The following is a 56,657-nucleotide window of genomic DNA, read 5'->3' as shown; positions in this document are numbered from 1 at the left end:
GCTCGACGATGATGCAGGCTACTTCCTGGCCGACTTCGCTGAGCATCTGCTCCACCGCACCGATATCGTTGAACGGCAGGGTCAGGGTGTGTTTGGCGAAGGCTGCCGGCACACCGGCAGAGCTCGGTACGCCCTGGGTCAGCGCGCCGGAACCGGCCTTGACCAGCAGGCTGTCGGAGTGGCCGTGGTAGCAGCCTTCGAATTTGATGATGCTGTCACGGCCGGTGAAACCACGGGCCAGGCGAATCGCACTCATGGTGGCTTCAGTGCCGGAGCTGACCATCCGCACCATCTCCATGGACGGCACGATGGCGCACACCAGGTCCGCCATCTCGGTTTCCATGGCGGTCGGTGCGCCATAGGACAGGCCGTGTTGCAGCTGCTGGCGCACCGCATCCAGCACGTCCGGATGGCTGTGGCCGAGGATCATCGGGCCCCACGAACCCACGTAGTCGACGTAGCGCTTGTCATCTTCGTCGGTGACGTAGGCGCCTTCGGCATGCTTGAAGAACAGTGGTGTGCCGCCAACGCTCTTGAACGCTCGCACGGGGGAGTTCACACCGCCGGGGATGTGTTTCTGGGCATTGGCAAACAGGGTTTCGGAACGGGACATGATCGTGTTCTCTGAATTCAAGATTTTAGAAGATCGTTGAAAGCGCGGGCGCGGCGCGTGACTTCCTGGGTGCTGTCGGCACCAAACAGGCCGTGGACCACTGCCAGCAAGTCGGCACCATGGGCCACCAACGGCTCGGCGTTTTCCAGGGTGATGCCGCCAATCACGCAGATCGGCAGGTGCAACCGCGCGCGGGCCTGGGCCAGCAGTTCAACGGTGGCCGCCGGCGCGCCGGGCTTGGTATTGGAATTGAAGAAGCGGCCGAAGGCGACGTAACTGGCCCCTTCGCGCGCGGCCTGCTCGGCCAGTTCGATCTGGCTGTGGCAGGTGGAGCCGATAATTGCCTTGGAGCCCAACAAGGCGCGGGCCGGGGTCAGCGGGCCGTCGGTCTGCCCCAGGTGCACGCCGACGCCGAGGCGCGCGGCCAGTTCGGCATCATCGTTGATGATCAGTTGCGTCTTGTAGCGCGAGCACAGCTCCCGCAGTTTTTCGGCTTCCCGCAGGCGGCGTGCTTCGTCGCTGCTTTTGTCGCGGTATTGCAGCAGGGTCACGCCACCGTCCAACGCCGCTTCGACGTAGGCCAGGAACTTGCCGGCCAACAGTTGGCTGTCGGTAATGGCATAAAGGCCACGTAGTTTCATCGGGCAGGCCTCTTGTTGTTACGAGCAGAAATCCAACGGCAGACGACGAGGCACGAATTGCCCCTGGCCGAGTTGTTCAGCGTCACGCAGGGTGCGCCAAGTGTAGTTGAGGGCCGATTGCACGGCGCTGACCAAACCTTCGCCCTGTGCCAGCCGACCGGCCAGCGCGCTGGCCAGGGTGCAGCCGGAACCGTGATAACTGCCGGGCAGGCGCTGGCAGGTGAAGGTCTGGTGCGTGCCGTCGCGGCTGTAGAGGCGGTTGTGCACTTCGTGCTCGTCGCCATGGCCGCCGGTGATCAGCAGGTGCTTGATGAAGGGCAGTAACTTCGCGGCGCATTCGTCCGCCGTGCCTTCGGGCAGTTCAGCGAGGATGCGCGCTTCGGGCAGGTTCGGCGTGGCAATCAGCGACAGTGGCAACAGCCGTTCGCGCATCGCATAGCCAACCTCATCCTTGCCCAGGCTGCCGCCACCACCGGCGCGCAGCACCGGGTCGCAGACCACCGGCAAATGCGGGTGCGCCTTGAGCAATTCGACCACGGTGTCGACCATTTCCAGGGAACCGAGCATGCCCAGTTTCACTGCGGCCACTTCGGAGTCGCCGAGCACGGCGTTGGCCTGGGCCAGCACCCACTCGCGGTCCAGCACGCGGAAATCGCTGACGTTGACCGTGTTCTGCACGGTCAGCGCGGTGACGGCCGGGGCCGCATGACAACCCTGGGCGAGCAGGGCTTCGATATCTGCCTGCAAGCCGGCGCCACCACTGGGATCATGGCCGGAGAGACAGAGGACAACGGGGCGAGAGCTGTAGATATTCATGGTGCGCGAGCTTACCACCAAACGCTTTTTGGGTGGCTGTCGGGCGATGGTTGAATTTTTAGTGGATAAGTATGGCGAAATGGCTGTTTGCTATCATCGTGAAATGCAGGTCAAATGCCCTGTAATACCCGCTCTAGAGCCTTTCAAAAAATCATTTGAATAGTGTCTTTTGGCCTGTAATGGCTATGCTAGAGTGGATTGAAACCAATAACTGTATCGCCGGTATACGTCTGCTCAAAAGGAATGGAGGCTTTTGACATAACCGGACAGGTCACGCTGGGGCTCTATGCGCTATTTGCTGATGTTACTGTTGAGCGGGCTGCCGATGCTGGCCGGCGCAGTCGAGTTCAACGAGACCACCACGCGGTTGCCCCTGGGCCAAGTGATGCAAGTGCTTGAGGACCCAAGTGGCGCCCTGAGCATTGGCGATATCAGCTCGCCGGTCCTCGCCAGTCGCTTCAAGACCCATGACAAAGCCACCTTGAATGCCGGTTATTCACGCTCGGTGTTCTGGCTCAAGCTCGACCTTCGTTACCGCCCGAAAAACCCGGATGTCTCGCGCCACTGGCTGCTGGAACTGGCCTACCCGCCGCTGAACCAACTGGAGCTGTACCAGCCCGACAGCGTTGGCAACTATCGACTGGTCTCGCGCACCGGCAGCAGCCTGCCGTTTTCCAGCCGCGAAATCCGCCAGAGCAACTACCTGTTCAAGCTCGACTTCTTGCCTGGCCAGCAGGAAACCCTGTACCTGCGCCTGCAAAGCCAAGGCTCGATCCAGGCGCCGCTGACCCTCTGGTCCACCACCGCGTACCTCGAAGAGCAGCCGTTGCGCCTCTACGTGCTGGGTGTGATCTACGGTGTGCTGCTGGGCATGCTGGTCTACAACCTGTTCATCTACCTGAGCGTGCGCGACACCAGCTACCTCTACTACATCCTCTATATTGCCTCGTTCGGCCTGTATCAACTGTCGGTCAACGGCGTGGCCGTGCAGTACTTCTGGCCCGACAGCCCGTGGTGGGCGAATGCGGCGGTGCCATTCCTGATCGGTTCGGCGGCGCTGTTCGGCAGCCTGTTTGCCCGCAGCTTCCTGCACACCGCACTTTACAGTCGCTGGATCAACCGGCTGTTGCTGGCGCTGGCGGTCAGCGGTGCAGTCGTGATGGTGCTGGCGCTGTTCACCAGTTATGCACTGGCCCTGCGCCTGGCCACCGGTTTGGCGCTGGTGTTCACCGTGACCATCTTCGTCGCGGCCATCAAGGCCTGGTACTGCGGCCAGCGCATGGCGCGTTATTTCATCATTGCCTGGACCGCGTTCCTGTTGGGCGGTGTGGTCAACACGATGATGGTGCTGGGCTACCTGCCCAATGTGTTCCTCACGATGTACGCCAGCCAGATCGGCTCGGCACTCGAAGTGGCGTTGCTGTCCCTGGCCCTGGCCGACCGCATCAACTCGATGCGCGAGCAACAGGCGCAGATCCTGTTTGACGCCAGCCAGAAGCTCGAAGTGCTCAACACGCAACTGGCCCGCAGCAATCGCCTCAAGGATGAATTCCTCGCCACCCTGACCCACGAACTGCGCACACCGATGAACGGTGTGATTGGTTCCCTGGAGTTGATGCAGACCGAGCCGCTGCAAGGCGACCTCGCCCAGTACCATCAAACCGCCGCCGGCTCGGCCCGCGAGATGATGCGCATGGTCAACGGCATCCTCACCCTCACCGAATTGCAGGCCGGGCGCCTCAGCCCGCAGCCCGAGGTGTTCAGCCTGCGTGGGTTGCTCGACACCTTGCGCCAGCAGTTCGCGGCCAGCGCCCAGAGCAAGGGCCTGGAGTTTTCCATCGATCTGGCGGATGAGTTGCCGGACCGAGTCAGCGGCGACCCCGGCAAGCTGGCGCAATGCCTGGATTGCCTGCTGGACAACGCCTTCAAGTTCACCCACGAAGGGGCGGTGCGGGTGCGGGTAGTCGGCGTGCCACAGGCCGACGGGACGTTGCGCCTGACCTTTATCGTCACCGACACCGGCATCGGGTTCGCTTACCTCGACGAGGCGACCCTGTACCAACGCTTCTTCCAGCTGGATGGCTCGACCACCCGTCGCTACGGCGGCATGGGCATCGGCCTGGCGATCTGCCGGCAATTGATCGAATTGCTCGGTGGGCGCCTCACCCACAATTCCGAGCCTCGCCGCGGCAGTCGCTTCCAGCTGGAGCTTGCGGTCAGCCCGCTGCCGCCCGAGCCCGCGCCCGTGCGGCGAGCACCCCATGCACAACGCACACCGCAGGAGTGCACGGTGTTGCTGGTAGACGACAACGGTGTGGCGCAATTGGTGGTGCGCGGCATGTTGCTCAAGCTCGGTTATCGCGTGAAAACCGTCGACAACGGGCCAGCGGCCCTGGCGCTGTTGCAAAGTGACACCTTCGATGCGGTGCTGCTGGACGTACCGGAGGGCGGGTTTTCGCTGTGCTGCCAGATTCGTGCATTGCCGGGTTGTGGAGAGCTGCCGGTGATTGCCCTGAGCAGCTCGGCGCAAAGCCCCGAGCGAGACCATTGCCACGGTGTGGGCGTGACGGATCGATTGGCAAAACCGGTGCGATTTGATGCCCTGCAAGCGATGTTGCATATTCGGTTGCTGTCAACGGAAAAGGGCGAAAGTGCAGACATTTAGGCATTTATCCCCTTTTTCTTTCTGGTGGGGTGGTGCTTAACTCAGAAACAGGCCTTTGAATCAGCAGGCCAACTTTTTCGAGGAGGCTGCCATGAACCTGCACCAGTTCGCCGAAACCCACGACGTCACCAACCAGCCACCGTCCCTGGACGGCACCAACCTGTACCGTATCGATTTGCCGTTGCAAGACTGGTCCCGGCGCTTTGGTGCCGGCTGGGCCGAGCAGCGCATTGATACCTACGGCGCACTGGCGGGCGGGCCGTTGATGGAAGCCGGGTTCCTGGCCAACCAGAACAAACCGGTGTTCAACAGCCACGACCGTTTTGGCCATCGCATCGACCTGGTGGAATTTCATCCGGCCTATCACGAACTGATGCGCACCGCCGTCGAGCATGGCTTGCCGTCGTTGCCGTGGGCCCATCCGCAATCCGGCGCCCACGTGGCCCGTGCGGCCATGACCTACTTGCACAGCCAGGCCGAAGCCGGCACCGGCTGCCCGTTGACCATGACCTTCGCCTGCGTCCCGGCCCTGCGTTTGCAGCCGGACCTGGCAGAAACCTGGCTGCCGAAAATCCTCGCCACCGAATATGACCCGCGCAACGTCGGCATTGCCCACAAGGCCGGCGCCACCATTGGCATGGCCATGACCGAGAAACAGGGCGGCACCGACGTGCGCGCCAACACCACCCGCGCTTACCCGGTGGCTACCGGCGGCCCGGGCCAGGCGTATGAGCTGGTGGGGCACAAGTGGTTCTGTTCGGCGCCGATGTGCGACGCCTTTCTCACCCTGGCCCAGACCGACAAGGGCCTGACCTGTTTCCTGCTGCCCCGGCACCGCCCGGACGACACGCGCAATGAGTTCTACATCCAGCGCCTGAAAAACAAACTCGGCAACTGCTCCAACGCTTCCAGCGAAGTGGAGTTTCGTGGCGCGTTGGCCTGGATGATCGGCGAGGAAGGGCGCGGTGTACCGACCATTATCGAGATGGTGGCCATGACCCGTTTCGATTGCATGGTCGGCTCCAGCGCCTTGATGCGCCAGGCGCTGACCCAGGCCAGCCATCACTGCGCCCATCGCCTGGTGGGCGGCCGGGTGCTCAGCGAGCAACCGCTGATGCAAAACGTGCTGGCCGACCTGGCCCTGGAAAGCGAGGCGTCCCTGGCCTTGAGCATGCGCATGGGCCGCGCGCTGGACCACCTGGATAACGAACAGGAAGCCAAATTCGCCCGGCTGGTGACGGCGGTGGGCAAATATTGGATCTGCAAACGCGCCCCCGCGATGATCAACGAAGCCGCCGAATGCATGGGCGGCGCCGGGTATGTGGAGGACAGCATCCTGCCGCGTTTGTACCGTGAGGCGCCGGTCAACTCGACGTGGGAAGGTTCCGGGAATGTGCAGTGCCTTGATGTGCTGCGGGCGTTGTCGAAAGAGCCGGGCGTGTTGGAAGTGTTGTTTGTCGAACTGGGGGATGGTCACGGTCACCGGCAACTGGCGCGGCACATCGAACAGTTGAAGTCGGCCTTCATGGACACCCAGGACATCCAGTACCGTGCCCGGCAGCTCACCGAGGACATTGCCGTGGCGTTGCAGGCCAAGCTGCTGCTGGAGGCGGGCAATGCCAGTGTGAGTGATGGCTTTATCGCCAGCCGGCTGGGTGAGTCGTCGGGCCGGGTATATGGCACCTTGCCGCGGGGTGTGGAGGTGGAGGCCATTGTCTCCCGCTCGACACCTCTATTTTCCTGAACAAACACGGTCAAAACGTGGGAGCTGGCTTGCCTGCGATAGCGGTGGGCCAGCTGGCATCAATGTAATAGGCAGACCGCCATCGCAGGCAAGCCAGCTCCCACAGGGAATGCAGGGTTCTTGCAGGCGCATTCCAATTCCGGTGTTCCAGTGCGCCAGGGATACAGGCAAGATGAGGGCCTGCAAGTCAGAACACAGGATGCTTACCGTGACCGAAGCTTTTGTTGTCGTTCAAACCGCCGAAGAAGCCGTGGATCGGCTGGCGGCTCTCCATGAGCGTGCCACTGGCGCGCTCAATCAAGCCCTCAAGCGCTACCTCAAAGACCGCGTCGAACCCGACGCCGAACAACGTGCGATGTTTCGTTACCCGGAACTTCGCCTGACCTACCTGGTGCAGGGTGAAGTCCCACAGACCACCCGGGCATATGCCAAGGTCCAGCTGCCGGGGACCTACAGCGTCACCGTCACCCATCCGTCAGCCTTCCGCAAATACCTGCTGGAGCAACTGGTGCCGTTGATGCACGACTTCACCGTGACGGTGGAAGTGGGCGTCAGCCAGCAGAACATTCCCTACCCGTACGTGGTGGAGCAGGGCGACGAACTTGCCGGCTCCGGTGTGACTGCCGCCACGCTGGCGCGGGTGTTCCCGAGTACCGACCTGTCGGCTGCCACCGATGGCATCGCCGACGGTCTCTACGACTGGGAAAACACCGACCCGCTGCCGTTGGCGCTGTTCGACGCCGCCCGTGTCGACTTCTCCCTGCGCCGCCTGGTGCACTACACCGGCAGCGACTGGCGCCATGTGCAGCCGTGGATTCTGCTGACCAACTACCACCGCTACGTCGACCAGTTCATCGTGCATGGCCTGGAACAGCTGCGCAGTGACCCGCGCTTTATCCGCATGGTGCTGCCGGGCAACGTGGTCATCGACAAGAGCATGGACCACGGCGAAGCGTCTGCCATCGCCGCGGGCGTGGTCTGGCACCGTTACCAGATGCCGGCCTACCACCTGCAGGCCAGCGATGGCCACGGCGTGACCCTGGTGAACATCGGCGTGGGGCCGTCCAACGCCAAGAACATCACCGACCACCTGGCCGTGTTGCGCCCGCATTGCTGGCTGATGATTGGTCACTGTGGCGGCCTGCGCCAATCCCAGACCATCGGCGACTACGTGCTGGCTCACGCCTACATGCGACGCGACGGGATTCTCGACCGCGTCGTACCGCCGAACATCCCGATCCCGGCGCTGGCCGAAGTGCAGATGGCCTTGCAGCAAGCGGCGGCCAACGTCACCGGCGAGAAGGGTGAAGAGCTGAAGAAGCGCCTGCGCACCGGCACCGTGCTGACCTACGACGACCGCAATTGGGAGCTGCGCTGGGCCCAGGAACGTCCGCTGATCAACCTGTCCCGCGCCGTGGCCGTGGACATGGAAAGCGGCACTATCGCCGCCCAGGGCTACCGCCTGCGGGTGCCGTACGGCACGTTGCTGTGTGTGTCGGACAAACCGCTGCACAGCGAGATCAAGCTGCCGGGTTCGGCCAACGCGTTCTATGAGCGTGCGGTCAGCCAGCACTTGAAGATCGGCATCGAGGCGGTGGACCTGTTGCGCACTGAACTCAACTCGCTGCACTCGCGCAAACTGCGCAGCTTCGACGAGCCGCCGTTCCGCTAAACGGTTGGGATGGTTATTTAACGGTCAGGCCACTAGCATTGTCGGTCCTGACCGTTAGATGTTCCTTTGCCATGTCTCGTCCTGCCCGTCCCGTTTCCCGCCGCCCTGGTGTGAAAAGTCCGCAAACCTCGTCAGCCCCGCGTCGTGTCGCCAAGGCGCCACCGGCCGAGCCCAAATTGATCCTGTTCAATAAACCCTTCGATGTGCTGACCCAGTTCAGCGACGAAGGCGGGCGCGCGACCCTCAAGGATTTCATCGACATCCCCGGCATCTACCCGGCCGGGCGGCTGGACCGTGACAGTGAAGGCCTGTTGCTGCTGACCAACGACGGCCAGCTACAGGCGCGCATCGCCGATCCCAAGCACAAGCTGGCGAAAACTTATTGGGTGCAGGTGGAAGGCGAGCCGACCGAGGAACAGCTGCAACGCCTGCGCGACGGTGTGGAACTCAACGACGGCATGACCCTGCCCGCTGAAGCCCGGCAACTGGAAGAGCCGCAACTGTGGCCGCGCAACCCGCCGGTGCGGTTTCGCAAAAGCGTACCGACCCATTGGCTGGAGTTGGTGATTCGTGAGGGGCGTAATCGCCAGGTGCGGCGCATGACGGCGGCGGTGGGCTTGCCGACGTTGCGGCTGGTGCGGGTGCGGATTGGCGACTGGTCGATCGACGGCCTGGACCAGGGCCAGTGGAAGGAAGTGCCGGCGCGCTTATAAGGCGCCGGACTCGATCAGGCCGATCACCACGCTCTTGATGATGAACGCGGCAACGCCCAGGCCCAGCACGAAGAACAGGATCATCGAGCCAAAGCGCCCGGCCTTGGATTTCTTCGCCAGGTCCCAGACGATAAAGCCCATGAAAATGATCAGGATGCTGACCAGGCCGGTCATCATCCATTCTTCAAACACGGCGGGGTCAATCGAGTTCATCGGGTCGTTTCCGGCGGGGGCAGGGTGCTGATTATACGCCAGGGCGGTCGGCGCGACATTGACCTGCGTCGGTCTGTGGGAGCTGGCTTGCCTGCGATTGCATCACCTCGGTGTCTCTGAAAGACCGAGTCGTTTGCATCGCAGGCAAGCCAGCTCCCACATTTGTTCCGCTCCGGCCTTAGGTGCGCAGGTGGGTCAGCGGCAATTCGGTGCTGTTGAGCACCTGGTTCAGCACAAAGCTCGAACGCACGCTGGTGACACCTTCGATGCGGGTCAGGTGGCCCAGCAGCAGTTTCTGATAGTGATCCATGTCTGGCACCACCACCTTCAGTTGGTAGTCGGCGTCCATCCCGGTCACCAGGCTGCATTCCAGCACTTGCGGCAAGGTGCGGATGGCCGCCTCGAAATTCTCGAAACGCTCCGGAGTATGTCGGTCCATGCCGATCAGCACGTAGGCCGTCAGGCTCAGGCCGAGCATCTTGCGGTCGAGCAGTGCGACCTGGCGGGCGATGTAGCCGTCGTCCTCCAATTGCTTGACCCGGCGTGAGCACGGCGAAGGCGACAGGCCGATGCGCTCGGCCAACTCCTGGTTGGAGATCCTCGCGTCGCGCTGCAATTCCGCCAAAATACTCAGGTCGTATCGGTCAAGTTTGCTCATGGGGCTGGCCTTTGTCGTAACTATTGCGGCGAATTATCTATCCAGGGTTAAAAATTGCGCAAGCACTGTTTATTGACGCAATCTTCGCAATCATCTGCCCGAGGCCCAGGCGTAGAGTTATCAACAGAATCACTGCCCGGACATACAGTCCACTGCAGCCCGCCAATAAGGCCGGCTGCGGCCGCCAACCCCACAGGGTTGCCCCGGCCCCCGGGCTGCACACTGTCCACAAGACGGCGTGAGGTGAGCCAACGTCAAAAGCGTTGAGCCAGGACGAAGTTCTCAAGGGGCGACCGACGGGTCGCCCCTTTTTATTGCCTGCGAAAATACTTCTCGTGACTGATAACCTGTCGCAGAACCGGGCCCCGGTTTTCCAGTCTTACGTGTAGGCCCTAATCCGCAGTGAGGAATAGCATGAAGCGCATCTGGCGTTTGGCAGGTGTTGGTTTGCTGATGGTAACCGTTGGTGCGCAAGTGATGGCCGACGAACAGCCACGCTCTGAAGGCGGTGGCCAGCATGAGGAAGGGCGCCCGGGCAACCAGCCGCGGCCGCAGAATAACCAGCCTCGACCGCAAAACAATCAACCGCGTCCTGAGGCTCCTCGCCCGGAGAACAATCAGCCGCGTCCGCAGAATCAGCATTTCGAAAATAATCAGCCACGGCCGCAGAATCAGAATGTCGAGCGCCCGAATGGTGGAGGCCAGTGGCAAGGTCGTCCGCAAGGCAACCAGCAGCCACAGCAACAGCCGCACCCGGTGCCGCAGCCGGCGAATAACCTGCCGATCCAGGGTCGCCCGGACACCGTGCGCCAGACCCAGGAACCGCGCCCCGGCAACTACCAGGACATTCCCCGTCGCAACAACGATGGCAACCAGCATTGGCAAGCCGGCAACGGCGGCCAGGGTGCTCCGGGCCGTCCCGGTTTCAACGGTGGCAACGGCGGTGGCAACAACCATCCCAATGATCACCGCTGGCCAGGCCGCCCCGACGGGCACGGCAATGGTTGGGGCCCTGGCCCGCAATACCGCCCGGGCTACATGGTCGACCGCTTCCCCGATCGCAACTACCGCGTGCCGTATCGCGGCCAGGACTACTTCTTCTCGGGTGGCTACTGGTACCGCCCACAAGGCCCGCGCTACGTCGTCGTAACGCCGCCTTACGGGATTCGTGTGCAATACCTGCCGGATTACGCGCGGGAAGTGTGGGTGGGCAGTGCGCTGTTCTTCCTCGCCGCCGGTGCCTATTACACCTACGAAGAAAGCAGCCAGCAGTACGTAGTGGTGCAGCCGCCACCGGCCGCGCCAGCGCCGCAACCCGTGCCCCAGGGCAATGGTTATGACGTGGTGGCTTACCCGGCCAATGGCCAGTCACCGGCGCAAGTCCAGCAGGACGGCTATGACTGCTATCGCTGGGCGGTGCAGCAAAGTGGTTTTGACCCAAGGACCGTCACCTACGCACCCGACCCGGCGGTGGTGCAAACCTACCGCCAGGCCCAGGGCAACTGCCTGACCAGTCGCGGGTATCAGGTGCAGTACTAGGCCTTCGCGCCCGTGACCACTTCCTGCGGGTCGGCGTGCACCAGCACTTCGGCTCGCGGGTAGGCTTTGTGGATGGCATCGGCGGCCTGGTCGCTGATGCCATGGGCCACTGACAGACTCAACTCCCCCGGCAATTCCAGGTGCAACTGCACAAACCAGTGGCTGCCGGAAATCCGCGTGCGCAAGTCATGGGCACCCAATACCCCGGGCACACTGCACGCCAACTCCAGCATGTGCTGGCTGACATCCGGCGGCAGTTCCTCGTCCATCAGCACCGAGAAGCTCTCCCGGGCGATCTGGATTGCGCTCCACAAGATGTAGGCCGCGATGCCCAGGCCAAACCAGGCGTCCACCTGATGAAAACCGAATGCCGCCAGCACCAGCGCCAGCAGGATGCTGCCGTTGAGCATCATGTCTGAGCGGTAGTGCAGCGAGTCGGCGCGGATGGCGTTGGAGCCGGTTTCGCGGATTACCCGGTGTTGCAGGATGAGCAGCGCCGCCGTCAACGCCAGGGACAGGATGATCACGCCGATACTCAGCCACGGTGCGCCCACAGGTTCCGGATGCTGCAAGCGCTGGAACGCCTGGAACGCGATCAACACTGCACTGCCGGCGATAAAAAGTGCCTGGGCCATGCCCGACAGGGATTCCGCCTTGCCGTGGCCATAACGGTGATCGTCATCGGCCGGGCGCAATGCGTAGTGCACCGCCAGCAAGTTAAGCAACGAGGTGACGCCGTCGAGCAGCGAGTCGGTCAACCCGGCGAGCATGCTCACCGAGCCACTGAGCCACCAGGCGATGGCCTTGGTCACAATCAGCACACAGGCCACGCCGACGGAAGCGCGGGTGGCCAGGCGCAACAGCCGGGCGTGTTCGGGACTGGTGGTCATGGGGCGGGTCAGTCCTTAAGCGGCGGGTTGCAGGCCCAGGGTGGCGAGCTGTTGCACGCTGCCCTTGAACTGAATCATGCGCGGGTCGTCCAGCGGCAGGTTACGCCCGGTTTCTTTCTGGATGATGGTTTGCAGCTTGGCGTTGTCGACCTTGCCGTCGGCGCCGATGGCTTGCTGGAGTTTTTCCGGAGCGACCTGTGCGGTCTTGCCAGGCTCGAAGTAAATCGCGCCGGTGGCGAAGTCGACACCGAAGGCAATCAGGCCCGGGATCACGTAGAACAGCAGGCCGACCGCATCGAGCACGGCAATCGCCGGGTCGATCTTGCCGTCGATCTGGCCACGGCGGTCGGGGTAGAAAATCGAGCCGCAGGCCGTCAACTGGCTCAGCAGGGTGACGGCCAGAACACCGCCGATGATACGGGAAGCAACACGCATGGGACTCTCCTTGAACATAATGAAAGTGACTATAAGCCAGTCTACAAGGCGACGATGATCAAATGTGGGAGCTGGCTTGCCTGCGATGGCGGTGGTTCAGTGTCTGGTGTATTGGCTGACACACCGCTATCGCAGGCAAGCCAGCTCCCACCTTTGACCGCATTCCCATCAGGACAGGGCAGTGTCGTTGAGACCACCACCGACACCCGGCAGTTCGCCGTTATACTCGCCGCTCTGCTTTGGAGCCAGTATGAATTCGTTGCCAATCGATGATGTTTTACCCGCCCTGCGTGACGCCTTGGCGACGCGCCATGAAGCCGTGCTCGAAGCACCGCCCGGCGCCGGTAAAACCACGCGGGTGCCGCTGGCGCTGTTGAATGAACCCTGGCTGGCCGGGCAGACCATCCTGATGCTCGAACCCCGGCGCCTGGCCGCCCGCGCTGCTGCCGAGCGCCTGGCCAGCGAGCTGGGGGAAAAGGTCGGTGAAACCGTCGGCTACCGCATTCGGCTGGACAGTAAAGTCGGCCCCAACACCCGTATCGAAGTGGTCACCGAAGGCATCCTCACCCGTCGCCTGCAGGATGACCCGGCGCTGGACGGCGTGGGTTTGCTGATCTTCGACGAATTCCACGAGCGCAGCCTGGACGCCGACCTGGCGCTGGCCCTGAGCCTGAATGGCCGGGACCTGTTTCGCGACGAGCAGCCGCTGAAAATCTTGCTGATGTCCGCCACCCTGGAAGGCGAACGCCTGGCCGGGTTGCTGGACGATGCGCCGATCCTGCGCAGTGAAGGGCGCATGTACCCGGTGCAGATGCGCTGGGGCCGGCCGTTCCAGCCTGGGGAGTTTATCGAGCCACGGCTGGTGCAGACCATCCTTGAAGCCCTGCACGATGAGACCGGCAGTGTGTTGGTTTTCCTGCCGGGCCAGGCGGAGATTCGTCGGGTCCATCAGCAGTTGGCTGACGCACTCGGTGGTAACACCGATGTGTTGCTGTGCCCGTTGCATGGCGAGCTGGACCTGGCCGCCCAACGCGCCGCCATCGACCCGGCGCCCGCCGGCAAGCGCAAGGTGGTGCTGGCTACCAACATTGCCGAGACCAGCCTGACTATCAACGGCGTGCGCGTGGTGATCGATGCCGGGCTGGCGCGGGTCCCGCGTTTCGACCCGGGCAGCGGCATGACCCGCCTCGACACCCAGCGCATCTCCCGCGCCAGCGCCACCCAGCGTGCCGGCCGGGCAGGGCGCCTGGAGCCGGGGGTGTGTTACCGGTTGTGGTCCGAGGACCAGCATGAAGGGCTGGCGGCGTACTCCAGCGCGGAAATTCTCTCGGCGGATCTTTCCGGTCTGGCTCTGCAACTGGGCCGCTGGGGCGTGGCGCCCACGCAGTTGGTGTGGCTCGACGTACCGCCCACCGCTGCTTATGCACAAGCGCAGGATTTGCTTGAGCGCCTCGGCGCGTTAAGCGATGCCAAGCTGACCGCCCATGGCCAGAAAATGGCCGGGTTACCGGCGCATCCACGTATCGCTCACCTGTTGTTGCGCGGCCAGGATCTGGGTCTGGCAAACATGGCCTGTGACGTGGCAGCACTGTTGGGGGAGCGCGATATTCTGCGTGGTGCCGGCGCGGACTTGCACAGCCGTCTGGCCTTGCTGTCCGGCGAAGAAAAGGCCCGTGGCACTCAAGGTGGCGTGCAGCGCGCCCGGCAACTGGCCCGGCAATACCGTGGCTATTTAAGAGGCAAGGCCGAGCAGCCAGTGGCTGATCCCGATCACCCGCGCTGGCTTGGTGCCTTGCTGGCGCTGGCCTATCCCGATCGAGTAGCGCAACAACGCCGTGCGGGCGGCGCCGAATACCGCCTGGCCAACGGCCGCGCCGCGCTGTTCGCCGAAGCCGACAGCCTGATGAAACAGCCCTGGCTGGTGATCGCCGACTTGGGCAGCCGCCAGGGCCAGCGCGAAGAACGGATTTACCTCGCGGCGGATTTTGACCCGGTGCTGTTCGACTCGGTGCTGGCCGAGCAGGTGCGCAATGTCGACCAACTCGATTGGGACGAGCGCGAAGGCGTGCTGCGCGCCGAACGCCAGCGCAAGGTCGGCGAACTGGTGCTCAGCCGCGAGCCGCTGACCGGCCTCGACGAGTCTGCCCGCAGCCAGGCGCTGGTCAACCTGGTAAGGCGCAAAGGCCTGGAGCTATTGCCCTGGACCCCGGAGCTGCGCCAATGGCAAGCGCGTGTGAAGCTGCTGCGTGATCTGGATACCGGCAAGGCCAGTGAATGGCCGGACGTCAGCGACAGCGCCTTGCTCGCCAGCCTGGAACACTGGTTGATGCCGTACCTGGGCAAGGTGTCGCGCCTGAGCCATTTCGCCAATCTGGATATTGCAAGCTTCCTGCATAACCTGCTGCCGTGGCCGTTGCCTGCGCGGTTGGACGAGTTGGCGCCGCACCATCTGAAGGTGCCGTCGGGTTCATCGGTGCGTCTGGACTACAGCGAGCAGCCGCCGATTCTGGCGGTGCGCCTGCAGGAATTGTTCGGGTTGGCGGACACGCCGCGCATTGCCGGCGGGCGGCAGGTGGTCAAGCTGCACCTGCTGTCACCGGCCAGGCGCCCGGTGCAGGTAACCCAGGACCTGGCGAACTTCTGGCGCAGTACGTACGCCGAGGTGAAGAAGGATTTGAAGGGGCGGTATCCCAAACATTACTGGCCGGATGATCCCTTGATTGCTGAACCGACTGCCCGGATCAAACCGAGAAAGTAAGCGCGCCGAAGATCAAATGTGGGAGCTGGCTTGCCTGCGATGGCATCACCTCGGTTTGTCTGATAGACCGAGGTGCCTGCATCGCGGGCAAGCCCGGCTCCCACACAAGCCAGCTCCCACACTGTTTTGCAGTGTGGCTTACTGCGCAGCCGGCAACAGGAACCGCGCAACCACCGGCAAATGAGTCGAGATGCGCACCGTATCGCTTTGCCGCACCTTGGCCTCGACCTTCTTGATCCGCGAACTGTGGAACAGATAGTCCAGCGTACGATCCGGCCCTTCCACCGTCGGATCATTCGGGAAATACGTCAGCCACTGGTCCCGGTCAATCCCGCTGGATTGGCTGTTGCTCGGGACCATCGGGTACTTTTCCCACAACAGATGCAGCTCACTGTCCGGTGAATATTGCCCGCGCTTGCCGGCGTCCAGGCGCAAGAACTGCCCCAGCGGCAACAGGTTGAAATCCCCGCCCATCAGCCATGGCGTGCCGCGGCTTTCGAACTTATCCACCAGCTTGACCGTCGCCTGCACCTGTTCCTGCACCGCGTTGTGCCCGGGGGCCGTGCCGTCCAGGCGGGTATTGAGCACGGCCAACTGGCCGCCATCGCTCAACGGCAGGTAGGTCAGCAATAACGCCGGCTTGGGCTGGAATTGACGGCTGATCAGGTTGGCCCGTGCCACCGGCAATTGCAGGCGCTCGGCGTGTTCGATCTGGTAGCGGCTCATGGTCACCAGCTTGCGGCCGACGCTGCCGAAAATGTGCAGGTCGGGCACGAAGTCGGCTTTCCAGTCGAACGCCTGGGCGCTGCACGGGTAGAGGTCGGCCAGGCGCTCCTGGAGCAAGGCCAGTTGGTCCTGGTAGCTGGAGGGCTTGGCGCCTTCGTCAACTTCTTGCAGCAACAGGATGTCGGGCTGCTCGTCGCGGATCACCCGTGCCACTTCGTCGAGGCTGGCGGCCATGTCTTCAACGGTAGGGCGGTCGTCCGGGCCGCTGCCGTCCGGGGTGTCGTACCAGAACACGTAGTTCTTGCCCGCCAGGTACTGCACGTTCCAGGTCATCACCTTGAGCGCCTGGCCCGGCAACAGGGTCGGCGCGCGTGGCGCGACGCAGCGGATGGGCAGGGTTTCCTTGTCGGCAGGGCGCCAGGTCAGGCTGTAGATCAAGCCGGTCAGCAGGGCCGCGAGGATCAGCAGGCCCAGCAAGGTAATGCGCAGTAATCGGGTCATCGGCTCGGCTTATGGCGTTGCAGGACAAGGCCCGGAGCATATCACCGCGCGTCGGCGTCGCCACCAATCAACATGAACAGGCGGAACAACACCACGCTGGTGAACAGTTGCAGGAAGCTTTGTGCGCTGTCGATCAGCAGCCCCAGCAGCGGGTTCGGGTCCGGGTAAACCGCCACGCTGGCGCCCTTGAGCAGCCACAGCGGGGTCATCACACACAGCAGGCACACCAGGATGCGCCAGAAATGCCCACGGGTCAGGCGCAGGCTTTCCTTCATGGCCGACAGCGCCGACATGCCGCGCAGCACCAGCAGGTATTCGGCGAAGGCCAGCACCACCATCAGCCACAGGCCCGGCAGGAAATACAGCGACAAGCCCAGCAGAATCAGCAGCGTACTGATCGCCGTCAGCAAGGCAAAGCGTGGCCACAGGGTCAGGGCCATCGCCAGCACATCCAGGGTGCGCGGCGATTCGCCCCGGGTGCGGGCGTCGAGGAACAGGATCAGTGCGCCGGTGTACAGCGGATACACCAGCAACCCGATGACCACGCTGTAGCCGGGAAATGCATCAGGGCCGAGGGTGTGATCGAGCACCTGTTGCAGCAGGGCTTCGAGGATGACCAATGGCAGGCACAACTGCACGATGGCGCCCAGGTTGCGCTTGAAAAAGAAGAAGGAGTCGCGCAGCACGTCTAACGGATTCATCAGGGTCTTCACAGGCCAAAAAGCAAGGGCGTTACTTTAACCGATCATGACCAGATGCAAGCAAACGTAAACCTTGCGTAAAGACCATTGAAACAATCAGTAACAGCCCCATAACTAGTCTGTACCTTGCACATCGTGCGCAAGGCAAAGATTTCTACCGGCAATCTAACGAGGTCGCCATGAACAGCGAAGAGCAAACCCTGATCGATGGACTGTTTTCACGGTTGCAGCAAGCCGAAACGGACTCAGCCCCCCGCGACGCCCAGGCCGAAGCGCGGATCAAGGAACACGTCACTCGCCAACCGGCCGCTGCGTACTACATGACCCAGTCGATCCTGGTGCAAGAACATGCGATCAAAAGCCTTGATGCGCAGAACAAGCAGCAGGCCCAACAGATCCAGGAATTGCAGGACCAACTGCAACAGGCCAGGTCTCAGGCGGCGCAGCCTGCACCGAGCAGCGGCGGTTTCCTGTCGAGCATCTTTGGCGGCGGCTCCCGCGACCCGCAGCCGGCCCAGAGCGCACCGGCGTCGTCGGGCGGTGGCTGGCGTGAGCCGGCGCGTCCGTCGTTTGGCGGGCAACCTGCACCGCAGCAGAACTACGGTGCCCCGCAGCAGAATTACCAGCAGCCACAACAGGCACCTGCTGCACCGATTGGCAGCGGCTTCCTCGGCGGCGCGCTGAAAACCGCAGCTGGCGTGGCCGGTGGTGTGATGCTGGCAGAAGGCATCAGCAGCTTGTTCAGCCACAACTCGCAACAACCTCAAGTGGTTGAAGAAATCATCCGCGAAGAGCCGGCGCCTGCCAGCGACAACGGCAACTGGGGCAACGACGACCAGAAATATGCCGGTAACGACAGCTGGGGTAGCGACAACTCCTCCGACAGCTTCGCCGACAACGACTATTCCGACGACTCCTCCTCCTTTGGCGACGACGATTCCTTCGTCTGACCCACACTCAACCGGGGCGCTTCGTCGCCCCGGGCTGATTTTTCTCGGAAACTTCCGTGTGGCTGGCATACTGGCAACCTTTCCGGGCCTTTGAGTCCGGGGTCCATGCGCGTGTCATGAGGATTTGCGGTGAAAAAGATAGCCGTGTTCGCCGATGTACAAAACCTCTACTACACCGTGCGCCAGGCGTACGGCTGTCACTTCAACTACGCCGCCCTGTGGGCTGACATCAGCCAGCGCGGGCAGATTGTCGAGGCGTACGCCTATGCCATCGACCGTGGCGACAGCAAGCAGCAGCAGTTCCAGCAGATCCTGCGCAACCTGGGGTTTACCGTGAAGCTCAAGCCCTACATCCAGCGCAGCGACGGCTCGGCCAAGGGCGACTGGGACGTGGGCATCACCATCGACATCATGGACGCCGCCGCCCATGTCGACGAAGTGGTGCTGGCCTCCGGCGACGGTGATTTCGACATGCTGCTGGACCGCATCATCAGCAAGCACGGCGTCGAAGCCGTGGCCTACGGCGTGCCGGGGCTGACGGCCAACTCATTGATACGCGCCGCCAGCCGCTACGTGCCGATCGAAGGCGCGTTGCTGCTTAAATAGATTTTTGACGGAGTTGGAACAGGTTTGGAACGTATAGCGGTCATCGACTTTGAAACCACCGGCATCCAGCCGAGCAGCAGCTGCCGGGCCACGGAAATCGCCGTGGTCATCCTGGAGCAGGGCCAGATCGTGGACCGCTACCAGAGCCTGATGAATGCAGGCGTGCGCGTGCCGGGGTTTATCGAGCAACTGACCGGCATCAGCAACGCCATGCTGCGTACGGCACCGTCGGCGGAGCGGGTGATGAACGAGGTGAACGAGTTTGTCGGCATCACGCCTTTGTTGGCCCACAACGCCGCGTTTGACCAGAAGTTCTGGGATTTCGAGCTGGGGTTGATCCGGCGTACGCGTTTGCAGAAGTTTGCCTGTTCGTTGTTGCTGGCGCGGCGCTTGATGCCGGCGGCGCCGAATCACAAGCTGGGCACACTGACCTCATTTGCCCAACTGCCCCACACCGGCAAGGCTCACCGGGCGATGGCGGATGCGGAGATGGCGGCGAACCTCACCGCGCACCTGGCCGAGGAACTGCGCCGCACCCACGGGCTGCGGGAATTGTCCCACGAACTGCTGTGCAGCTTGCAGAAGGTTCCGGCGGCGAAGATCAATGATCACCTGAAGAAGCATCGCGGGTTCTGATTCCGGTACTGCTCCCAAGTGATGACGCGCTTCTGTGGCGAGGGAGCTTGCTCCCGCTGGGCTGCGCAGCAGCCCCAACACCTGCAGTCGGCGTTACATCAGATACACCGCTGTGCATGCTTTGGGAGCGCTTCGCACTCCAGCGGGAGCAAGCTCCCTCGCCACAGAAGTCGCAATTTATCGAGGCTGTAGGCAGTCCAGCGACCGATCCACCACCACCTTCGCCATCTCCACCAAATGCATCACCGCCCGCTGCTGCCCGTTCATGGGCTCGCCGGGTATCTGTGCGGTTGCTACTGCGCAATGCAGCAAGTCGGCCGCTCGTGCCAGGGCATCTTCGAAGCTCATGTTGTCGTTGAGCACGAAGGGCGCGCCGTCCGGGGCGGAGGCTTTGAGGTAGTAATCGATGGCGCGGCGGGTGAGGGGGCTGTCGCTGCGAAACTCTGGTGGATCGGGGGTGACTTTGACCATGGTTTAGCTACTCCGTAAGGTAAGAAGCTGCACCTGTTCGCTTGCACGCGAATGAAGGTGGCAGCAGTACGCGGGTGTGCAAGACCGGGACGGAATAAGCCCGGCAGATCCGAAGATCTCCCGCGCACAGCTGCCATAAGGCATTTACGCATTTCCCGTTGGTCGGACTTGCACGTCCGGTCACCGATTGTTCGATGACCGAGCGAGACTAGCTACCTGGTCCGGCCGAAACAAGGCCGTGGGATTTTCTAGGAAAGGTCCTGCAAATGAAAGGGATCAGTCTTGCTGGCCCTTAAAAAGTAGGTGTATGAGGAAGGAAATGGAAAGTAACCTCACGCGAATTTAGATCAGCGAAAAAGTCATTCAACTTTTTGTTGATATCGTCGACTTGATTGTTCAGCATCAGTGAGTCGACTTACGCCATCGCAGGCAAGCCAGCTCCTACAGTTGGTCGCGTGTATTTCGGGCAACTAGGTCAACTGTGGGAGCCGGGCTTGCCCGCGATGGCGATAGATCACCCACCATTCTTCCCATTCCCCTCCAACTGCCCCAACGGCACCCGCCGCTCTATCGCGCTCGACAAGATGATCGAGGTCTTGCTGAACCCGAACTTCGCCACCCGATTGATCAAACTCTCCAGCTCCGGCATCGAGCCCACCGCCGCCTGCATGATCACGCACGGATCCCCGGTCACCCGATGGCATTCAGTCAGTTCAGGAATCTCCGACAGCGCGTCGTACACCTTCTGGCTCCCATGATTGGTCAGCCGCAACTCAATCACGCACTGAATCGGCAACCCCACCTTGGACAGGTCGACCTTGGCCTGATACCCGGTAATCACCCCGCTGGCTTCCAGCTTCGCCACCCGTTCGGCCACGGCGGGCGCCGAGAGGTTTACCGTGCGCGCCAATTGCGCGTAGGACGCGCGGCCGTCTTCCAGCAGGGCGCTGAGAAGCATGCGGTCGTATTTGTCCATGATAAGGCTCCGGGAATGCGTGGCTTTCGAAAGCACGGTTTATAGCCTTGATAACCGTGTTTTGAAAAGTGTACTGGCGCTTTAAACAGGTTTTGTAACTTATGTTTACAGTCGGGGATTTCTAAAATAACGCTCCCTTGTCCTGCCGCAGAGCTGCCCAATGCCTGGCCCACGTCGCTTTCCCTTACCGTTGATCGCTGCCTTTTTTGCGTTGTACGTGATCTGGGGGTCTACCTACCTGGTGATTCGCATTGGCGTGGAGTACTGGCCGCCGCTGTTGCTGGCGGGGATTCGCTTCATGACGGCAGGCGCGCTGATGTATGCCTTCCTGCGCTGGCGCGGGGCCCCGGCGCCGACCTGGGTGCAGTGGAAGGCCGCCGCCAAGATCGGCATTTTGCTGCTGACCTTCGGCAACGGCGCGGTCAGTGTGGCCGAGCACACGGGCGTGGCTTCCGGCGTGGCCGCGTTGGCGGTGGCGACCGTGCCGCTGTTCACCCTGCTCTGCGGATATTTCTGGGGCGCGCGTAATACCCGTCTGGAATGGGCCGGGGTGGTGCTGGGAATTATCGGCATCGCCATGCTGAATATGGGTTCCAACCTGCAATCGAGCCCCACCGGTGCGGCCTTGCTGATTTTTGCCGCAGCGGCCTGGGCCTTTGGTTCGGTATGGAGCAAGCATTTGCCACTGCCCCAAGGCGCCATGGCCAGCGCGGCGGAGATGCTGATTGCCGGCGCGGTGCTGCTGGTGCTCAGTGCCGTCAGCGGTGAACACCTGCAAGCCATGCCGCCGCTGGAAGGCTGGCTGGCCCTGGCGTACTTGACCGTGTTCGGTTCGATCATCGCCTTCAACGCCTATATGTACCTGCTCAAGCACGTGCGCCCGGCGGCGGCCACCAGTTATGCCTATGTCAACCCGGCGGTGGCGGTGTTGCTCGGGATTGTGTTTGTCGGCGAGACCATCGGCACGGAAGAAGCCCTGGCGATGTTGGTGATTATCAGCGCGGTGCTGCTGATCAGCCTGCCACAGTGGCGAAAGCCGAAACCGGAAATAAGGTAAACTGCCGCGCATTGCGACCTTGCGCTGAACTTTTCCTACGGTATTTCCATGACTTTCGCCACACTTGGCCTGATCGAACCCTTGCTGCGCGCCCTTGAGACGCTTGGCTACCAGACCCCGACGCCGGTGCAGGCGCAAGCTATTCCGGCGGTGCTGGCCGGTCGCGACCTGATGGCCGCAGCCCAGACCGGCACCGGCAAGACCGCCGGTTTCGCCGTGCCGCTGCTGCAACTGCTGACCATGGAAGGGCCGAAAGTCGCCGCCAACTCGGTACGCGCGCTGATCCTGTGTCCGACCCGCGAGCTGGCCGAGCAGGTTCACGCCAGCGTCGCCGAGTACGCACAAAACCTGCCGTTGACCACTTATGCTGTGTACGGCGGCGTGAGCATCAACCCGCAGATGATGAAGCTGCGCAAAGGCGTCGATGTGTTGGTGGCCACGCCTGGCCGCCTGATCGACCTGTTCCGCCAGAACGCGCTGAAACTCAACCAGCTGCAAACCCTGGTGCTGGACGAAGCCGACCGCATGCTCGACCTGGGCTTCTCCGAAGAACTGGCGAACATCTACCGCATGCTGCCGAAAAAGCGCCAGACCCTGCTGTTCTCCGCGACCTTCTCCGACGAGATCCGCCAGTTGGCCGGGCAGATGCTGATTGACCCGCTGACCGTCGAAGTCAGCCCGCGCAACGTCGCCGCCAACACCGTCAAGCAATGGGTGGTGCCGGTGGACAAGAAGCGCAAGGCCGAGCTGTTTGTGCACCTGATGCGCAAGGGCCGCTGGAAGCAGGTGCTGGTGTTTGCCAAGACCCGTAACGGTGTGGACGCGCTGGTGGAAAAACTCCAGGGCCTGGGCATCAATGCCGACGGGATCCACGGCGACAAGCCACAAGCCACACGCCAGCGGGCGCTGGATCGCTTCAAGAGCAGCGACGTGCAGATTCTGGTAGCCACCGACGTGGCGGCCCGTGGCCTGGATATCGAAGACTTGCCGCTGGTGGTCAACTTTGACCTGCCTATCGTGGCCGAGGATTACATCCACCGCATCGGCCGTACCGGGCGTGCGGGCAACACCGGCGAGGCGATCTCCCTGGTGTGTGCCGACGAAGTGAACATGCTGTCGGCCATCGAGATGCTGACCCGTCAGACGTTGACCCGCAAGATGGAGCAGGACTTCGAGCCTGAGCATCGCGTGCCGGATACCGATGCCAGCGGGCAGGTGGTGAAGAAGCCGAAAAAGCCGAAGAAACCCAAGGCGTCTGGTGGCGGCAAGCGCAACCTGGGCAAGTGGGTGGAAAGTGGTGAAGTGTCGGTAGCGGAGCCGTCGATCAAGCCGGTGCGCAAGGTGCCTGCGTTTAATACGGGTCCGCGTAAGAAGAAGTAACTTGCGTTGACTGGCCGGGCCTCATCGCGGGCAAGCCCGGCTCCCACATTTGAATGTGTTCACAAGTCAAAATGTGGGAGCTGGCTTGCCTGCGATGGCGTAATTCAAGGCGCCGCCAACCACTCCAGAATTCCGCGCCCGGCCACTCGCCCGCTGGCAAAACACCCCGTCAGCAAATACCCGCCGGTAGGTGCCTCCCAATCCAGCATCTCGCCTGCGCAAAACACCCCCGGCAATTGCTTGAGCATCAAGCGTTCATCCAACACCTCAAACGGCACACCGCCCGCCGTACTGATGGCTTCATCCATCGGCCGGGTTTTCACCAGCGTCAGCGGCAGCGCCTTGATATCCACCGCCAACTGCGCCGGATCACTGAAGTGCTCAGCCAGCGTCAGCTCCCGCAGCAGCGCCGCCTTCACCCCATCCAACCCCAACTGACTGTGCAAATGCTTGCTCATCGAGCGTGACCCGCGTGGTTTGCTCAGCGCCGCAATCACCTTGTCCAGCGGCTTGCTTGGCAGCAGGTCGATATGCACCGTGGCCGTTCCATCCCGGTTGATTGCCTCACGAATCGGCGCCGACAACGCGTAGATCAAGCTGCCTTCGATCCCCGTGGCGGTGACCACGCATTCACCCAGCCGAGGTTTATCGTCCGCCAACCCGATGGCGACGTTCTTCAACGGCGCCCCGGCGAATTTGCTGACCATCAATTCGCTCCAGGCCGACACTTCGAAGCCACAGTTGCTCGGTTGCAGGGCCACGTAAGGCACGCCTTGGTCTTCCAGCAATTTCAGCCACGCCCCATCCGAACCCAACCGCGACCAGCTGCCGCCGCCCAGCGCCAGCAGCACCGCATCACCGCGCACGCTGTTGTCGCCCTCGGGGCTGTGGATAAGCAGGCTGCCGTCGGCATTCCAGCCCAGCCAGCGATGGCGGGTGTGGATAACTACGCCCTGGTCCCGCAGGCGTTTGAGCCAGGCCCGCAGCAGCGGGGCGGCTTTCATGTCGGTCGGAAACACCCGCCCGGAACTGCCGATAAAGGTTTCAATCCCCAGCCCGTGTATCCATTCGCACAACGCTTCGGCACCGAACTGACGCAGCAACGGCGCCATAAACGGTGCCCGCTCGGCGTAGCGCGACAGGAATGCCGGGTAAGCTTCGGAATGGGTGATGTTCATGCCGCCCACGCCCGCCAGCAGGAACTTGCGGCCCACCGACGGCATGCCGTCGTACAGGTCGACGCGCACGCCGGCCTGGCTCAACACTTCGGCGGCCATCAACCCGGCCGGGCCGCCGCCGATGATGATGACGTGTTGAGGTGGGGTTTGAGTCTGGGACATGGGGATAACTGCGGTTCGGCAAAGGAGGCCGAGCATTCTACCCGAGGATGCCGTTGCTGCCTGATCAAAAAACGTACAGCTTCCTACAGGCCACGCGGCTTATGGCTTACAGTGGCTTTCACTCAGGTTATCCACAGGCAGTTCCACAGCGATTGTGGGTAACGTGCATAACTCAATGACAACCTGATGACGTCCAGACCCGTTGCGCACTGTGGTGCAAGATCCCGTGGCGACGGGCGAGGGCCGGGCGGTCCTTGCTGTAGCCGCCGCCGATCACGCCCACCACCGGAATATCGCGGCCCAGGCAGTGGCGCATCACGCTTTCATCGCGGGCGGCGACGCCTGCGTCTGTCAGCTTCAGGTAGCCGAGGGCGTCGTCCTTGTGCACATCCACGCCGGCGTCGTACAGCACCAGGTCGGGCTGATACAGCGGCAGCAGGTAGTTGAGGGCATCGTCCACCACCTTGAGGTAATCCGCGTCGCCCATGCCCATGGGCAGCGGGATGTCCCAGTCGCTTTCGGCCTTGCGGGCGGGGAAGTTCTTTTCGCAGTGCAGGGACACGGTGATCGCGTCCGGCGTGTCGTGCAGGATGCGCGCGGTGCCGTCGCCCTGGTGCACGTCGCAGTCGAAGATCAGCACGCGGTTGACCCGCCCGCTGGCCAGCAGGTAATGGCTGATCACCGCCAGGTCATTGAAGATGCAGAAGCCGGCCGGGTAATCGTAGTGGGCGTGATGGGTGCCGCCGGCCAGGTGGCAGGCCAGGCCGTGTTCCAGCGCCTGTTCGGCCGCCAGCAACGAGCCGCCTACCGCGCGCACGGTGCGCCGGGCCAGGGCTTCGCTCCACGGCAGGCCCAGGCGCCGTTGGTCTTCGCGGGACAACTCGCCGCTCATGTAGCGTTCGATATACCCAGGTTCATGGGCCAGGGCCAGAATCTCGGCTGGGCAGAGTTCCGGGCGCAGCAACTGGCTGTCCCGGGTCAGGCCGCTCTCCACCAAATGGTCACGCAACAGGCGGAATTTATCCATGGGGAAGCGGTGGTCCGCCGGGAACTCGGGGCTGTAGTCGTCGTGGTAGATCAGTGGCAAAGGCATGGCGATTTCTGACGGGAACCAGCGACGGATCTTAACAGCGCGTTACACTCACGCACATGGCAAGGGAGGGGGATCAATGGAGCCGATACTGGAATTGGAGAGCGCACGCCTGGTGCTGCGCCAATGGAGCGATGCCGACTTGCCGGAGTTTGCGCGCATGTGCGCCGACCCGCAGGTGATGCGCTATTTCCCGGCCACCTTGAGTCGCCTGGAAAGCGCCGCGCTGATCGGGCGCATTCGTGGCCATTTCGCCGAGTACGGTTTTGGCCTGTGGGCCTTGCAGCGCAAGGACAGCGGCGAATTCATCGGCCTCACCGGGCTGTTGAATGTGAACTTCGAGGCCCCGTTCACCCCAGCGGTGGAAATCGGCTGGCGCCTGGCCAAGGAACACTGGGGCCTGGGCTACGCCAGTGAAGCCGCCTGGACGGCCCTGCGCTGCGGTTTCGACCGGCTGAAGCTGGATGAGATCGTCTCGTTTACCACTGAAGCCAATCTGCCATCACAAAAAGTCATGCAGGCCATCGGTATGCATTACGATCCCCTGGCAGATTTTGAGCACCCCAAGGTCGCAGCGGATGACCCGGTGCGGCATCATGTGTTGTATCGCATCACCCGCGCCCAATGGTTGGACACGCTGCACGGATAAGCAGCCCGGAATGCCCAATAGATTGTTGTAGGAGATGCTCTATGAGCCAAGTGTTGGAAGATCTGGTGGACCTGCTGACCCTGGAGCCGATCGAGGAAAACCTCTTTCGCGGCCGCAGCCAGGACCTGGGTTTTCGCCAGCTGTTCGGCGGCCAGGTATTGGGCCAGTCGCTGTCGGCGGCCAGCCAGACCGTTGAAGAAACCCGCCACGTGCATTCGCTGCACGGTTACTTCCTGCGCCCGGGTGATGCGGCGTTGCCGGTGGTGTATTCGGTGGACCGGGTGCGCGATGGCGGCAGTTTCAGCACGCGCCGGGTGACGGCGATCCAGAAGGGCAATCCGATTTTCACCTGCAGCGCCTCGTTCCAGTACGACGAGGAAGGCTTCGAGCACCAGACCACCATGCCCGTGGTGGTCGGCCCGGAAAACCTGCCGTCGGAGCTGGAACTGACCCAGCAGCGTGCGCACCTTATCCCTGAGCACATGCGCGAAAAGCTGCTGTGCCCCAAGCCGATCGAAGTACGCCCGGTCACCGAGAAAGACCCGTACAACCCGCAGCCGTCCGACCCGGTCAAGTACGTGTGGTTTCGCGCCGATGGCGCCCTGGCCGACTCGCCGGCGCTGCACAAATACCTGCTGGCCTACGCCTCGGACTTCGGCCTGCTGACCACCTCGCTGCTGCCCCATGGCAAGACGGTCTGGCAGAAAGACATGCAGGTCGCCAGCCTCGACCACGCGCTGTGGTTCCACGCCGACCTGCGTGCCGATGACTGGTTGCTCTACGCCATGGACAGCCCGTGGGCCGGCAACTCCCGTGGGTTCTCCCGGGGCAGCGTGTACAACCGCGCCGGGCAACTGGTGGCGTCGGTGACTCAGGAAGGCCTGATTCGTCATCGCAAGGACTGGGCATGAGCCTGGGCGATGTGAAGCACTGGGTGTTCGACATGGACGGCACCCTGACGGTGGCCGTGCATGACTTTGCGGCGATTCGCGTGGCGCTGGATATTCCGGCGACCGACGACATTCTGACCCACCTGGCGGCGTTGCCTGCCGATGAAGCCGCGGCCAAGCACGCGTGGTTGCTTGCGCATGAGCGTGAGTTGGCGCTGGGTTCGGTGGCGGCTGTCGGTGCGGTGGAGTTGGTGCGGGAATTGGCCGGGCGGGGTTATCGCCTGGGCATCCTGACGCGCAATGCGCGGGAGCTGGCCCATGTGACGTTGCAGGCGATCGGTCTGGCGGACTGCTTTGCGGTCGAGGATGTGTTGGGGCGTGATGATGCGCCGCCAAAGCCTGATCCGGGTGGGCTGCTGAAGCTGGCTGAGGCTTGGGACGTGGCGCCGCAAGCGATGGTGATGGTCGGTGATTACCGGTTTGATCTGGATTGCGGGCGGGCGGCGGGCACGAAGACGGTGCTGGTCAATCTGCCGGAAAACCCGTGGCCGGAGCTGGCGGATTGGCATGCCGAGGATTGCGCGGTGTTGCGCCGGATGATTTAGCACCGGCAATGAAGATCAACTGTGGGAGCCGGCTTGTGTGGGAGCCGGGCTTGCCCGCGATGCAGGCACCTCGGTCTTTCAGCTAGACCGAGGTGATGCTATCGCAGGCAAGCCAGCTCCCACACAAGCCAGCTCCCACATTTGGATCCGGTTTCTTCAGGGGTTATTGAAACAACACCTTCTGCCCTTCAGGCGACGTAAACATCTTGTCCCCGTTATGCCCAACCCCCGGCACTTCAACCAGCTTGTGGCCCAACTGCGGGTGCCGCTGCTTGAGGTAGTCAAAATAGTTGTGCCCGCGAATCAGGCGATAGGCACCCTGGGTTTCAGCCCCGCAGCTCTTGTCCAGCGCCGGGTGATTCGGGTCGGTGTCCTGCTGGCCCAGCAGGTAGGTGACGTTGCGCGACACATACGCCTGCTCAAGCTGCTCGGCACTTTGCCCCTTGGCGTAGGCCGGCAGGTTTTGCATGCCGTACTTCCAGTCGTTGAAACCCGGGCAACTGGCCACATCGAACTTCACCGGACGCTGCGGGCTGAAGTACGCGTAGGACGACGGGTTCGCCACCACATAGCGCAAGCTGATGCCTTCGGTTTGCAGCAGCGGGTGATCATGCCCGGTCAGGGCAAAACGCTGCACCACCTGGCCGCCGCCGGAATGGCCGGCCACCACGATTTCCTTCAGGTTCGGGAACAGCTTACGGTTGCCCAGGTGCTTGATGATCTGGTCCAGCGCGCCGTAGGAGCTGATCTGGCCCGGGCCGGTGGACGGCTCGCCGGCCATCCAGTCGTTGCTGTTCCAGCGCAGGGTCTGGCTGTCGATCTGGTTGCGCTTGAGGTCGGTCTGGTTGAGGAACTGCGGCGCAATCACCAGGGTGTTGGCATTTTGTCCGGCGGCTTCGGCGGCTTTTTCGCCGCTGTCCAGGTAGGTCATCGCGTTGCGCAAACGGCCATGCACGATGATCAGCGCTCGGGTGACTTGCGGCAGTGGCTGGCGCCAGTCCTGGCTCAAGCCGACGCTCAGGTCGCCGGCATCCAGGTGGAAACGATCGGGGCTGACTTCCTTGACGCCATGCTCGGCGGCCCAGGTGGGGGTGGAACAGGTGATCAACAAACCTAACAGCAGACCCAGTCGTTTATTCATTTAAAGGCTCTTGGCGGTAAAGGTGTCGCATTGAGTGATCTGGCCCTGGGCGAAGCCGGTCTTGAACCAGCGAACCCGCTGTGCCGAGGTGCCGTGGGTAAACGAGTCAGGCACCACGCGGCCCTGGCCCTGTTGCTGCAAGCGGTCATCGCCAATGGCGTTGGCCGCGTTCAGTGCTTCTTCAATGTCGCCGGGCTCCAGCCAGTTCAGGCGTTTTTGCGCGCGGTTGGCCCACACCCCGGCGAAGCAGTCGGCTTGCAGCTCCTGGCGCACCAGCAGGCCGCCGTCGCCCTGCATCTGCCGGCCTTGCTGGCGGGCTGCCTGAATTTTCGCCGAGATGCCCAGCAGCGTCTGAACGTGGTGTCCGACTTCATGCGCGATCACGTAGGCCTGGGCGAAATCACCGGCGGCCTTGAAGCGCTGGGACATTTCCCGGAAGAAATCCAGGTCCAGGTACACCTGCTGGTCGGCCGGGCAATAGAACGGCCCGCTGGCGGACGTGGCGCCACCGCACGCGGAGTTCACCCGGCCACGGAACAGAATCAATTTGGGGTTCTTGTAGGTCAGGCCGTTTTCCTGGAACACCTGGGCCCAGGTGTCTTCGGTGTCACCGAGCACGGCGCGCACGAAGTCGGCCTGTTCATCATTGGCCGGTGGTGCCTGGCGGGTTTGCGGGCTGACGGAGGGCGCTTGCTCGGTAAGCTGGCCGCTGAGTTGCCCAAGGATCTGCATCGGGTCCTGGCCGGTCAGCCAGCCGATGCCGACGATCAGCACGATGGCCGTCAGGCTCAGGCCCTTGCCGCCACCAAAGCGCATGCCACCGCCACCGCCGCCACTGTCATCGCGGGCGTCCACCACGTTGTCGCTGCGTCGGCCTTTTTTCCATAGCATGTGGCAATCCTCTTGTTGAACCTGCAGCTCAGTGTTGTTGGTGTGTAGGGTTGGCGCCAGTCCGGCTGTCTGACGATGCTAAACGCTGTGTCGTCCGGCCTGTATGAAGCTTGTGTCAGTCGCGGCAATAACCTTCGCCGGTGTCGACGATCAGGCAGTCCTTCTTGTCGGCCAGCCATTTGAGGCCCGTGGCTTCGCCGTCACCGGCGCTCAGGATCTGTGGGCCGTCCGGGCGTTCAAATGTGATGCCGTCTTCAGACGCCTGGCCCTTGAAGGTGCCGGAATCATCGTCATCCAGGCCGTATTTCATGGTCAGCACATAGTGGCCGCGGCCGATGCTGTCGTCCTTGGCGATGGTCAGGTTGAGGCCTTCGACGCCAATCCACTTGCCGACCCATTTGTCGGTGGGCAGTACTTCCGGTACCAGCGTCGCTTGCACCGACGGCGGGGCAGGCGCTTTGGCCGTCTCGGCTTGTTTATCGCAGGCGCTGAGCAGCGCCAGGGTCGAAAGCATCAACAGGGTTTTTTTCATGGTGAGAAGGCCTTGGTTAAAAAACGCGCAATGGGCGGGTGGGCGTGGAGCGTTGGACTGGAAAACCGCAATTTAGTGCGCTGTTCGAACAGTGTTTGGTTATGCTCTTGAGCGAGGCGCGTCACACGTTCTAGATTATGCCGCGGTATGCGGCGGTCATTTCAGCCTGCCACACAAGAGAATGCAATGACCCTCAGCACCCCACTTTCCGGCGTCAACCACCCACTCAAAGGCATTTTGCTGATTGTGGTGGCGACCTTTCTGTTTTCCAGCCACGACGCGCTGTCCAAATACCTGGCCGGGTTTTACCCGATCGTGATGGTGGTGTGGGCCCGTTACCTGGTGCACACGCTGTTGATGGCCGGGATTTTCCTGCCGCAGTCAGGCTTGCGGGTGCTGCGCAGCAAGCGGCCGCTGCTGCAAGTGGCACGGGCCTTGTGCCTGCTGGGCACCAGCCTGTTCTTCACGGCGGCGCTGCACTTTATCCCGTTGGCCGAGGCCACGGCGGTCAACTTTCTTGCGCCGATCCTGGTCACCGCGTTGTCGGTGCCGCTGCTGGGCGAACACGTGACCCGCGGCCAATGGCTGGCGGTGATTTGCGGGTTTATCGGGGTGCTGATCATCGTGCATCCGGGCGGCGAACTGTTCACCCCGGCGGTGTTGCTGCCGCTGACGTCGGCGCTGTTCTTCTGCTTCTACCAACTGCTCACCCGCATCCTCAGCAAGTACGACACACCCACCACCAGCAACTTCTTCGCCGGGCTGTGCAACACCTTGGTGATGAGTGCACTGGTGCCGTTCTTCTGGCAGGTGCCGAGCCTGTGGCACGGGGTGTTGATGCTGGCGCTGGGCACCTGCGGGATGACCGCGCACTTGATGCTGACCCAGGCCTTCCGCTTCGCAGCGCCAGCACTGCTGGCGCCGTTCGGCTATTGCCAGATCGTGTTTGCGGGGTTGTTGGGCTGGCTGGTGTTCAACCACACCCCGGACCTGACCACGGTGGTTGGCATCGGGGTGATATGCCTGAGCGGGTTGGCCGCTGCCTGGCAGCAGCGGCGCAGGTAGGAAACTCAGGCCTCGACGGTCGGAATCTTGCGGGGGGCCATGAAGTACATCCAGATCAGCGCGATGAAGTACATCGCCGGAATCAGGGTGAAAAGCACGGTGTAGTTGTTGTTGGTCACGGTCAGGATATGGCCGACGATCTGGGTCATGAACATCCCGCCGATGGCCGCGCACATGCCGCCAAAGCCAAACACCGTACTCATCATGTGCTTGGGCGTGTAGTCCATCACCAGGCTCCAGATGTTGGCGGTCCAGGCCTGGTGCGCGCCAATGGCCAGGGAGATGGCAAACACCGCGACCCACAGCTGGCTGGAACCGGCCGCCATGATTACCCCGACGATGCAGCAGGCGAACAGCAGCATCGACAACAGCCGCGCCTTGATCGGATTCATCCCACGGCCGATCAGGAACGAAGACAGAATCCCGCCGCCAATGCTGCCGAAGTCCGCCGTCAGGTAAATGATGATCAGCGGGATGCCCATCTGGGTCACGTTGATGCCCAGGTTGTATTGCTGGTTCAGGAACGGCGGCAGCCAGTACAGGTAGAACCAGAACACCGGCGCGGTCATCGAGTAGGCGAGGGCGAAGGCCCAGGTGCCGCGCATGCGCAGGATGCGGCTGAACGGCACGCGGGGTTGTTCCGGCTCGACTTCCTGCTGCACGTAGTCCAGTTCCGATTGCTTCACGCTCGGATGGTCTTCGGGGTTGTAGTACTTCAAACCCCAGAACACCAGCCAGATGGCGCCCAGTGCCGACATGCACAGGAACGCGGCCTGCCAGCCCCACACATGGAGAATCAACGGCAGCAGCATCGGCGTCATCATTGCGCCGACGTTGGTGCCGGCGTTGAAGATCCCGGTGGCCACCGCACGCTCGCCGGCCGGGAACCACAGGCGGGTGGTCTTGACGCAGGCCGGGTAGTTGGCGGCTTCGGTGAGCCCGAGGATAAACCGGCACACCATAAAGCCCACCGCCGAGGTGGCCAGGCCGTGGGCGCCGGTGGCCAGGCTCCACAGCAGCACCGCGCAGAAGAACACGCGCTTGACGCCGACCCGGTCGATCAACCGGCCCTGCAGCACAAAGCCGATGGCGTAACCCACCTGGAACCAGAAGTTGATGTTGGCGTAGTCCATCGCCGTCCAGCTCATTTCCTTGGCCAGGATCGGTTGCATCACGCCGAGGGCGGCGCGGTCGATGTAGTTCAGAGTAGTGGCGAAAAACACCAGGGCCAGCATGCCCCAGCGGGTTTTACCGACAGCCATGGCGCCACGGATTTTGTCGCCGATGCCGCTATGGGGATTGCTGTGGCGCACGGCCGCAGCGGGAGTTTGCGAAGGCATGAGGAAGTACCCGTTTTTTTGAAATTTTTATGGTGTGTTCAGGGTCTTGGTTAACCGAGGCCGCTCAACAGAAGCGGGACTCAATGTGCTGTCGATGGTGCGCAGTGGCTAAAAAATCGTCAATTCGCTGATTGCCATTCTGTTCGATAATCGCCCATAAAACTAACCGGTTCGTACATTTCAATTGCTGTGAACAGTTTAGCGGCCAATAATTTGCCGTAAACAAGACCTGCCTCATATGCCGGGAGTCGCCCCATGCAACGCTCCATCGCCACCGTTTCCTTGAGCGGAACCCTGCCGGAAAAACTCGAAGCCATCGCGGCGGCCGGGTTTGACGGCGTGGAAATCTTCGAAAACGACCTGCTGTATTACGACGGCAGCCCGCGTGAAGTCAGGCAAATGTGCGCCGACCTCGGTATCGCCATCACCTTGTTCCAGCCGTTCCGGGATTTTGAAGGCTGCCGCCGCGACCGCCTGCCCCGCAACCTGGAACGGGCCGAGCGCAAGTTCGATTTGATGCAGGAACTGGGCACCGACCTGGTGCTGGTGTGCAGTAACGCGTCAGCCGATTCCGTCGGCGATGAAAGCATTCTGCTGGATGACCTGAGCCTGCTGGCCGAACACGCTGGCCGCCGTGGCCTGCGCATCGGCTATGAAGCGTTGGCCTGGGGGCGACACGTCAATACCTGGCAACAGGTGTGGAACCTGGTGCGCAAGATCGATCACCCCAGCCTCGGCGTGCTGCTCGACAGCTTCCACACGCTGTCCCTCAAGGGCGACCCGAGCGCCATTGCCGAGATTCCCGGCGACAAGATTTTTTTCGTGCAGATGGCCGACGCGCCGATCCTGGCGATGGATGTACTGGAGTGGAGCCGGCATTTTCGCTGCTTCCCCGGCCAGGGCGAATTCGACCTGGCGGGCTTCCTCGCCCCGATCATCAAGAGCGGCTACAGCGGGCCGTTGTCCCTGGAAATCTTCAACGACGGCTTCCGCGCCGCGCCCACCCGAGCCAACGCCGCCGACGGCCTGCGCTCGCTGCTGTACCTCGAAGAGAAGACCCGCCAGCGCCTGCAGCAAGAGGCAACCCCGGTCCCGGAAATCCTGTTTGAAACCCCGCCCGCCAGTGAATACGACGGCATCGAATTCCTGGAATTCGCCGTGGATGAAAACCTCGGCGCCAAGCTCACCTCGTGGTTGGAACGCCTGGGCTTCGTCAAGGCCGGGCAGCATCGCTCCAAGAGTGTCAGCCTGCTGCGCCAGGGCGATATCAACCTGATCCTCAACTGCGAACCCTATTCCTTCGCCCATAACTTCTTCGAGGCCCACGGCCCGTCGTTGTGCGCCACGGCGATCCGCGTGAAGGACAGCGCCAAGGCCCTGGAGCGGGCGGTGGCCTACAAGGGCCAGCCGTATCGCGGGCTGGTCGGCCCCAACGAGCTGGAGCTGGCAGCGGTGCGTGCACCGGATGGCAGCCTGATTTACCTGGTGGACCAGAACGAAGGCGGCCTCTACGACACCGATTTCAACCTGCAACCGGCGAGCGCTGCCAGCGGTGGCCTGCTGCGCATCGACCACATGGCCATGGCGTTGCCCGCCGACAGCCTCGACAGTTGGGTGCTGTTCTACAAGAGCCTGCTGGATTTCGAAGCCGACGACGAAGTGGTGCTGCCCGACCCGTACGGCCTGGTGAAAAGCCGCGCGCTGCGCAGTCGCTGCAGCTCGATCCGCCTGCCGCTGAATATCTCCGAGAACCGCAACACTGCGATTTCCCACGCGCTGTCGAGCTATCGCGGCTCGGGTGTGCACCACATTGCCTTCGACTGCGCGGACATTTTCGCCGAGGTCAGCCGGGCCAAGGACGCCGGGGTGCCGCTGCTGGATATCCCGCTGAACTACTACGACGACCTGGCGGCGCGGTTTGATTTCGATGACGAGTTCCTCAGCCAGCTCGCGTACTACAACGTGCTGTACGACCGCGACGCCCAGGGCGGTGAGCTGTTTCACGTGTACACCGAACCGTTTGAAGGCCGGTTTTTCTTCGAGATCATCCAGCGCAAGAACGGTTATGCCGGTTACGGCGCGGCCAACGTGGCGGTGCGCCTGGCGGCCATGGCCAAGTCCCGCAGCGGTGCGGCGCGCCAGGCCAGGTTGTAAGGTGCCGGCGCTTCCTTCGGCGTGCGGCGCGGCCCATAATCACCGCCTGCACCTAAGGCCGTGAGCGCACCATGACCCTGACTTCCGAGCTTCCCGCCGTGGCCACCGCGCCACGCAAGGGGCGCAAGAACAACCCGGAAAAGACCCGCGAGAATATCCTCCAGGAGGCCATCGTCGAGTTTGTCACCCAGGGCCTTTCCGGCGCCCGGGTGGACGCGATCGCGGAGCGTATCCAGACCTCCAAGCGCATGATCTATTACTACTTCGGCAGCAAGGAGCAGCTCTACGTCGAGGTGCTGGAGAAGCTCTACGGCGACATTCGCAACACCGAGACCCGGATGAACCTGACGGCCCTGGAGCCCCGGGAAGCGATCCGCCGGCTGGTGGAATTCACCTTTGATCACCACGATCAGAACGTGGATTTTGTGCGGATTGTCAGCATCGAGAACATCCACAATGCCGAGTATGTAAAACAGTCGACGTCGATCAAGGCGATGAACAGCAACATCCTCGAAGCCCTCGGCACCACGTTGCGCCGGGGCGCGGAGCTGGGGTTGTTCCGTGAAGGGCTGGAGCCGCTGGACGTGCACCTGCTGATCAACTCGTTCAGCTTTTACCGGGTGTCCAACCGCCACACCTTCAGCGAGATCTTTCAGATCGAGTTGTCGGATGAGGCGGTCAAGCAGCGGCATCGGGCGATGATCTGCGAGTCGGTGTTGCGCTATTTGCAGGCTTGAGGTCAACACCGAACAAATGTGGGAGCCGGCTTGTGTGGGAGCCGGGCTTGCCCGCGATAGGATCAACTCGGTTTGTCTGAAGTACCGAGGTGCTTGCATCGCAGGCAAGCCAGCTCCCACATTTTGATCCGGTTTCTACAGCTAGTGGTTCATGCTCTGGAAGTGCGCGAGCATGCGCTCTGCATCCGCCACTTCCCCACTGAACAACTCAAACGCCTTCACGGCCTGAAACACCGCCATGTTGCCGCCATCCAGCGTGCGGCAACCCAGGGCGCGGGCGTTGCGTAGCAGTTCGGTTTCCAGCGGGAAATACACAATCTCCGCCACCCACAAGCCAGCGTGCAGGGTGTGCAGCGGCACCGGCATGCCCGGTAGCTTGGCCATGCCCATGGGCGTGGTGTTTACCAAGCCGTCGGCCTCGGCCATGGCGCTTTCCAGGTCATTGCCGGCCTGGGCCCGGCCTGTATCGAAATGCTGGTTGAGGTTGTCCGCCAGGCTGCGGGCGCGCTCCACGTCCACGTCGAAAATACTCAAGCGTTCCACACCTTCGCCCAGCAGCGCATGGGCCACCGCCGCTCCGGCACCGCCTGCGCCCATCTGCACCACATGCCTGCGCGCCACGTCACTCAAGCCACGACGAAAGCCTTCGGCAAAACCCAGGCAGTCGGTGTTGTGGCCGATGCGCTCACCGTTGCGAAACACCACGGTATTCACCGCGCCGATGCCCCGCGCTTCGGGCGACAGGTCATCCAGCAACGGCAGGATCGCCTGCTTGCACGGGTAGGTGATGTTCAAACCGGTGAAATTCATCTGCTCGGCAGCCATCAACAAGTCGGGCAGGGCGCGGGTGTCCACTTGCAACTGGTCAAGGTCGATCAGGCGATACAGGTAACGCAAGCCCTGGGCATCGCCTTCGTGCTCATGCAGGGCCGGCGTGCGGGAGGCCTGGATGCCGGCGCCGATCAGGCCGGCGAGGATTCGAGGTTTGGACACCGGGTTCATCCCTTCAAGGTCTTGCTGAAATGTTCGAGGGCCAGGTGATAGCCATGGCTGCCAAAACCGGCGAGCACCGCCTTGGCGATCGGTGACACAAAAGAGTGATGACGGAACGCTTCGCGGGCATGCACGTTGGACAAATGCACCTCGATCACCGGGACTTCACTGGCCACCAGTGCGTCACGAATTGCCACTGAAGTGTGGGTCCAGGCCGCCGGGTTGATCACGATGCCGGCGCAACGGGCGCGGGCGCCGTGGATCCAGTCCAGCAATTCGCCTTCGTGGTTGGTCTGGCGGAATTCGACTTTCAATCCCAGCTGTTCGGCGCTGCGGCCACACAGGGCGGAGAGGTCGGCCAGGGTTTCGTGGCCATAAGTGGCCGGCTCGCGGGTGCCGAGCAGGTTGAGATTGGGGCCGTTGAGCACCAGCACGATAGGGGGCATGGGAGATTCTCCGCTGTTGTTTTTATGTCTGCGGATAAAATGTACTGAATGGTTAATTTGGTCAATCGTCGGGGTGGGAACCGTTCGATTATCGAACGCAGAATAAAACCCGGTGTTGTGCAGATCAGAGTTGATATCAATTGAAAATCATTCTCGACAACGCTTAAGATGCCCGCCTGTTTCCTTTACATTCCAGGGAGTCGGTTTGTCGGACGTGGATCTCAAAGGCCTGTTTCTCAAGCACGCCGATACCCTGCGCGGGTATCTGGCCCGCAAGGTACGGGACCCGCAGTTGGCCGCAGACCTGGTGCAGGAGAGTTTCCTGCGCCTGGCGCAAAAGCCGGCCGGCGAGCGCATCGACAACTCCCAGGGCTATCTCTATCGCACGGCCGGCAATCTGCTGATCGACCATATTCGCCAGGAAGCGCGGCGCAAGACTGATTCCGTGCCCCATGAGGCGCTGGCCGAGATTGAAGACGAAATGGCCGGGTTGGAGGCTCAGGCAATGGCGCAGCAACAGCGGCAGGCATTGAAGCAGGCACTGGCGGAATTGCCGGAGCGTACCCGGCAGATTTTCCGCCTCAACCGCATCGAGGGCATGACCCATGCCCAGGTCGCGCGGCATCTGGATATTTCCGACAGCTCGGTGCAAAAGCATCTGGCCAAGGCGCTGGCGTATGTCATGCAGCGTTTGCAGGAAAGCGAGACGGGGCCGTCCGACGAATGAATTACCGACAAACCTGGGGTCAGACGTCACAGCGTTATATAACGAAAAATTCGAGATTCACACGTGAATAGCCCTGGTTCCCAACAGCACAGCATTACCGAGGCGGCTGCCGATTGGGCGGTGCGCCTGCACGCCGGCGACCTGACCGATCAGGAGCAAGCCGAACTGCGCCAATGGATCGCCAGGGACAGCCGCCATGAAGCGGCGCTGCGCTTTGCCGAGCAGACGTGGGCGGCGCTGGGCGAGGTGCATCGCGATGAGACGGTGCATCGCCAGCGACCCGCCTCGGCCGCTGCGCCGGTGCGTGGTGCCCGTCGTCGCAAGCCGTGGCGTATGGCGGCGAGCGTCGCGCTGTTGCTGGTGGTGGCCGGTGTCGGCTGGGTGCGTGGGCCTGAGGCGTTGTTGCAGATGCAGGCCGATTACGTCACCCACAAGGGCGAAGTGCGCACTGTGCAGTTGGCGGACGGCAGCAGCGTGCAGCTGGATTCCGCCAGTGCAATCAAGCTGGAGTTTGACGGCGTGCAACGGCGCATCAGCCTGATCAAGGGCTCGGCAATCTTTGATGTGGCACCGATGGCCGGCGAGGAAAAGCGGCCATTCGTGGTGCAGAGCGCCAGCGGGCAAACCCGCGCCCTGGGCACGCGGTTTGTGGTCGAGCGTGAGGATGACCGGCAGGCCTGGGTCGGCGTGCTGCAGCACAGTGTGGCGGTCACACTGCAGGCAGTGCCGCAGAAACAAACCGTGCTCAAGGAAGGCCAGGCCGCGCGCTACAGTCCTGAAAACGGTGTGGTGGCCCTCGACGATCTCGACCTGGAGCGCGCCACCAGTTGGCGTCGCGGTGTGCTGATCTTCGACCGCTTGCCACTGGCCAAGGTCATCGAGCAGCTCAACCGTTACCGGCCTGGCAAGGTGGTGCTGACCAATGCCGACCTGGGCAGCCGTGAAGTCAGCGGCGTGTTCCGTCTCGATATGCTCGACACCGCCCTCGGCACCCTGACCGAAGAATTGCAGGTGCAGCGCCTGGATTTGGCGGGGCTGAGCCTGATCTATTGATGGGGGCGCCGGGCCCCGTTTACGCCCTTCGAAAAAACTTTCAAAAAACCTTACTGAGTTCCAACGCCTGACACGTCCTGTTAAGTGAGAAGTATTCGCATAAACAAGCATGGTCAGCGAAGGGATAACGTAGATGTCTGCAATCACCAAGGGGCGCAACACCAGTAGCCGGTTGGCCCTTGCCATTCACCTGGGGCTGTTCGCCTCTGCCTGCCAGGTGCAGGCCGCCGAGGCGCCAGCCGGTGAGTCACAGCCCGTCACGCTGACCTTCGATATTGCGGCGCAACCCTTGGGGCGTGCCGTACTGACCTTCGCCGACCAGGCCGGGTTGCAAGTGCTGTTCGACAGCGCGCGCCTGCAAGGCCTCACCAGTACCGCGCTCAAGGGCCGTTACAGCGCCCAGGAAGGCCTCGGCCGATTGGTGGGCAGTGCGCCGGTGGAATATCGCTTTACCGGGGATCGGCAAGTGACGCTGACTCGCGTCAGCGCCGACCATGACAGTGCGCTGACCGTGGGCACCACCACCATCACCGGCAACACCAACGGCAAGCCCAGCGACTGGGTGTACGACACGCCGCGCTCGGTGGCCGTGATCAGTCGCGAGCAGATCGACAAGCGCCCGCCGCGCCACGCCGCCGACATGCTGGAAGAAACCGCCGGCGTGTACACCGCCGTCAACCAGCGTGACCCGGGCCTGTCGGTGAACATCCGCGGCGTGCAGGACTACGGCCGGGTCAACATGAACATCGACGGCATGCGCCAGAACTTCAACGTCAACGGCCACCAGCAGCGCAACGGCACGATGTTGATCGACCCGGAATTCATTTCCAGCATCGAAATCGACAAGGGCAGCCAGTCCGGGCAAGGCGGGGCAGCAGTATTGGGCGGGATTGCATCGTTCAAGACCCTGGAGGCCAGTGAGTTTCTGGCCGATGGCAAGGACTATGGCGGACGTCTGCGTGCCGGCAGCGGGATTGGTGAACTGGGTAACGGCACCTATTTCAACGGCAGCGGAGTGTTCGCGTTTGGCGACGAGCGCGGCGACGTGCTGCTGGGGTACAGCGAACGGCATTTTGGCGACTACCGCGCCGGTACCCACAACGACCAGAAGCTGGGCACTCACTTGCGTGCGCGTGACTCCCAGCCTGCGGCCTTTGACGATTGGTTGAACAGTGAGGTCGGTGACACCGGCAGCGTGACCCGCTCCCAAATCGTCAAGTTCGGCCTGAACCTGCCCAATGACCAGCGGGTGCAACTGAGCTACCTGGAAAGTGACAGCGACAGCAATGACGCCTGGGCCTATACCGCCCCGGATAACCAGAGCGTCTACTACCAACGCGTCAGCAAGAACAACCTCAATGCCAAGAATATCGCGCTGGATTATCGCTACACGCCGGATAACCCGCTGATCGATTTCAAGGCCAAGGTCTACTACGTCACCACACAAATGGACCGGGACAATGCGCCCAACGCCGCGTCGCTGACCTCCGGCAACTATGTGGCGGGCTACACGGATCATTTTCAGACCGATACCTGGGGCGTACAGGGCGACAACACTTCGCGGTTCGACTTCGATGCGTTGGGCCACCTGAGTTGGAACTACGGCGTGGAGGTGTATCAAGACAAGTTCAAGCCCGATACCAACAAAGTCGAGGCCACCAACCTTTCCGGCCTGTTGCCTTACGTTGAAGGCGGGACGCCCGGTGGCAAACGCACCATCGCCAGCCTGTTCAACAACCTGCAGTACGAATATGGCGACTGGCTGACGCTGGATGCGGGCTTGCGGTACGACCGCTATCGGCTGGAAGGCGTCACCGGGATGACGTTGTACCGGCGCGATCGTTTCTACAACAGTACGGTAGGCGCCAAGCGTGTCGAGGAGGTTTTCGACATTGATCGAGAGGAGGGCCAGTTCTCTCCCACGTTCGGTATCGGCATAAAGCCGGGCTTGGACTGGCTGCAACTCTACGCCCGCTGGGGCAAGGGCTGGCGCCCGCCGGCGGTGACGGAAACCTTCATGACCGGGCGGCCTCACGGCGGCAACTCATCTGAGCGGGTATTTCCCAACCCTTTCCTGAAACCCGAAGAGTCGCGGGACTGGGAAATGGGCGTGAACATCCTCAAAGAGGGACTGCTGTTCGGTGACGACCGGCTGGGCATGAAGGTGGCTTACTTTGATACCCGGATCGAGAACTTCTCGTTCCTCAATCACAGCGTCAGTTTGCCGGAGACCTCCGTCGGCGGTTTTCTCGGCACGATGGCGTACGTCAATAACACCAACCCGACGCGCTTTCGCGGGGTGGAGTACCAACTCAACTACGACATGGGGCGGGCGTACGCCAATCTCAGTTACACCCACATGATCGGCAGTAACGAGTTCTGCTCGAAGAACTATTACCTGGGCGGGGCGAAGAAGAGCGGGCCGTCCACCACGCGCTATGAACGCTACACCCGGCCAAACGGCACGATCGGCCTGCGCCCGGTGACCACCTATGAAGTGCTGGACGACGATGCTGCCAACAACAAGGAAAGCTGTGGCCGGATCATGGGCAACGCCACCTATATGCCGGCGGATCGCGGCTCGCTGACCCTGGGCGCGCGCTTCCTGGAAAAGCGACTCGATATGGGCGTACGGGTGCGTTACAGCTCGGGCAATGGCGAAAACCTCGACTCACAAGGTTATGACTTCATCGACCAGGCGCTATGGCCCCAGTACACCCTCTATGACCTGTACGCCAGCTACTGGATGACCGACCAATTGAACATCGCCCTGGCGTTGGAAAACGCCACCGATGAGGCCTACTTCGTCGCCATGGGGGATGCCAACAACCTGAGCCTGGCGCGCGGGCGAACGTTGAGCGGGATGCTCGAATACAAGTTTTGATCAAGGTGCACGGCACTTTATCAACCAACGGTTTTGCCCAAGGGTGGGCAAAAAGTGCGCTGTATGAGCGTGCTGATCAATCGTGTTGTTTATAACGAGGTTAAGTGATGACTATTTCTGTTAGTTACGAAGCTGCGCTCGGTGCTTACTCCGTCTCGGACTACCTGACCGACTGGGCACTGGGGTTCAACACCGCGGGTCACGGCAACAGCAACACCGGCGGCTTCAGCAACGGCTCCCTGAGCGGCGACCAGTATTCGACCCATGGTGCCAACAACTCCGATTACGCCTTCATTGCCGACAGCAACACCAGCAACGGCCTGCACTACGTATTCAACCCGGCGCTGCCAGCCAGCCACAACGAAAACCACTACCTGTGGGGCAACCTGGATAACGTTCAACTGGGCACCGGCCTGGGCGGCGGCAATGGCAGCGACTTCACCCTCGACGCGTTCAAAGTGGCGTTCAACGGCCTCGACCTGAGCGCGGCGCAAGGCGCAGGCCGCGTTGGCAACGACGTGCAGAACGTGATCTACAGCCTGATGCAAGGCAACACCTCGGCCCTGGAAACCGTGCTCAACAACCTGCTGGACGACTTCGGCCTGTCCACCGCCAACACCTTCGACGAGATCTCGGCCGGCCTGGCGGCACACGCTACGGCAACTACCACCGACGTCGCCCTGGTGGGCGTGCAGGACGTGGCACAGGACTGGGCGCTCGCTGCCTGATTTTGCTGCGCCATGAAAAAAGCGAATGGAAGATCGCTCTCCCATTCGCTGCGTAAACCCCGTCGTCGCCATGAGTTTTCGAAGGCCAGGGCGACGGCGGTGCCAAATTCTGCGCAGCGGCGTACGGCGTGTCAAACCCGGGCGGCGCTTCCTGTTTTCCCCCATGAGAATTCCTCCGATGCGCCATGCCGGCAACGAAACCCTGGCCGCCCTCACGGCCTATAAAAGTGGCTTCCTCAACATCGGCCTGTTCTCGGCGGTGATCAACCTGCTGATGCTGGCCCCGGCGCTGTACATGTTGCAGGTCTACGACCGGGTGCTGGCCTCCGGCAACGAAATGACCCTGTTGATGCTGACGCTGATGATCCTCGGCTTGTTCGGCTTGATGGGCGCGCTGGAGTGGGTGCGCAGCCAGGTGGTGATACGCCTCGGCACACAGATGGACATGCGCCTGAACCAGCGGGTGTACGACGCCGCGTTCGAGGCGCAACTCAAGGGCGGCACCCAGGCGGCGGGGCAGGCGTTGAGCGACCTGACGACCTTGCGCCAGTTCGCCACCGGCCAGGCGCTGTTCGCGTTTTTTGATGCGCCGTGGTTTCCGGTGTACCTGCTGGTGATCTTCCTGTTCCACCCCTGGCTCGGCCTGCTGGCACTGGCCGGTGCGCTGATGCTGATGGCGCTGGCGTGGGCCAACCAGCATATCTGCCAGGTGCCGTTGACCCAGGCCAATCAGCTGTCCATCAGCGCCAGCCAACAGGCCACGTCCAACCTGCGCAATGCCGAAACCATCGAAGCCATGGGCATGCTCGCGACCTTGCGAGCACGCTGGTTTGCCCAGCACCAGGCGTTTCTGGCGGCGCAGAACCTGGCCAGTGAAAAGACCGCGGCCATCAGCGCCTGGTCGAAGGGCGTGCGCCTGGCGTTGCAGTCATTGGTCCTCGGGTTGGGTGCGTTGCTGGCGGTGCAGGGCGCGATTACGCCGGGCATGATGATCGCCGGTTCCATCCTGATGGGACGGGTGCTGAGCCCCATCGACCAACTGATCGGCGTGTGGAAACAATGGAGTTCGGCGCGCCTGGCCTATGAGCGTCTGACCCTGATGCTGGCGGCCAACCCGGCGCGCCCTGAGCGCATGAGCTTGCCGGCGCCCAGCGGCCAGTTGACGGTCGAGCAGGTGAGTGCGTGTGCGCCGGGCAGTCGTCGCCCGGCGTTGGCCAACCTTGGTTTCAGTCTGCCAGCAGGCGATGTGCTGGGCGTTATTGGCCCCTCCGGTTGCGGCAAGTCGACGCTGGCGCGGTTGCTGGTGGGGGCCTGGGCGCCGATGGCCGGCAAGGTGCGGCTGGACGGCGCGGACCTGGCGCAATGGGACAAGCAGCAACTCGGCCCGCACATTGGGTATCTGCCCCAGGACATCCAGCTGTTCGCCGGCAGTATCGCCGACAATATCGCGCGTTTCGGCCCCGTGGATTCGGACAAGGTGCTCGCCGCCGCGCAAATGGCCGGTGTGCACCCCATGATCCTGCAACTGCCCCAAGGCTATGACACCCAACTGGGTGAGGGCGGCGCCGGGTTGTCCGGCGGGCAGAAGCAGCGTGTCGCGCTGGCACGGGCGTTGTACGGCCTGCCCGCGCTGATCGTGCTCGATGAGCCCAATTCCAACCTCGACGAGGCCGGCGAACAGGCCCTGGTCCAGGCCATCACGCTGCTCAAGGCCCAGCGTCGCACGTTGGTGCTGATCACTCACAAGACCAACGTGCTGGCCCTGACCGACCAGTTGCTGATCCTGCGGGACGGCCAGTTGCAAGCATTCGGGCCGACGGCGCGGGTGTTGGAGGCCACGCAGAAACCTGCACCGGCGCCGCCCAAACCGGTGTCTGCAATGAGCATGAGCTACCGCCTCGGTGAAGGAAAAAAAGCATGAACCGACCTGTGCTTGTGGCGGACAACAGCGTGCCGCCGGTGAACAACGTGCTGGCCCTGGACGATAAAAAATACGCGCGCCTGGGCTGGCTGCTGGTACTCGGCGGGTTTGCCGGGTTTCTCGGCTGGGCTGCGCTGGCGCCGTTGGACAAGGGCGTGGCGGTGTCCGGCAAGGTCATGGTCTCGGGGCATCGCAAGACGGTGCAGCACCCGGCGGGCGGGATCGTCGAGCGTATCGAGGTGCGCGATGGCGAAGTGGTGAGCGCCGGGCAAGTACTGATCCGCCTGAAGGAAACCCCGTTGCGCGGGCAGATGCAGTCTTTGCGCAGCCAGTTCATTGCGTCCCAGGCCAGCGAAGCGCGCTTGAGTGCCGAGAGCGAAGGCTTGTCGGCCATTGTCTTCGGTCCCGAACTGCTGAATGAGCCTGAAGCTGCCGCCACCTTGAGCCTGCAACGGCAACTGTTCAGCAGTCGCGCCCAGGCCCTGGCCACGGAGCAGCAAGGCCTGCGGGAAACCATCGCCGGGGCCGAAGCGCAACTGCGCGGTACCCGGGATTCCCAGGCCAGCAAAGTACTGCAACGCACCGCGATGAATGAACAACTGCAAGGCCTGCGGGAGCTGGCGCAGGACGGCTACATTCCGCGCAATCGGCTGCTGGAAAGTGAACGCCTTTACGCCCAGCTCGACGGTGCGATTGCCGAGGATTTCGGCCGCATCGGCCAGTTGCAACGGCAAGTCCTTGAACTGCGCCTGCGCATCCGCCAGCTCGGCGAAGACTTCCAGAAAGAGCTGCGCGGCCAACTGGCCGAAACCCGCACCCGCAGCGACGACCTGCGCAACCGCCTGGCTTCGGCCGAATTCGAACTGGCCAACAGCCTGGTGCGCGCCCCGGCCGCCGGTGTGGTGGTGGGGCTGGACGTGTACACCGAAGGCGGCGTGATCAAGCCCGGCCAGGCGCTGATGGACATCGTGCCCCAGGGCGAACCACTGCTGGTGGAAGCGCGGGTGCCTGTGCAGATGGTCGACAAGGTGCACCCGGGCTTGCCGGTGGAGCTGTTGTTCTCGGCCTTCAACCAGAGCACCACCCCGCGCATCGCCGGTGAAGTGACGCTGGTGTCGGCCGACCGCCAGGTCGACGAGCGCACCGACGAGCCGTATTACACCCTGCGCGCCCAGGTCAGCGCCGCCGGCATGCGCCAGCTCGACGGCTTGCAGATTCGCCCGGGCATGCCGGTGGAAGCCTTCGTCAAAACCGGTGAGCGCTCGATGCTCAACTACCTGTTCAAACCCTTGCTGGATCGGACTCACATGGCGTTGGTGGAAGAATGAAGGCGCTGTTATTCAGCCTATGTTGTGCCTGCAGCGGTTCGGTTCAGGCGTTGGGATTGCTCGATGCCTATGACTTGGCGCTACGCAACGATCCGACGTTTCAGGCGGCAATCCAGGAGCGCGAGGCCGGCGAGGAAAACCGCATCATCGGCCGCGCCGGGCTGTTGCCGAACCTGTCCTGGAGTTACAACAACTCGCGCAATGAATCCGAAGTCACCCAGTCGACGGCGGTGGGCAACGTTACCAGCGACCGCGATTACCGCAGCTATGCCTCGACCCTGACCTTGCAACAACCGCTGCTCGATTACGAAGCCTACGCGCGCTATCGCCAGGGCGCGGCGCAGGCGCTGTTTGCCGACGAACGCTTTCGCGGCAAGAGCCAGGAGTTGGCCGTACGGGTGTTGAGCGCCTACAGCCAGGCGTTGCTGGCCCAGGAGCGAATCGAACTGAGTCGCGCCCAGAAACGTGCATATGTGGAGCGCCTGCAACTCAATGAACGGCTGCTCAAGGGCGGCGAGGGCACGCGCACCGATGTGCTGGAAACCCAGGCGCGCCTGAGCCTGGCCCAGGCTGAAGAGATCGAGTCGCTGGACACCCAGGACGCCGCCTTGCGCGAGCTGGAAGCCATCGTCGGGCAGCCGTTGCAGATCGAAGAGTTGGCGCCGCTGACCCGCCAGTTCGACATTCCGCCACTGGAGCCCAACCGTTTCGAAACCTGGCGGGAAATGGCCATGGCCAACAACCCGGAACTTAAATCCCAGCACCATGCGCTGGACGTCGCCGAGTACGAAGTGGAGCGCAAGCGCGCCGGGCACCTGCCCAAGGTCAGCCTGTATGCCAGCAGCCGCCAGACCAGCTCCGATTCGGAAAGCAGCTACAACCAGAAGTACGACACCAACAGCGTCGGCATCCAGGTCAGCCTGCCGCTGTTTGCCGGCGGCTCGGTGTCGGCGTCAACCCGCCAGGCCGCCAATCAACTGTCCCAGGCCCAGTACGAACTGGATGCGCAAACGGCCAAGACGCTGATCGAACTGCGCAAGCAATTCAACCTCAACACCAGCGGCGCGGCCAAAGTGCGGGCGTATGAAATGGCGGTCGGCTCTGCCACCGCCCTGGTCACTGCAACCAGGAAAAGCGTGACCGGCGGCGAGCGTGTGAACCTTGATGTGCTGGATGCCGAGCAGCAACTGTTCACGGCCCGCCGCGACCTGGCGGACGCACGGCACGCGTACCTGCTGGCGCGGATACAGCTGAAGTATTTCGCCGGGTTGCTAAGCGAGCAGGACCTGCGGGCGTTGGCGGGGTATTTCCAGCCGTCGGCATGAGTGGTTACAACCCGGCATTCGACGGGTTGTTCGTCGTTACTAATCTGTGAGACAGCTTCGAGGCATGGAGCCGGTTGTCGGGTGCATGAGGAAAATTGTTACCTGGCGGAAAATAACCTAACGGATGGGTTACGATGAAAGTAGGCACTTACAAAGGATGTGTGATTGCGGTGTTTCTCAGGGATGAGCATTGCCCGCCTCATGTGCATGTGGCTGGCAAGGAATGGGATGCGCGGTTTCGTTTCAGCTTTCTGGATGGGCATGTGGCGTTGTGGGATGTAGACCCCGAACGGCGCCGGCCATCGATGTCGATTCTTGAAGGGATTCGCTACACCCTGATGCAAGCGCATTACCTGGCGCGGGCACGCCGGATCTGGTGGGAAAAACTGCAAACGGTTTGTCTGGAGAATCACTCCTGGGACTGGGAAGCCAGCGAGGTGTTGCCTGGGTTGATCATTCAGCGCGGTGTCTATGTGATCGCACGCGCCCGGCACGATGTCGTGGGGCAGAAAACAATTTTGAATCTGGTCAGGGCACCGGGTTTTGTGGAGATCGATTTATGAAAAAAATCGTAAAGGCCAAAGTTTTACCGTATGTACCGATCACCGAGGCCGATATCGATAAGGCCATCGATCGAGGACGCAGGTCGAAGCGTTTGTACGCCAACGCCAGCAACGTGCGTTATGAGAGTGACAGCATTTCCATTGGCTTCAGCGACGGCAGTCGGATCCTGTTGCCGGTGGCGGGGCTGCCGGAGTTCAAGGGGTTTACCTTGCAGGATTTCCAGCAGTTGGAGGTGGGGTTTGGCGGAAAGGCGCTGTGCTGTGAGGGCCAGGACCTGGATATCTCCATCACGGGCCTTATCGCCACAAGCCAGCCGTTAATGGCCTTGGCTACACGCCTGGTAGCCTCCAGCAACGGTCGCAAGAGCAGCGCCGCCAAATCCGCTGCCGCCCGTGCCAATGGCAAGAAGGGCGGCCGGCCGCGCAAGGAGGTGCTGGAAGACGGTGATTCCACTGATACATGAGGATCCAATGTGAGAGCCGGCCAGCTCCCACATTGGATATTTCGGTGTCCTGGGGACTTATCGCCGAGTCAGCAACACACCCGATTCCATGTGGTGCGTCCACGGGAACTGGTCAAACATGGCGCACTGGGTAATCCGGTGCGTGTCATGCAGTTGTGCAATGTTCGCCGCCAACGTTTCCGGGTTGCAGGAGATGTACAGGATGTTCTCGAAGCGCCGGGTCAGTTCGCAGGTGTCCGGGTCCATGCCGGCACGCGGCGGGTCGACGAACACGCTGCCGAATTCGTAGCTCTTGAGGTCGATGCCGTGCAGGCGTCGGAACGGCCGCACTTCGTTCAAGGCTTCGGTCAGCTCTTCGGCAGACAAACGCACCAGGGTGACGTTATCCACCGCGTTTTCATCGAGGTTGCTCAGGGCCGCATTCACCGAGGTCTTGCTGATCTCGGTGGCCAGCACTTTGCGCACGCGGGTGGCCAGGGGCAGGGTGAAGTTGCCGTTGCCGCAGTACAGCTCCAGCAGGTCATCACTGCGATCGCCCAAGGCTTCGTACGCCCAGTTGAGCATCTTCTGGTTCACCGTGCCGTTGGGCTGGGTGAACGCGCCTTCGGGCTGGCGATAGCTGAAGGTGCGACCGCCGACGTCGAGTTTTTCGACCACGTAATCGCGGCCGATCACATCACGCTTGCCCTTTGAGCGCCCGATGATGCTGACATTCAAATCAGCTGCCAGCTTGTTCGCCGCGGTGTGCCAATGCTCGTCCAGCGGGCGGTGATAGCACAGGGTGATCATCGCGTCGCCGGCCAGGGTGGTGAGGAACTCCACCTGGAACAGCTTGTGGCTCAAGGCGGCGCTGGCTTGCCAGGCGGCCTTGAGCTGCGGCATCAACTGGTTGATGCGCAGGCTGGCAATCGGAAACTCTTCGATGAGGATCGGCGTGCGCTTGTCGTCCTGGGAGAACATCGCGTAGTGGCGTTCGCCCCCTTCGCGCCACAGGCGGAACTCGGCCCGCAGGCGGAAGTTCTGCAAGGGCGAGTCGAAAACCTGCGGCTCTGGCGCGTCGAACGGCGCCAGCAGGTCACGCAAGCGCGTGACCTTGTCTTCCAGTTGAACGGTGTAGCTTGCGGCGTCAAAAGTCATGCGTTGAACCAGCCCAGCTTGATCACAAACAGAATCGACAGGATCACCAGCGCCGGGTTCAGCTCACGGTAGCGGCCCGAAAGCAGCTTGATGGCGGTCCAGGCGATGAAACCGAAGGCAATGCCGTTGGCGATGGAATAAGTGAATGGCATCGCCAGGGCGGTGATCACCACCGGCGCGGCGACGGTGATGTCGTCCCAGTCGATTTCGGCCAGGCCCGAGGTCATCAGTACCGCAACAAACAGCAGCGCCGGCGCGGTGGCGAAGGCCGGCACGCTGGCCGCCAGTGGCGAGAAGAACAGCGCCAGCAGGAACAGGATGGCAACCACGACCGCGGTCAAACCGGTACGGCCACCGGCGCTCACGCCTGCAGCCGATTCGATGTAGCTGGTGGTGGTCGAGGTGCCCAGCAGCGAGCCGGCCATGGCAGCGGTGCTGTCAGCGATCAGCGCACGGCCCATTTTTGGCATGTGGCCGTCCTTGCCCATGAGACCTGCGCGCTTGGCCACGCCGATCAGGGTGCCGGAGTTGTCGAACAGGTCGACGAACAGGAAGGCGAAGATCACGCTCACCAGACCGATGTCCAGGGCGCCCTTGATGTCCAGTTGCAGGAAGGTCGGCGCCAGCGAAGGTGGCATCGACATCACGCCGCCGAACGGGGTAAAGCCGAGTGCGATGGAGGCGATGGTCACCACCAGGATGCCGATCAACACCGCGCCGCGCACTTTCAGGGCTTCCAGCGCAACGATCAGCGCGAAACCGAGGGTGGCGAGGATCGGCGCCGGTTGTTTCAGGTCGCCCAGGCCCACCATGGTGGCCGGGTTGCTGACCACGATGCCGGCGTTGTGCAGGGCGATCAGCGCCAGGAACAGGCCGATACCCGCCGCAATCGCCGAGCGCAGCGGCAGCGGGATGCTGTTGATGATCCATTCACGGATGCGGAAGATCGACAGCAGGAAGAACAGCACCGCCGAGATGAACACCGCACCCAGCGCCACTTGCCAGGTGTGGCCCATGTGCAGGACCACGGTGTAGGTGAAGAACGCGTTGAGGCCCATGCCCGGTGCCAGGGCAATCGGGTAGTTGGCGATCAGGCCCATCACGGTGGAGCCGATGGCCGCCGCCAGGCAGGTCGCGACAAAGACCGCGCCCTTGTCCATGCCGGTCTCGCCGAGAATGCTCGGGTTGACGAACAGGATGTAGGCCATGGCCAGGAAGGTGGTGACGCCCGCGAGAATCTCGGTGCGCACATTCGTATTGTGTGCCTTGAGTTGAAACAGCTTTTCCAGCATGCCTGCTCCCTGTGACGCTATTTTGCGTCGTTATTTGTTGACCTCTAAGTCAAAGCACAAACTGCGCCAAGCGCCTGTGGTTCCAGAGAGGATCGGAAAAAGCGGCGCATCATACCAGCAGCCGAGGGCCAGTGGCGCATAGGCTTGATCATGGCCTTGAGGCATACTGCGCCGACGTTTATTACAGGGTCATCGACAGCATGAAAAAAGCCAGCGCCTGGAGTCTAGCTCTGTTCGGTTGTATCGGCCTGTGGCTCGGTGCAGCACCGGCGTGGGGCGCGCCTGCACCGGCGTTGAGCGAGGTTCGGGTGTTCAAGGTGCAGTCGGCCAAATGCACCGAAACCATCCCTGAGCGGGCGGCCAGCACCCAGATGTGCACACACCGCGGGCAAACCTTCGTGTATGTGATGGAAGTCGGCCTGGGCAACAGTTCCCACGCGTTCTTCGATGGCGCGCCGGTGTCCGGCAGCAGCACCCCCATCTGCCAGGTCGGCTCCATCAGCCAGGCGTGCAGTGGCGCCGGCACATTGATGGGCTACATCTATACGTTCCAGCTGGATATCGAAGCCGGCGGCACGTTCCAGTACAGCAACACCTCGATCAACCCGCCGCGCAACCAACTGGTTACCACCCTCAGCATTCGCTGATCGCCACCCATCAATTGCCTTGAACGCTCATAACCCCGGGAAGTCGTACCGCTAAGACGGCGACTTCCGAGAACGCCGCGATTGCACACCAATCCGTGAGGTGTTTATGAGCGCGACCCCCAACTTTGCTGCGGCCAAGCCGTTCGTCAGTCACCCGATACGCCTGACCATCAATCGCCTGGACATCCAAATGGATGTGTTGCCATGGACCACATTGCTCGACCTGCTGCGCGAGCAACTTGACCTGACCGGCACCAAGAAGGGCTGCGACCACGGCCAGTGCGGCGCCTGCACCGTGCTGCTCAACGGCAAACGCGTGAACGCCTGCCTGACCCTCGCCGTGATGTGCGACGGCGCCGAGTTGACCACCATTGAAGGCCTGGCCTCGGGCGAAGACCTGCACCCGATGCAGCAGGCGTTCATCAAGCACGACGCCTTCCAGTGTGGCTACTGCACGCCGGGGCAGATTTGCTCGGCGGTGGGCCTGGCCCGTGAAGGCCGCGCCCGCGACACCGCGCAAATCCAGGAACTGATGAGCGGCAACCTGTGCCGCTGCGGCGCCTACAACAACATCCGCGACGCCATCGAAGAAGCCTTGCCGGCATGCCGTGCGCAGGGAGGTGAGCAATGAATCCCTTTCACTACAGCAAGCCGGCCGACGTGCAGGAAGCGGTGCACCTGGTCAGCCCGGCGTCGCGCTTTATCGCCGGCGGCACCAACCTGCTGGACCTGATGAAAGAAAACATCAGCCGCCCCGAGCACCTGATCGATATCACTGGCTTGCCACTTCGTGACGTAGAAGAAACCGGCGAGGGCGGCTTGATGATCGGCGCCCTGGTGAGCAACGCCGACCTGGCCTGGCACCCGCTGATCGAACAACGTTACCCGCTGCTGTCCCAGGCCATCCTCGCGGGCGCCTCGCCGCAACTGCGCAACATGGCCAGCACCGGCGGCAACCTGCTGCAGCGCACCCGTTGCTACTACTTCTATGACGCCGCCGTGCCCTGCAACAAGCGCGAGCCCGGCAGTGGCTGCCCGGCGCGGGTCGGTTTGAATCGCATTCATGCGATCCTCGGCGCCAGCGACCAGTGCGTGGCCACCCATCCCTCGGACATGTGCGTGGCCCTGGCCGCCCTGGATGCCCGGGTGCATGTGCAAGGCCGTGGCGGTGCGCGGGTCATCGAGTTTGCCGACTTCCACCGGCTGCCGGGGGACGCGCCCCAGCGGGATAACCAGTTGGCCGACGACGAGCTGATCACCGCCATCGAATTACCCGCCGACCACCTGGCCGCCCACAGCCACTACCTGAAAATCCGCGACCGGGCGTCTTATGCCTTCGCCCTGGTATCCGTTGCGGCAGCGCTGGAGTTGGACGGCGATGCGATCGTGGATGCCCGGCTGGCCCTGGGCGGCGTCGCCCACAAACCCTGGCGCGACCGCGCAGTGGAGGCGGCGCTGATCGGCCAGGCCGTCAGCCGCGAAACCTTCAGCGCCGCCGCCGAAGCCATGCTGCAAGACGCCGAGCCTTTGGAGCACAACGGCTTCAAGATCAAACTGGCACGCCGCGCGATCATTCGCGCCTTGAGCGATGCCGCTGTTGCAGGAGCCACGTCATGAGCGCGATCGGCAAACCGTTGGACCGGGTGGACGGTCTGCTCAAGGTCACCGGCCAAGCGCGATATGCCGGTGAATTTCCCGAGGATGGCCTGCTGCACGGCAGCGTGGTGTCGAGCAACATCGCCAAAGGCCGCGTCATTCGCATTGATGCGTCCAAGGCCCTGGCGCTGCCCGGTGTGGTGATGGTGCTCGATCACCTCAACCGCCCGAAACTGGCCAGCTACGACGACAGCTACGCCGACGCCGATGCCGCCGACGGCTCGCCCTTTCGCCCGCTGTATAACGACCGTGTGCTCTACAGCGGCCAGCCGCTGGCGTTGGTGATTGCCGACAACCTGGAACTGGCCCGCCACGCCGGCTCCCTGGTGGAGATCGAATACGCAGCCGAGCCTGCCGAGACCGACCTGCTGGCCTTGCAGCACCAGGCGCACCCGTCGCCGCAGACGCCGCCCAAGCCGCGGGGCAACTTCCAGGCCGAATGGGCCGGCGCCGCCACTCGCCTGGATCTGCACTACAGCACGCCCATCGAGCACCACAACCCAATGGAACCCCATGCCAGTACCGTGCTGTATCAGCCGGACGGCACCCTGCACATCCACGACAAAACCCAGGGCCCGCAGAACTGCCAGGCCTATGTGCAAAAAGTCTTCGGCCTGGATAAACGCCAGGTGCGGATCTTTGCTGCGTTCGTTGGCGGCGCGTTTGGTTCCGGCTTGCGCCCGCAGTATCAATTGCCGTTGGCCGTGATGGCTTCGCTGGCACTGAAGCGTTCGGTGCGGGTTACGCTCACGCGTCAACAGATGTTCACCTTCGGCTATCGCCCGCGCACCTTGCAGCGCCTGCAATTGGGCGCCGCTGCCAATGGCCGCCTGCTCGCACTGGGCCACACCGCCGTCGGCCAGACCTCGCGCTTCGAGGACTTCAGCGAGCACGTGGTGGAATGGAGCGGCATGCTTTATCACTGCGACAACGTGCAGTTGACCTACAAGCTGGTGCCGCTGGATGTATTCACGCCGCTGGACATGCGCGCCCCCGGTGCAGCGCTCGGGGTGATCGGCCTGGAGTGCGCCATGGACGAACTGGCCTACGCCCTGGGCATCGACCCGGTGCAGTTGCGGCTGATCAACTATGCCGAGCGCAACCAGAACGAAGACAAGCCCTGGTCCAGCAAGGCGTTGCGCGAATGCTACAGCGAAGGCGCCGAACGCTTCGGCTGGAGCCAGCGCAACCCGGAACCTCGAAGCATGCGCGATGGCCGGCAGTTGATCGGTTGGGGCATGGCCGGTGGCGTGTGGGAGGCCCTGCAAATGAAGGCCAGCGCCAAGGCGCGGATCGACCACCTCGGCAAGCTCACCGTCAGCAGCGCCACCACCGATATCGGCACTGGCACCTACACGGTCATGGCGCAGATTGCCGCCCAGGCGAGTGGTGTTCCGGTGGGTGACGTGACGTTCCTGTTGGGGGATTCATCGCTGCCGACGGCGCCGTTGCAGGGTGGCTCGTTTACCGTGTCGTCGGTGGGCAGCGCGGTGCAGCAGGCGTGTGAAGCCTTGAATGCCAAGCTGTTGGATATTGCGCGCAAGACGTACCCGGCTTTTAAAGACGCTGAGTCGGCAAGGTTTGAAAACGGACAGCTGCATGCCGGTGATCAGCGGGTTTCTTTGGCGCAACTGGTTCAGGACAGCGGCGAGTCGGCGCTGGAAGTGCAGGTTGACTGCGAGCCGGGCAAACAGCGCGAAGGCTACGCCTCTGCCACGCATTCGGCGGTGTTTGTCGAAGTGCGGGTGGATGAGGACCTGGGCACCATCAAGGTCAGCCGGGTGGTCAGTGCGATTGCGGCCGGGCGGGTGGTCAATCCGAAAATGGCCCGTAGCCAGATTCTCGGTGGTGTGGTTTGGGGCATCGGCATGGCGTTACATGAAGAGACCCAGGTTGATCATCAATTGGGCCGTTACATGAACCACAGCCTGGCCGAGTACCACATCCCGGTAAACGCGGATATCGGCGAGATTGACGTGCTGTTTGTCGAAGAACACGACGAGATCGTCAACGCCCTGGGTTCCAAGGGCGTCGGCGAAATCGGGATTGTGGGGGTCGCGGCGGCGGTGGCCAATGCGGTGTATCACGCCACCGGCAAGCGGGTGCGGGACTTTCCCGTCACCCTCGACAAGGTGTTCTAGGCCTTGGTCTCTTCTACCGGCACATGCATGCGGTCGCGGTTGGCCAGGGTCGGGAACAGCTTGATCCAGACCCCGGTCACCACCAGCGTGCCGATCCCGCCCATGACCACGGCGGGCACGGTGCCGAACCAATGGGCGGTGATCCCTGACTCGAACTCGCCCAACTGATTCGACGCCCCGATAAACAGCCCGTTGACGGCACTGACCCGGCCGCGCATTTCATCCGGGGTTTCCAGTTGCACGAACGAGGCGCGGATCACCATGCTGATCATGTCTGCCGCGCCCAGCACCACCAGCACCGCGAGGGAGAACCAGAACGAGGTCGACAGGCCGAACGCGATGGTGGCGACGCCGAATACCCCAACGGCGGTGAACATGATCCGCCCGACATGCCGGTCTACCGCAAACCGTGCCAGCCACAACGACATGAGCAACGCGCCGACCGCTGGCGCCGACCTTAGTAGCCCGAGGCCCCATGCTCCGGTCAGCAGGATGTCCTTGGCGAACACCGGCAGCAACGCTGTGGCGCCGCCCAGCAGTACGGCGAACAGGTCCAGGGAAATCGCCCCGAGGATGTCGGGCCGGCTGCGGATAAAACGAATCCCGGCCAGCAACGAGTCCATGGTCGCCTTGGCCTTGTTCAACGGTGTCTGCCGCGCCGGCAGGTTCAGGGTCAGCACGCAGGCGATCAGGTACAGCGCCACGGTCGGGCCATACACCCAGACGCTGCCAAAGGCATAGAGCAAACCGCCCAGGGCCGGGGCCACGATGGTTGCCAATTGCTGGGCCGATTGCGAGGACGCCACGGCGCGGGGAAACAGTGCGGTCGGCACGATGCTCGGCAGCAGGGCCTGGGTGGTGGGCATCTCAAACGAGCGCGCGGCGCCCAGCAGGAATGCCAGGATAAAAATCATCTCGCGGGTGACGTTGCCGGTCAGTCCGCCGATCGCCAGGGACAGTGCGATCAAGGCCTGCACGGTCTGGCAGATGGCGGCTACCTTGCGCCGTTCGTAGCGGTCGGCTACGTGGCCGGTGTGCAGCATGAACAGCACCCGCGGTACGAACTCCACCAGGCCGACCAGGCCCAGATCCAGCACGTTGCCGGTCAGTTGGTAGAGGTTCCAGCCGATGGCCACGGTGAGCATCTGGAAGCCGCTGGCGGTAAAGATCCGCGCCAGCCAGAACGCGATGAAAGGGCGGTGGTGACGTAACAGCAGCGCGGGTTCACTGGGCATCGGGGAGGCAGGTCTGGGTGGGGGAGAAGTGAGGTTATCACCAACTTGTAACCAATGGTTGCGTAGGTGGGGTGGGGGGTGGGAGATATGTGCATTTGACTGAGTACATATCCGTTTCTGCGGTAACGGCCGCTTATGGTTCCGCTCTTACAGCGGGTCACTTTTGAAAAGCGCAAAAGTAACCAAAACGCTCTGCCCCGCCTGTCGGCGCCTCGCCTAGGCTCGGCGTTCCCTCACTCCGGCATTGCTCCGCGGGCCGCCGCGACAGGGCGTCCCTGCCCCGTCGCGGCTAAACCGGCGTCCTGCCGGTTTACCCGCTCCT

The 56,657-nt window shown here is 62.5% G+C and carries 52 protein-coding genes (1 of these 52 running past the window's edge); 30 read left to right on the top strand and 22 right to left on the bottom strand.

Going from position 1 to position 56,657, the window contains the following annotated elements; all coding sequences use genetic code 11:
• The 3 genes in view from hemL to V3W39_RS27715 are tightly spaced (at most 18 nt apart) and all read right to left on the bottom strand, a layout consistent with a single transcriptional unit that may run on beyond the window.
• A protein-coding gene (gene hemL, locus V3W39_RS27725) for a glutamate-1-semialdehyde 2,1-aminomutase (protein ID WP_177043317.1) crosses the window boundary here: on the bottom strand, positions 1–613 show its start. 671 nt of this gene lie to the left of the window's left edge; the window shows 613 of its 1,284 coding nt (coding positions 1–613); its start codon is at positions 611–613; its stop codon lies off the left edge, out of view.
• Between the two features lie 17 nt (positions 614–630).
• Positions 631–1,254 carry a thiamine phosphate synthase gene (thiE, locus tag V3W39_RS27720; protein ID WP_177020941.1) on the bottom strand — a complete coding sequence of 208 codons (624 nt, stop codon included), beginning with the start codon at positions 1,252–1,254 and terminating at the stop codon, positions 631–633.
• An 18-nt stretch (positions 1,255–1,272) separates the two neighbouring features.
• On the bottom strand, positions 1,273–2,070 hold the full coding sequence (locus V3W39_RS27715; protein WP_003215474.1) for a hydroxymethylpyrimidine/phosphomethylpyrimidine kinase: 798 nt from the start codon (positions 2,068–2,070) through the stop codon (positions 1,273–1,275).
• 286 nt (positions 2,071–2,356) lie between these two features.
• On the opposite strand from V3W39_RS27715, the gene V3W39_RS27710 reads away from it, so the two are divergent.
• From V3W39_RS27710 to V3W39_RS27695, 4 genes are all read left to right on the top strand, one after another.
• Positions 2,357–4,735 (top strand): hybrid sensor histidine kinase/response regulator, encoded by a 2,379-nt coding sequence (locus V3W39_RS27710; RefSeq protein WP_330213768.1) that lies wholly within the window; start codon positions 2,357–2,359, stop codon positions 4,733–4,735.
• 91 nt (positions 4,736–4,826) lie between these two features.
• Complete coding sequence (locus V3W39_RS27705; protein ID WP_330213767.1) at positions 4,827–6,479, top strand: acyl-CoA dehydrogenase family protein; 1,653 nt, start codon at positions 4,827–4,829, stop codon at positions 6,477–6,479.
• 172 nt (positions 6,480–6,651) lie between these two features.
• The gene (amn, locus tag V3W39_RS27700) at positions 6,652–8,151 is read left to right on the top strand and encodes an AMP nucleosidase (RefSeq protein ID WP_177043320.1); all 1,500 of its coding nucleotides are present in this window, start codon (positions 6,652–6,654) and stop codon (positions 8,149–8,151) included.
• 71 nt (positions 8,152–8,222) lie between these two features.
• The gene (locus V3W39_RS27695) at positions 8,223–8,864 is read left to right on the top strand and encodes a pseudouridine synthase (RefSeq protein ID WP_330213766.1); all 642 of its coding nucleotides are present in this window, start codon (positions 8,223–8,225) and stop codon (positions 8,862–8,864) included.
• On the opposite strand, the gene V3W39_RS27690 is transcribed toward V3W39_RS27695, so the two are convergent.
• Both V3W39_RS27690 and V3W39_RS27685 read right to left on the bottom strand, forming a co-directional pair.
• Complete coding sequence (locus V3W39_RS27690; protein ID WP_026077819.1) at positions 8,859–9,068, bottom strand: DUF2788 domain-containing protein; 210 nt, start codon at positions 9,066–9,068, stop codon at positions 8,859–8,861. The two genes, V3W39_RS27695 and V3W39_RS27690, sit on opposite strands and share 6 nt — an antisense overlap.
• 187 nt (positions 9,069–9,255) lie before the next feature.
• Positions 9,256–9,735 carry an Lrp/AsnC family transcriptional regulator gene (locus tag V3W39_RS27685; protein ID WP_003194418.1) on the bottom strand — a complete coding sequence of 160 codons (480 nt, stop codon included), beginning with the start codon at positions 9,733–9,735 and terminating at the stop codon, positions 9,256–9,258.
• A gap of 414 nt (positions 9,736–10,149) precedes the next feature.
• Between V3W39_RS27685 and V3W39_RS27680 the strand changes: the two genes are divergently transcribed.
• On the top strand, positions 10,150–11,274 hold the full coding sequence (locus V3W39_RS27680) for a DUF6515 family protein (RefSeq protein ID WP_330213765.1): 1,125 nt from the start codon (positions 10,150–10,152) through the stop codon (positions 11,272–11,274).
• Here the strand turns inward: V3W39_RS27680 and V3W39_RS27675 are convergent.
• Together V3W39_RS27675 and V3W39_RS27670 are read right to left on the bottom strand one after the other, a co-directional pair.
• Positions 11,271–12,164 carry a cation diffusion facilitator family transporter gene (locus tag V3W39_RS27675; RefSeq protein ID WP_177043322.1) on the bottom strand — a complete coding sequence of 298 codons (894 nt, stop codon included), beginning with the start codon at positions 12,162–12,164 and terminating at the stop codon, positions 11,271–11,273. The genes V3W39_RS27680 and V3W39_RS27675 overlap by 4 nt on opposite strands.
• A gap of 15 nt (positions 12,165–12,179) precedes the next feature.
• Complete coding sequence (locus tag V3W39_RS27670) at positions 12,180–12,599, bottom strand: polyribonucleotide nucleotidyltransferase (RefSeq protein ID WP_177043323.1); 420 nt, start codon at positions 12,597–12,599, stop codon at positions 12,180–12,182.
• Between the two features lie 250 nt (positions 12,600–12,849).
• On the opposite strand from V3W39_RS27670, the gene hrpB reads away from it, so the two are divergent.
• Positions 12,850–15,357: an ATP-dependent helicase HrpB gene (gene hrpB / locus V3W39_RS27665; protein ID WP_330213764.1), complete on the top strand. Its 2,508-nt coding sequence runs from the start codon at positions 12,850–12,852 to the stop codon at positions 15,355–15,357.
• Positions 15,358–15,495: 138 nt separating this feature from the next.
• Here hrpB and V3W39_RS27660 read toward each other — a convergent pair whose 3' ends face one another.
• A complete protein-coding gene (locus V3W39_RS27660) occupies positions 15,496–16,584 on the bottom strand; it encodes an endonuclease/exonuclease/phosphatase family protein (RefSeq protein WP_330213763.1) in 1,089 nt (362 codons plus the stop codon).
• Between the two features lie 41 nt (positions 16,585–16,625).
• Positions 16,626–17,285: a YciC family protein gene (locus V3W39_RS27655; protein ID WP_003215498.1), complete on the bottom strand. Its 660-nt coding sequence runs from the start codon at positions 17,283–17,285 to the stop codon at positions 16,626–16,628.
• A gap of 179 nt (positions 17,286–17,464) precedes the next feature.
• On the opposite strand from V3W39_RS27655, the gene V3W39_RS27650 reads away from it, so the two are divergent.
• The 3 genes from V3W39_RS27650 to V3W39_RS27640 all read left to right on the top strand — a co-directional run bounded on the left by V3W39_RS27650 (position 17,465) and on the right by V3W39_RS27640 (position 19,477).
• A complete protein-coding gene (locus V3W39_RS27650) occupies positions 17,465–18,235 on the top strand; it encodes a DUF2076 domain-containing protein (protein ID WP_177043326.1) in 771 nt (256 codons plus the stop codon).
• A gap of 129 nt (positions 18,236–18,364) precedes the next feature.
• On the top strand, positions 18,365–18,841 hold the full coding sequence (locus V3W39_RS27645) for an NYN domain-containing protein (RefSeq protein WP_003215502.1): 477 nt from the start codon (positions 18,365–18,367) through the stop codon (positions 18,839–18,841).
• Between the two features lie 24 nt (positions 18,842–18,865).
• Positions 18,866–19,477, top strand: coding sequence for a 3'-5' exonuclease (locus tag V3W39_RS27640; protein WP_330213762.1), 612 nt, complete (start codon positions 18,866–18,868; stop codon positions 19,475–19,477).
• 177 nt (positions 19,478–19,654) lie between these two features.
• Here V3W39_RS27640 and V3W39_RS27635 read toward each other — a convergent pair whose 3' ends face one another.
• Entirely contained in the window at positions 19,655–19,948 is a 294-nt protein-coding gene (locus tag V3W39_RS27635) for a DUF6124 family protein (protein WP_177078010.1), read from the bottom strand.
• Positions 19,949–20,462: 514 nt separating this feature from the next.
• Positions 20,463–20,924, bottom strand: coding sequence for an Lrp/AsnC family transcriptional regulator (locus V3W39_RS27630; protein WP_177043328.1), 462 nt, complete (start codon positions 20,922–20,924; stop codon positions 20,463–20,465).
• A 160-nt stretch (positions 20,925–21,084) separates the two neighbouring features.
• Between V3W39_RS27630 and yedA the strand changes: the two genes are divergently transcribed.
• Positions 21,085–21,981 (top strand): drug/metabolite exporter YedA, encoded by an 897-nt coding sequence (gene yedA / locus V3W39_RS27625; protein WP_177113515.1) that lies wholly within the window; start codon positions 21,085–21,087, stop codon positions 21,979–21,981.
• A gap of 48 nt (positions 21,982–22,029) precedes the next feature.
• Positions 22,030–23,361 (top strand): DEAD/DEAH box helicase, encoded by a 1,332-nt coding sequence (locus V3W39_RS27620; protein WP_177043330.1) that lies wholly within the window; start codon positions 22,030–22,032, stop codon positions 23,359–23,361.
• 104 nt (positions 23,362–23,465) lie between these two features.
• On the opposite strand, the gene V3W39_RS27615 is transcribed toward V3W39_RS27620, so the two are convergent.
• Together V3W39_RS27615 and V3W39_RS27610 are read right to left on the bottom strand one after the other, a co-directional pair.
• Positions 23,466–24,701, bottom strand: coding sequence for a TIGR03862 family flavoprotein (locus V3W39_RS27615; RefSeq protein WP_330213761.1), 1,236 nt, complete (start codon positions 24,699–24,701; stop codon positions 23,466–23,468).
• A 172-nt stretch (positions 24,702–24,873) separates the two neighbouring features.
• Positions 24,874–25,794 (bottom strand): histone deacetylase family protein, encoded by a 921-nt coding sequence (locus V3W39_RS27610; protein WP_177043332.1) that lies wholly within the window; start codon positions 25,792–25,794, stop codon positions 24,874–24,876.
• Between the two features lie 76 nt (positions 25,795–25,870).
• Here V3W39_RS27610 and V3W39_RS27605 point away from each other — a divergent pair, with 76 nt between their 5' ends.
• The 3 genes from V3W39_RS27605 to V3W39_RS27595 are packed head-to-tail and all read left to right on the top strand — an operon-like array spanning position 25,871 to position 27,935.
• Positions 25,871–26,440, top strand: coding sequence for a GNAT family N-acetyltransferase (locus V3W39_RS27605; protein ID WP_177043333.1), 570 nt, complete (start codon positions 25,871–25,873; stop codon positions 26,438–26,440).
• A 41-nt stretch (positions 26,441–26,481) separates the two neighbouring features.
• Positions 26,482–27,351, top strand: coding sequence for an acyl-CoA thioesterase II (gene tesB, locus V3W39_RS27600; protein ID WP_010174840.1), 870 nt, complete (start codon positions 26,482–26,484; stop codon positions 27,349–27,351).
• The gene (locus V3W39_RS27595; RefSeq protein WP_177078006.1) at positions 27,348–27,935 is read left to right on the top strand and encodes an HAD family hydrolase; all 588 of its coding nucleotides are present in this window, start codon (positions 27,348–27,350) and stop codon (positions 27,933–27,935) included. Before tesB ends, V3W39_RS27595 begins: the two co-directional genes overlap by 4 nt.
• A gap of 163 nt (positions 27,936–28,098) precedes the next feature.
• On the opposite strand, the gene V3W39_RS27590 is transcribed toward V3W39_RS27595, so the two are convergent.
• From V3W39_RS27590 to V3W39_RS27580, 3 genes are all read right to left on the bottom strand, one after another.
• Entirely contained in the window at positions 28,099–29,076 is a 978-nt protein-coding gene (locus tag V3W39_RS27590; protein ID WP_177078004.1) for an alpha/beta hydrolase, read from the bottom strand.
• Positions 29,077–29,967: a KPN_02809 family neutral zinc metallopeptidase gene (gene ypfJ / locus V3W39_RS27585; protein WP_003215526.1), complete on the bottom strand. Its 891-nt coding sequence runs from the start codon at positions 29,965–29,967 to the stop codon at positions 29,077–29,079.
• Positions 29,968–30,082: 115 nt separating this feature from the next.
• Complete coding sequence (locus V3W39_RS27580; protein ID WP_177043336.1) at positions 30,083–30,499, bottom strand: hypothetical protein; 417 nt, start codon at positions 30,497–30,499, stop codon at positions 30,083–30,085.
• 186 nt (positions 30,500–30,685) lie between these two features.
• Between V3W39_RS27580 and V3W39_RS27575 the strand changes: the two genes are divergently transcribed.
• Positions 30,686–31,564 carry a DMT family transporter gene (locus V3W39_RS27575; RefSeq protein ID WP_003215531.1) on the top strand — a complete coding sequence of 293 codons (879 nt, stop codon included), beginning with the start codon at positions 30,686–30,688 and terminating at the stop codon, positions 31,562–31,564.
• 5 nt (positions 31,565–31,569) lie between these two features.
• Here V3W39_RS27575 and V3W39_RS27570 read toward each other — a convergent pair whose 3' ends face one another.
• The gene (locus tag V3W39_RS27570) at positions 31,570–32,904 is read right to left on the bottom strand and encodes an MFS transporter (RefSeq protein WP_177043337.1); all 1,335 of its coding nucleotides are present in this window, start codon (positions 32,902–32,904) and stop codon (positions 31,570–31,572) included.
• Between the two features lie 255 nt (positions 32,905–33,159).
• On the opposite strand from V3W39_RS27570, the gene quiC reads away from it, so the two are divergent.
• Together quiC and V3W39_RS27560 are read left to right on the top strand one after the other, a co-directional pair.
• Complete coding sequence (quiC, locus tag V3W39_RS27565; protein ID WP_259196789.1) at positions 33,160–35,058, top strand: 3-dehydroshikimate dehydratase QuiC; 1,899 nt, start codon at positions 33,160–33,162, stop codon at positions 35,056–35,058.
• A gap of 71 nt (positions 35,059–35,129) precedes the next feature.
• Positions 35,130–35,795 carry a TetR/AcrR family transcriptional regulator gene (locus V3W39_RS27560; protein ID WP_177043339.1) on the top strand — a complete coding sequence of 222 codons (666 nt, stop codon included), beginning with the start codon at positions 35,130–35,132 and terminating at the stop codon, positions 35,793–35,795.
• A 141-nt stretch (positions 35,796–35,936) separates the two neighbouring features.
• On the opposite strand, the gene V3W39_RS27555 is transcribed toward V3W39_RS27560, so the two are convergent.
• Complete coding sequence (locus V3W39_RS27555) at positions 35,937–36,788, bottom strand: shikimate dehydrogenase (protein ID WP_330213760.1); 852 nt, start codon at positions 36,786–36,788, stop codon at positions 35,937–35,939.
• Positions 36,789–36,793: 5 nt separating this feature from the next.
• Positions 36,794–37,234: a type II 3-dehydroquinate dehydratase gene (gene aroQ / locus V3W39_RS27550; protein WP_177043341.1), complete on the bottom strand. Its 441-nt coding sequence runs from the start codon at positions 37,232–37,234 to the stop codon at positions 36,794–36,796.
• A 205-nt stretch (positions 37,235–37,439) separates the two neighbouring features.
• Here aroQ and V3W39_RS27545 point away from each other — a divergent pair, with 205 nt between their 5' ends.
• The 9 genes from V3W39_RS27545 to V3W39_RS27505 all read left to right on the top strand — a co-directional run bounded on the left by V3W39_RS27545 (position 37,440) and on the right by V3W39_RS27505 (position 48,227).
• Positions 37,440–37,961 carry an RNA polymerase sigma factor gene (locus tag V3W39_RS27545; RefSeq protein ID WP_177043342.1) on the top strand — a complete coding sequence of 174 codons (522 nt, stop codon included), beginning with the start codon at positions 37,440–37,442 and terminating at the stop codon, positions 37,959–37,961.
• Positions 37,962–38,024: 63 nt separating this feature from the next.
• The gene (locus tag V3W39_RS27540) at positions 38,025–39,014 is read left to right on the top strand and encodes a FecR family protein (RefSeq protein WP_330213759.1); all 990 of its coding nucleotides are present in this window, start codon (positions 38,025–38,027) and stop codon (positions 39,012–39,014) included.
• A gap of 133 nt (positions 39,015–39,147) precedes the next feature.
• The gene (locus tag V3W39_RS27535; RefSeq protein ID WP_177043344.1) at positions 39,148–41,898 is read left to right on the top strand and encodes a TonB-dependent receptor; all 2,751 of its coding nucleotides are present in this window, start codon (positions 39,148–39,150) and stop codon (positions 41,896–41,898) included.
• Positions 41,899–42,005: 107 nt separating this feature from the next.
• A complete protein-coding gene (locus tag V3W39_RS27530) occupies positions 42,006–42,626 on the top strand; it encodes a heme acquisition protein HasA (RefSeq protein WP_177043345.1) in 621 nt (206 codons plus the stop codon).
• Positions 42,627–42,804: 178 nt separating this feature from the next.
• Positions 42,805–44,547: a type I secretion system permease/ATPase gene (locus V3W39_RS27525; protein WP_330213774.1), complete on the top strand. Its 1,743-nt coding sequence runs from the start codon at positions 42,805–42,807 to the stop codon at positions 44,545–44,547.
• The gene (locus V3W39_RS27520; RefSeq protein WP_330213758.1) at positions 44,544–45,875 is read left to right on the top strand and encodes an HlyD family type I secretion periplasmic adaptor subunit; all 1,332 of its coding nucleotides are present in this window, start codon (positions 44,544–44,546) and stop codon (positions 45,873–45,875) included. The genes V3W39_RS27525 and V3W39_RS27520 overlap by 4 nt, the downstream gene beginning before the upstream one ends.
• Positions 45,872–47,200, top strand: coding sequence for a TolC family outer membrane protein (locus tag V3W39_RS27515; RefSeq protein WP_330213757.1), 1,329 nt, complete (start codon positions 45,872–45,874; stop codon positions 47,198–47,200). The genes V3W39_RS27520 and V3W39_RS27515 overlap by 4 nt, the downstream gene beginning before the upstream one ends.
• Positions 47,201–47,334: 134 nt before the next feature.
• Positions 47,335–47,763, top strand: coding sequence for a DUF4160 domain-containing protein (locus V3W39_RS27510; protein WP_330213756.1), 429 nt, complete (start codon positions 47,335–47,337; stop codon positions 47,761–47,763).
• Positions 47,760–48,227, top strand: coding sequence for a DUF2442 domain-containing protein (locus tag V3W39_RS27505; protein ID WP_177113503.1), 468 nt, complete (start codon positions 47,760–47,762; stop codon positions 48,225–48,227). Before V3W39_RS27510 ends, V3W39_RS27505 begins: the two co-directional genes overlap by 4 nt.
• Positions 48,228–48,284: 57 nt before the next feature.
• Here V3W39_RS27505 and trmA read toward each other — a convergent pair whose 3' ends face one another.
• Together trmA and V3W39_RS27495 are read right to left on the bottom strand one after the other, a co-directional pair.
• On the bottom strand, positions 48,285–49,364 hold the full coding sequence (gene trmA, locus V3W39_RS27500) for a tRNA (uridine(54)-C5)-methyltransferase TrmA (protein ID WP_330213755.1): 1,080 nt from the start codon (positions 49,362–49,364) through the stop codon (positions 48,285–48,287).
• A complete protein-coding gene (locus tag V3W39_RS27495) occupies positions 49,361–50,656 on the bottom strand; it encodes an NCS2 family permease (RefSeq protein ID WP_063026981.1) in 1,296 nt (431 codons plus the stop codon). The genes trmA and V3W39_RS27495 overlap by 4 nt, the downstream gene beginning before the upstream one ends.
• 200 nt (positions 50,657–50,856) lie before the next feature.
• Here V3W39_RS27495 and V3W39_RS27490 point away from each other — a divergent pair, with 200 nt between their 5' ends.
• The 4 genes from V3W39_RS27490 to V3W39_RS27475 all read left to right on the top strand — a co-directional run bounded on the left by V3W39_RS27490 (position 50,857) and on the right by V3W39_RS27475 (position 55,100).
• Entirely contained in the window at positions 50,857–51,303 is a 447-nt protein-coding gene (locus V3W39_RS27490) for a DUF4879 domain-containing protein (protein ID WP_177043351.1), read from the top strand.
• A 106-nt stretch (positions 51,304–51,409) separates the two neighbouring features.
• Positions 51,410–51,934, top strand: a complete 525-nt coding sequence (locus V3W39_RS27485; protein ID WP_330213754.1) for a (2Fe-2S)-binding protein — start codon at positions 51,410–51,412, stop codon at positions 51,932–51,934.
• Positions 51,931–52,920, top strand: coding sequence for an FAD binding domain-containing protein (locus V3W39_RS27480; protein WP_259196805.1), 990 nt, complete (start codon positions 51,931–51,933; stop codon positions 52,918–52,920). Before V3W39_RS27485 ends, V3W39_RS27480 begins: the two co-directional genes overlap by 4 nt.
• Positions 52,917–55,100: a xanthine dehydrogenase family protein molybdopterin-binding subunit gene (locus V3W39_RS27475; RefSeq protein WP_330213753.1), complete on the top strand. Its 2,184-nt coding sequence runs from the start codon at positions 52,917–52,919 to the stop codon at positions 55,098–55,100. The genes V3W39_RS27480 and V3W39_RS27475 overlap by 4 nt, the downstream gene beginning before the upstream one ends.
• On the opposite strand, the gene V3W39_RS27470 is transcribed toward V3W39_RS27475, so the two are convergent.
• A complete protein-coding gene (locus tag V3W39_RS27470) occupies positions 55,097–56,335 on the bottom strand; it encodes an MFS transporter (protein WP_177043355.1) in 1,239 nt (412 codons plus the stop codon). The genes V3W39_RS27475 and V3W39_RS27470 overlap by 4 nt on opposite strands.
• Positions 56,336–56,657 lie beyond the last annotated feature (322 nt).

Source organism: Pseudomonas sp. Z18(2022) (genome assembly GCF_036346535.1).
In the GTDB taxonomy this organism is placed as follows: Bacteria; Pseudomonadota; Gammaproteobacteria; order Pseudomonadales; family Pseudomonadaceae; genus Aquipseudomonas; species Aquipseudomonas yamanorum_A.
This window is presented reverse-complemented; position numbering and strand designations above follow the sequence as displayed.

Bases quoted from the DNA above. Each gene is read 5' to 3' on its own strand.
- thiE (WP_177020941.1), bottom strand. From the start codon at position 1,254: ATGAAACTACGTGGCCTTTATGCCATTACCGACAGCCAACTGTTGGCC.
- V3W39_RS27715 (WP_003215474.1), bottom strand. From the start codon at position 2,070: ATGAATATCTACAGCTCTCGCCCCGTTGTCCTCTGTCTCTCCGGCCAT.
- V3W39_RS27710 (WP_330213768.1), top strand. From the start codon at position 2,357: ATGCGCTATTTGCTGATGTTACTGTTGAGCGGGCTGCCGATGCTGGCC.
- V3W39_RS27705 (WP_330213767.1), top strand. From the start codon at position 4,827: ATGAACCTGCACCAGTTCGCCGAAACCCACGACGTCACCAACCAGCCA.
- amn (WP_177043320.1), top strand. From the start codon at position 6,652: ATGAGGGCCTGCAAGTCAGAACACAGGATGCTTACCGTGACCGAAGCT.
- V3W39_RS27695 (WP_330213766.1), top strand. From the start codon at position 8,223: ATGTCTCGTCCTGCCCGTCCCGTTTCCCGCCGCCCTGGTGTGAAAAGT.
- V3W39_RS27685 (WP_003194418.1), bottom strand. From the start codon at position 9,735: ATGAGCAAACTTGACCGATACGACCTGAGTATTTTGGCGGAATTGCAG.
- V3W39_RS27680 (WP_330213765.1), top strand. From the start codon at position 10,150: ATGAAGCGCATCTGGCGTTTGGCAGGTGTTGGTTTGCTGATGGTAACC.
- V3W39_RS27675 (WP_177043322.1), bottom strand. From the start codon at position 12,164: ATGACCACCAGTCCCGAACACGCCCGGCTGTTGCGCCTGGCCACCCGC.
- V3W39_RS27670 (WP_177043323.1), bottom strand. From the start codon at position 12,599: ATGCGTGTTGCTTCCCGTATCATCGGCGGTGTTCTGGCCGTCACCCTG.
- hrpB (WP_330213764.1), top strand. From the start codon at position 12,850: ATGAATTCGTTGCCAATCGATGATGTTTTACCCGCCCTGCGTGACGCC.
- V3W39_RS27660 (WP_330213763.1), bottom strand. From the start codon at position 16,584: ATGACCCGATTACTGCGCATTACCTTGCTGGGCCTGCTGATCCTCGCG.
- V3W39_RS27655 (WP_003215498.1), bottom strand. From the start codon at position 17,285: ATGAATCCGTTAGACGTGCTGCGCGACTCCTTCTTCTTTTTCAAGCGC.
- V3W39_RS27650 (WP_177043326.1), top strand. From the start codon at position 17,465: ATGAACAGCGAAGAGCAAACCCTGATCGATGGACTGTTTTCACGGTTG.
- V3W39_RS27635 (WP_177078010.1), bottom strand. From the start codon at position 19,948: ATGGTCAAAGTCACCCCCGATCCACCAGAGTTTCGCAGCGACAGCCCC.
- V3W39_RS27630 (WP_177043328.1), bottom strand. From the start codon at position 20,924: ATGGACAAATACGACCGCATGCTTCTCAGCGCCCTGCTGGAAGACGGC.
- yedA (WP_177113515.1), top strand. From the start codon at position 21,085: ATGCCTGGCCCACGTCGCTTTCCCTTACCGTTGATCGCTGCCTTTTTT.
- V3W39_RS27620 (WP_177043330.1), top strand. From the start codon at position 22,030: ATGACTTTCGCCACACTTGGCCTGATCGAACCCTTGCTGCGCGCCCTT.
- V3W39_RS27615 (WP_330213761.1), bottom strand. From the start codon at position 24,701: ATGTCCCAGACTCAAACCCCACCTCAACACGTCATCATCATCGGCGGC.
- V3W39_RS27610 (WP_177043332.1), bottom strand. From the start codon at position 25,794: ATGCCTTTGCCACTGATCTACCACGACGACTACAGCCCCGAGTTCCCG.
- V3W39_RS27605 (WP_177043333.1), top strand. From the start codon at position 25,871: ATGGAGCCGATACTGGAATTGGAGAGCGCACGCCTGGTGCTGCGCCAA.
- tesB (WP_010174840.1), top strand. From the start codon at position 26,482: ATGAGCCAAGTGTTGGAAGATCTGGTGGACCTGCTGACCCTGGAGCCG.
- V3W39_RS27595 (WP_177078006.1), top strand. From the start codon at position 27,348: ATGAGCCTGGGCGATGTGAAGCACTGGGTGTTCGACATGGACGGCACC.
- V3W39_RS27590 (WP_177078004.1), bottom strand. From the start codon at position 29,076: ATGAATAAACGACTGGGTCTGCTGTTAGGTTTGTTGATCACCTGTTCC.
- ypfJ (WP_003215526.1), bottom strand. From the start codon at position 29,967: ATGCTATGGAAAAAAGGCCGACGCAGCGACAACGTGGTGGACGCCCGC.
- V3W39_RS27580 (WP_177043336.1), bottom strand. From the start codon at position 30,499: ATGAAAAAAACCCTGTTGATGCTTTCGACCCTGGCGCTGCTCAGCGCC.
- V3W39_RS27575 (WP_003215531.1), top strand. From the start codon at position 30,686: ATGACCCTCAGCACCCCACTTTCCGGCGTCAACCACCCACTCAAAGGC.
- V3W39_RS27570 (WP_177043337.1), bottom strand. From the start codon at position 32,904: ATGCCTTCGCAAACTCCCGCTGCGGCCGTGCGCCACAGCAATCCCCAT.
- quiC (WP_259196789.1), top strand. From the start codon at position 33,160: ATGCAACGCTCCATCGCCACCGTTTCCTTGAGCGGAACCCTGCCGGAA.
- V3W39_RS27560 (WP_177043339.1), top strand. From the start codon at position 35,130: ATGACCCTGACTTCCGAGCTTCCCGCCGTGGCCACCGCGCCACGCAAG.
- aroQ (WP_177043341.1), bottom strand. From the start codon at position 37,234: ATGCCCCCTATCGTGCTGGTGCTCAACGGCCCCAATCTCAACCTGCTC.
- V3W39_RS27535 (WP_177043344.1), top strand. From the start codon at position 39,148: ATGTCTGCAATCACCAAGGGGCGCAACACCAGTAGCCGGTTGGCCCTT.
- V3W39_RS27530 (WP_177043345.1), top strand. From the start codon at position 42,006: ATGACTATTTCTGTTAGTTACGAAGCTGCGCTCGGTGCTTACTCCGTC.
- V3W39_RS27525 (WP_330213774.1), top strand. From the start codon at position 42,805: ATGCGCCATGCCGGCAACGAAACCCTGGCCGCCCTCACGGCCTATAAA.
- V3W39_RS27520 (WP_330213758.1), top strand. From the start codon at position 44,544: ATGAACCGACCTGTGCTTGTGGCGGACAACAGCGTGCCGCCGGTGAAC.
- V3W39_RS27515 (WP_330213757.1), top strand. From the start codon at position 45,872: ATGAAGGCGCTGTTATTCAGCCTATGTTGTGCCTGCAGCGGTTCGGTT.
- V3W39_RS27510 (WP_330213756.1), top strand. From the start codon at position 47,335: ATGAAAGTAGGCACTTACAAAGGATGTGTGATTGCGGTGTTTCTCAGG.
- V3W39_RS27505 (WP_177113503.1), top strand. From the start codon at position 47,760: ATGAAAAAAATCGTAAAGGCCAAAGTTTTACCGTATGTACCGATCACC.
- trmA (WP_330213755.1), bottom strand. From the start codon at position 49,364: ATGACTTTTGACGCCGCAAGCTACACCGTTCAACTGGAAGACAAGGTC.
- V3W39_RS27495 (WP_063026981.1), bottom strand. From the start codon at position 50,656: ATGCTGGAAAAGCTGTTTCAACTCAAGGCACACAATACGAATGTGCGC.
- V3W39_RS27490 (WP_177043351.1), top strand. From the start codon at position 50,857: ATGAAAAAAGCCAGCGCCTGGAGTCTAGCTCTGTTCGGTTGTATCGGC.
- V3W39_RS27485 (WP_330213754.1), top strand. From the start codon at position 51,410: ATGAGCGCGACCCCCAACTTTGCTGCGGCCAAGCCGTTCGTCAGTCAC.
- V3W39_RS27480 (WP_259196805.1), top strand. From the start codon at position 51,931: ATGAATCCCTTTCACTACAGCAAGCCGGCCGACGTGCAGGAAGCGGTG.
- V3W39_RS27475 (WP_330213753.1), top strand. From the start codon at position 52,917: ATGAGCGCGATCGGCAAACCGTTGGACCGGGTGGACGGTCTGCTCAAG.
- V3W39_RS27470 (WP_177043355.1), bottom strand. From the start codon at position 56,335: ATGCCCAGTGAACCCGCGCTGCTGTTACGTCACCACCGCCCTTTCATC.